Source organism: Arthrobacter sp. 10T425 (assembly GCF_056393985.1).
Genome location: NZ_JBFTGZ010000020.1, coordinates 1 through 57,671 on the forward strand (window position 1 = coordinate 1; position 57,671 = coordinate 57,671).

The window sequence follows — 57,671 nt, forward strand, 5'->3', positions numbered from 1 at the left end:
GGCCCGGCAAATTCAACCAATTCAATACAATAAATTGGTATCAACAAACTTGGCACACTATTGAGTTCTCAAACAACAGACACACCCGGCACCACCACAACCAACAAACAGTCAAGGATCGCTCCGGAGCAACTTTTCAAACTTACCCGGCCGCTTCACCCTAGTCAAATCGGCGATCCAGACTCATTCTTGCCATAGGCTTCTGGGTCTTGGTGGCCGTTCAACTCCGGGGAGCAGCGCGGAAATAAACTCTACCACCACTTGGACCGGCTGACAAAGCGGCACCGAAGACGGTGCAGAAAAGCCCGGAATCACGGGGATTCCGGGCCTCTCGCAAACACTTCCCTACGCGCGCCAGGCCTGTCCGGGCGCTGCGCCTAGCCCAGCGGCTTGAAGTACGCGGCCCCTAGCGGAGGCAGGGTGACGGTGAGCATGGCCGGCTGTCCATCCAGGCCGTCCTTCGTCGCGGTCAGGGTTCCGGTGTTCTCCACCCCGGAACCGCCATAGCTGGCGGCGTCGGTGTTGAGCACTTCCTGCCACTCGCCGGCGGCCGGGACGCCGAGGAGGTAGTCCGTGTGCGGCCCGCCGGAGAAGTTCACGGCGCAGACCAGCGGGTTGCCGTCGGCGTCGCGGCGGACGAACGTCAGCACATTGCGGTCCGAGTCTCCCCCATTGATCCACTGGAACCCTTCGGGCTGGTTGTCCCGCTCGTACAGTGCCGGCGTGGAACGGTAGAGCTCGTTGAGGTCCTTGGTCAGGAGCTGCATGCCGTTGTGTGCCGGGATGTCCGCAAGCCACCAGTCCAGGCCGTACTGCTCCGACCACTCCGCTTCCTGGCCGAATTCGGTGCCCATGAAGATCAGCTGCTTGCCCGGGTGGGCCCACTGATATCCCAGGAATGCGCGCAGGTTTGCCAGCTGCTGCCACCGGTCACCGGGCATTTTGCGCAGCATGGAGCCCTTGCCGTGCACAACTTCATCGTGGCTGATGGGCAGCAGGAAGTTTTCCGTGAAGGCGTAGACCATCGAGAACGTGATGGTGCCGTGGTGCCACCGGCGGTTGTACGGGTCCTCGGCCATGTATTTGAGCGAGTCGTGCATCCAGCCCATGTTCCATTTGAGGCCGAAGCCCAGGCCGCCGCCGCTCGTGGGCGCCGTGACGCCCGGGAATGCGGTGGATTCTTCGGCAATCATGACCGCGCCGGGGTGGGTTTTGTAGACCGTGGCGTTGACCTCCTGGAGGAATGAGATCGCTTCCAGGTTTTCGCGGCCGCCAAAACGGTTTGGCTGCCACTGACCCTCTTCGCGGGAGTAGTCGAGGTAGAGCATGGAGGCGACGGCGTCCACGCGGAGCCCGTCGATGTGGAACTCATCGAGCCAGTACAGGGCGTTGGCCACCAGGAAGTTACGCACCTCCCTGCGGCCGAAGTCGAAGATCAGCGTTCCCCAGTCCGGGTGTTCGCCCAGGTTCGGATCGGCGTGCTCGTACAGTGCTTCGCCATCGAACCGGGCCAGGGCCCACTCGTCCTTGGGAAAGTGCGCCGGGACCCAGTCGAGGAGGACGCCGATGCCGGCTTGGTGGAGTTCGTCAACGAGGTGGCGGAATTCGTCCGGGTGCCCGAAGCGCGAGGTCGGCGCGAAGTACGAGGTGACCTGGTAGCCCCACGAGCCGCCGAAGGGGTGCTCGGCCACAGGCATGAACTCCACGTGGGTGAAGCCGAGCCATTTGACGTATTCCACGAGCTCCTTGGCCAGTTCGCGGTAGCCCAGCCCCACCTTCCAGGAACCGAGGTGGACCTCGTAGACGCTCATGGCCGAGTTGTGCGGATCGCGGGCGGCGCGGGCCTGCATCCACTCGGCATCCTTGAAGACGTAAGAGGGCTCCACCACCCGGGATGCCGTCAGCGGCGGGACTTCGGTGCCGAAGGCCAGCGGGTCCGCTTTTTCCACCCAGTATCCGTGCCGGGTCCTGAGTTCAAATTTGTAGCACGCCCCTGCTACAACCCCGGGAATGAAGACTTCCCACACACCGGTGGAACCGAGGGAGCGCATGGAGTGTTCGCGGCCGTCCCAGCCGTTGAAGTCGCCCTTGACGCGCACTGCCTGGGCGTTCGGGGCCCAGACGGCGAAGGACACGCCGTCGACGTCGCCAAGCGAGGACTTGTAGTGCTGCACGTGCGCGCCGAGGACATCCCACAGACGCTCGTGCCGGCCCTCACCGATCAGGTGCAGGTCTACTTCGCCGACGGTTGGCAGGTAACGGTAGGGGTCGTCCATGACCTGGGGCTCGTGGTCCTTGTAGGTCACCTCGAGCCGGTAATCCGGCACATGGCCGCGCTCGAGCGGCTCCATCACGGCCACCCATACGCCGCTCGATTCGTGCGTCATGGGCGTCGAACCTGCCGACGTCACGACCGAGACCGCTTCCGCCAGGTGCTTGACCGTCCGGATGGTGACATGGCCATGGTCATCGAGATGGGCGCCGAGGACCGAGTGGGGCGCGTGGTGTTCGCCGCTGGAGACCCTTGCAAGGGTCTCGCCATCCACGGGCAGTGGTGTGCCGGGCCGATCGATACGTGCTGATCCTGTCATTTTTATACCTTCCGCTGCGGCTTCGGCGGCGACGCCGGAACCTGTACTGCCGAGGAGACGACGCGATGCGTTCACCGGGATGGAGAGCCAGTCCGGCCTGTTCCTTAGTTCGTAGATGACTTCGTAGAGGGCTTTGTCGAGCCACAGCGCCACAAAGAGCGGCGAGTCGCGGTCGATGCTGCCGGGAATGACGTCGGCGTAGCCGGCCAGGAAGGCCTCAGCGCAGTCATCCACCCAGGTCCCGGGCACCACGGCTCCGGGGTTTTCGCGGACGGCGGCTCCGGCGGCGTAGTCGAAGGACCGCAGCATGCCGACTACGTCGCGAAGGGCGACGTCCGGGAAGTTGCGCTCGGAGATGGGGCGCAGGGGCTCGCCCTCGAAGTCGAGGATGGCCCAGCGCGGGGGGCCCCCCGGCTCGCCCGGGACCATGCTGCCGGGCACCTGCAGGATTTGCCCGAGGTGGAGGTCGCCATGGATACGCTGGAGCGGGCCTGCGCTGGTGCCCTCGAGCCGGCCGAGGAGACCGTTCAGCGCTTCTTCGTAAGGCCCGACAGCCTGGCCGGCCTGGGCCCAGGACTGACGGACGCGCTCGGCTACTCCCGGCGCGATGTCCTGCCCCGGCGCAGATTCGGCGGCTGTGCCCAGGGCCTCGGCGAGCCGGCGGTGCACGGTGGCCGTGGCCGCGCCCAGCGCGTGGGCTTCTGCAGCGAACCCGATCCCCCGGCTGGCCGCGTCCACGGCGAGCCGCCACGCATCGAGTCCGCCGGCGAGGAATTCGTGCGCCACAGCCAGCTCGCCGGAGGCGGGACGGACAGTGGCGGGACGGCGGGCATCTGACGGCTCCGCCCCTGCTGCGGCCGCCGGCACCTCCCACTCGCCAGCCACCCAGCCAAGGGTTGCCGGGACCTCCGCGGTGTGTCCCGCAGTCAGCGCCGCACCGATTTCAACCTCGGGATTCTGCCCTTCGGACAGCACCCGGAAGAACTTCACGATGGCGACTGTGCCGCCGTCCTCGTCGTCGACGATCACCGAGCTGTTCGATTGCTCGCCCGAGAGGACCTTGACCTTGCCTGTTGCGAACGGCAGGCGGTAGCCGGACTCCACCAGGTGGCCGGTGGCGTTGCCCGACGGCGTCGTTGCGCCGCGCCGCATGAGCTCCAGCCAGGCGGCGACGAAGGAGGCGTCGTGGACGCCGTCGTACACCCACTGGTGGGCGGCATCAGCGCGGGTGCCGGGAAGTTCGCCGATCAGCGCGCGTTCTGCCCCCGGCAGGGGTTCTGGCCGGAAACTGAGCGGCACCTGGACGACGTCGGTGCGGCTGCCGCCGGGCGTGGGGTAGGACACCGCGACCAGCAACACCTCGAACGTGGCCCCGCCGGCGGCGGTCTCAAGGCGCAGGCCGCCCGCCGGTTCGAAGGTGAATTCGGCGGTCTTGACAGGGAACCATCGCTGGCGCGGGAGCCAGGCGCCAAGCAGTCCGCTCAAGGCCGGGGCAAGGGCTGGTCGCGTCATCTCAACCCTCGATGGACAGGACGGGCATCGCCTGTGTGAACGGGGATGCCGGGTTGGAGGCGGCGGAACGGATCCGCAACCAGAAGAAATCGTGGCTGCCCAAGGTCAGCGTCAGCGTTCCGTCATCGCCGATGGCCGGGAAGGCCTGGCCGCCGAAGACGTCCCGGAGGCCGCGGCCGGCGAAGTTCGGCACCCGCAACGTGGCAGCCACGGGGTGCTGTGAGAGGTTGAAGGCGCACAGGATGGTCTCGGCGTCCTCACCGGCGACGTTGCCTTCCGGGAGCTCACGCAGGTAGGCGAGGACGACGTCGTGGTCAGCCTCCACATGCTTGAATCCGCCGAGCCCGAAGGCGGGGTGGTTCTTGCGGACGCTCAGGATCTGGCGGGTCCAGCGCAGCAGGGACCCCGAATGTGCGGCCTCGGCCTCCACGTTCGCCATGCTGTAGTTGTAGACCAGCGACTGGATCACCGGCAGGTACAGCTTGCCCGGGTCGGCACTGGAGAACCCGGCGTTCCGGTCCGGGTTCCACTGCATCGGGGTGCGGACCGCGTCACGGTCCTCGAGCCAGATGTTGTCCCCCATGCCGATCTCGTCCCCGTAGTACAGGAACGGGCTGCCCGGCAGGGACAGCAGCAGGGCGTTGATCAGCTCGATCTCGGAGCGGGAGTTATCCAGCAGCGGGGCCAGCCGGCGCCGGATGCCGATGTTGGCGCGCATGCGCGGATCCGGCGCGTACCAGCCGAGCATCGCGGCGCGTTCGTCGGAGGTGACCATTTCCAGCGTCAGTTCGTCGTGGTTGCGCAGGAACGTGCCCCACTGGGCACCTTCGGGAATGTCCGGCGTGTCCTTCATCGTCTCGATGATGGGGGACGCCTTCTGGTCCCGCAGCGCGTAGTACAGCCGCGGCATGATCGGGAAGTGGAACGCCATGTGGCATTCCGGTTCCTCTTCGGTGCCGAAATACTCCACCACTTCGGCGGGCGGCTGGTTGGCCTCGGCAATGATCACGCGGCCCGGGTAGCTTTCATCGACCATCCGCCGCAGCTGGCGGAGGAATTCGTGGGTCTGCGGCAGGTTCTCGCAGTTGGTGCCCTCCTCCTCGAACAGGTACGGGATGGCGTCCGCCCGGAAGCCGTCGATGCCCTGGTCCAGCCAGAACCGCACGACGTCGAAGAGCGCGTCAATGACCTTGGGGTTCTCGAAGTTCAGGTCGGGCTGGTGGCTGAAGAACCGGTGCCAGAAGAACTGCCTGCGGATGGGGTCGAAGGTCCAGTTGGATTCCTCCGTGTCCACGAAGATGATGCGGGCGTCTTCGTACTTCTCGTCCGTGTCGCTCCACACGTAGAAGTCGCCGAAGGGACCATCCGGGTCCTTGCGTGACTCCTGGAACCACGGATGCTGGTCGGAGGTGTGGTTCAGCGGAAGGTCGATGATCACCCGGACGCCGCGGGCATGGGCCTCGGCCACGAGCCGTTTGAAGTCGCTGATGGTGCCGAACTCGTCCAGCACGGAGTTGTAGTCCGAGATGTCGTAGCCGCCGTCGCGCAGCGGTGACTGGAAGAAGGGCGGGAGCCATAGGCAGTCCACCCCCAGCCACTGCAGGTAGTCCAGTTTCTCGATCAGGCCGTGGAAGTCGCCCGAGCCGTCTCCGTTGCCGTCGGCGAAGCCCCGGACGAGCACCTCGTAGAAGACCGCCTTGCGGTACCAGAGGGGATCGTGTTGGAGGCCCGGGGCATTCAATTCAAAGCTCCCCCTCGGGCTGAAGTGCTGGCTCGGGTTCTGCGGGCTAAAACTCACTGGCACTACCTCCGGATGCTAAGAATGTGAACGGGCTCGGCGTGCGGGTCCAGGCGGACGTAGTTGTACTCCCCCCATTCCCAACTCTCGCCGGTCAGCAGGTCATCAACCATGAAACGGCCGTTGTGCGTGAAGTTCTCCGGGTCCAGTTCCAGCGCCGGCAGGTCCAGGGACACCGTGCTCTCCCGGGTGCCGTGCGGGTCCACGTTGACGACGATGATCAGGGTGTCTTTGGTCCCGTCCGCGAGGGTCTTGTGCTTGGAGAACACCACGGTGGAGCTGTCCGAGCTCTGGTGCACCGTCAGGTTCTGCAGATCCCCCAGGGCCGGGTGCGCGCGCCGGATCCCGTTGAGCCGGGTCAGGTACGGGGCCAGGGTGCGCCCCGATTCTGCCGCCGCGTCCCAGTCGCGGGCCTTGTACTCAAACTTCTCGTTGTCGATGTACTCCTCGGCGCCCGGGCGCGCCACGTGTTCGTAGAGCTCAAAGCCGGCGTACACGCCCCAGATGGGGCTTGCCGTCGCGGCCAGGGCGGCACGGATCTTGAAGGCCGCCGGGCCGCCGAACTGCAGGTATTCGGTGAGGATGTCCGGGGTGTTGACGAAGAAGTTCGGCCGGAAGTAGGCCGCCGACTCGTGGCTGACCTCCTGGAAGTACGTCTCCAGTTCTTCCTTGGTGTTCCGCCAGGTGAAGTAGGTGTAGGACTGCTGGAAGCCTGCCCGGCCAAGAGCGTGCATCATGGCCGGGCGGGTGAACGCCTCGGCGAGGAAGACGACGTCGGGGTGCTTCTTATTGACCTTGCCGATCAGCCATTCCCAGAACCAGACGGGTTTGGTGTGCGGATTGTCCACCCGGAACACTTTGACGCCGTGGCTGACCCAGAGCATCACAATCCTTAGAATTTCGTTGGACAGCCCCGCGGGGTCGTTGTCGAAATTCAGCGGGAAAATGTCCTGGTATTTCTTTGGCGGATTCTCCGCGTAGGCAATAGTGCCGTCGACGCGCGTGGTGAACCATTCCGGGTGGCTTTGCACCCACGGGTGGTCGGGCGCGGCCTGCAGGGCCAGGTCCAGGGCCACCTCGAGTCCCAGCTCACCGGCCCGTGCCACGAAGGCGTCGAAGTCCTCGAAGGTGCCCAGATCCGGGTGGATGGCGTCGTGGCCGCCCTCGTGGGATCCGATGGCCCACGGCGAACCGGGATCGTGCGGTCCGGCGATCAAGGTGTTGTTCGGCCCCTTGCGGTGCTGGCCGCCGATCGGGTGGATCGGCGGCATGTAGATGATGTCAAAGCCCATGGCGGCGACGGCGTCGAGGCGCTGCGCGGCGGTGCGGAAGTTGCCGGAGGTCCATTCCCCCGTGTCGTGGTTGCGCACGGCACCTTCGGAGCGGGGGAAGAATTCGTACCAGGCGCCGGCTCCGGCAAGCGTTCGCTCCACCAGCAGCGGGTAGGGCTCGGAAACCGTCACAAGTTCGCGGATGGGCTGGCGTTCGACGACGGCGGCGACGTCGGCGCCGAAGCCGGCGGCGAGGCGTTCCTCGGGTGTCCGGGACGTATCTGAGAGGACGACGACGGCCATCCGCAGCGTTCTGCGGTCACCGGAGGGGCGGGAGGCGTCTTCGGAGGCTTCGGCCAGCAGGGCGGCACCTTCGGACAGCATGAGCTCGACGTCGATGCCGGCCTCCACCTTGACCTCGGCGTTGTGGTGCCAGGTGCCGTAGCGGTCGTGCCAGGCCTCGATGACGAAGGACCAGTTGCCAGTGGCGGGCGGGGTCAGGAGGCCTTCCCAGCGGTCCGTGCCCATTCCGCGGGGTCCGCGCGGCGGGGCGAGGCGGACCCGCTGCCGCTCTTTGCCGCGTGGGTCGAGCAGGACGGCGCTGACCCCGAGCTGGTCGTGTCCCTCCCGGAACGCGGTGGCTCCCACGACAATGGTTTGGCCCTCGACCGCTTTGGCGGGAAACTTTCCGCCCTCCACCGAAGGCTGCACGGCGGTGATCGGAAAGCGGCCAAATCGAAGGCCATCCGTGATCAGGGCCTTGGGCTTTTGCTTGGACACGGCGCTGGTTCGCGAGTTATTCGTCACAGCCTCGACGTTATCTACAAAACGGCCAGAATGCTAAGGCCTCGAACGTTTTCCGGAGGTTTCTGGTTCTGGTCGGAGTGATATCCGTCATTTACGGGAAAGAATCTTAAAGCAGTTCCGGGGCAACGACTTGTCCGTTAGTGTTTCGCTGGTGAAGGCAATCCGCAGATTTACCGTCCGAACCGTACTCCCGGAGTCGATCCGGCCGCTGGCCCGGCTCGCCACCAATCTCCGGTGGTCCTGGCATCCGCCCACCCGGGAGCTTTTCGAGGGGCTCAACCCCGGGGTCTGGGCGGAGAGCGCCCACGACCCCGTGACTTTCCTGGGCCTGGTCAGCCGGGAAGAGCTGCAGCGCCTCGCCGCGGACCAGGACGTGGTGCGGCGCGTCCACGCCGCGGCCGATGACCTCGACCAGTACCTGGAACAGCCGCGCTGGTACCAGAGCCTGGGCGACGGCGCGCCGGCATGCATCGCCTATTTCTCGCCGGAGTTCGGCATCACCGAGGTCCTGCCCCAGTACTCGGGCGGCCTTGGCATCCTGGCCGGGGACCACCTGAAGGCGGCCTCGGACCTTGGCGTGCCGCTGATCGGCGTCGGACTCCTGTACCAGGCCGGCTACTTTAAGCAGTCGCTCTCCCGGGACGCCTGGCAGCAGGAAACGTACCCGGTCCTCGACCCCGACGGGCTGCCCCTGACGCTCCTGCGCGAGGCCTCCCCGGATGGCAACGGCAAACCGGTCCAGATCTCCCTGCCGCTTCCCCAGGGCCGGCGCCTGCTGGCGCACGTGTGGCGGGCCGACGTCGGACGTGTGCCGCTGCTGCTGCTGGATTCCAACGTTCCGGGCAACGACGAGGCTGCCCGCGGCATCACCGACCGCCTGTACGGCGGCGGCGGAGACCACCGGCTGCAGCAGGAGCTCCTGCTGGGCATGGGCGGGGTCAAGGCACTGCGGGAGTTCCAGCGGCTCACGGGTGTCCCCGCGCCGGAAGTCTTCCACACCAACGAGGGCCACGCCGGGTTCCTCGGTGTCGAGCGGATCCAGGAATTGATGTCCGGCACGGCGCCGCTGAGCTGGGAGGAGGCCCTGGCCGCCGGGCGGGCGTCCACGGTGTTCACCACCCACACGCCGGTGCCGGCGGGGATCGACCGCTTCGAAATCTCCCAGATTCAGCACTTCTTCGAAGCCGGCCTCGCCCCGGACGTCCCGGTGGCCAAGATCCTGGACCTGGGCCGCGAGGACTTCGCCGACGGAAACCCGTTCGTGTTCAACATGGCCGTGATGGGGCTGCGGCTGGCCCAGCGGGCCAACGGTGTGGCCAAACTGCACGGCGTGGTCTCGCGCGGGATGTTCTCCGCCCTCTGGCCGGGCTTCGACCACTCCGAAATCCCCATCACCTCCGTCACCAACGGCGTGCACGTCCCCACTTGGGTGGACCCCCGCATCGCCGCGCTGGCGCGGGACCACTTCGGTGCCGAGGCGGAGGCGCAGGGCCGGTGGGACCTGGCCTACAACGTCACCGACGAGGACCTCTGGGCGTTGCGGCGCGAGATGCGGGTGTCCCTGGTCGAGGATGTCCGGCGCCGGCTCCGGGCCGCGTGGAAGAAGCGCGGCGCGGCCGACGCCGAGCTGGCGTGGACGGACTCCGTCCTGGACCCGGACGTCCTGACCATCGGCTTTGCCCGCCGCGTGCCGACCTACAAGCGGCTGACCCTGATGCTGCGCGACCCGGAACGGCTCAAGGCGCTGCTGCTGCACAAGACGCACCCCATTCAGCTGGTCATCGCAGGGAAGTCCCACCCGGCGGACGATGCCGGCAAGAAGATGATCCAGGACCTCGTCCGGTTCACCGACGACCCCGCCGTGCGGCACCGGATCGCGTTCCTGCCCAACTACGACATCGCCATGGCCCGGACCCTGTTCCCCGGCTGTGATGTGTGGCTGAACAACCCGCTGCGCCCCTTGGAGGCCTGCGGTACCTCCGGCATGAAGGCTGCCCTGAACGGTTCGCTGAACCTCTCGGTCATGGACGGCTGGTGGGATGAGATGTACGACGGCGAGAACGGCTGGGCGATCCCGACCGCCAACAACGACGCCTCCCCGGAGGAACGCGACGACATCGAGGCGGCGGCTCTGTACGAGCTGCTCGAAACGCAGGTGGCGCCGCGGTTCTACGGGCTGACCGTATCCGACGCCGCGGGCGCTGCCGGACCGTCCCAGCCCGGCCCGCAGGCCGTGCCTACGCACTGGGTTTCGATGATCAAGCACACCATGTCCCACCTGGGCCCGGCGGTTTCCGCGGAACGGATGCTCCGGGACTACGTCAACGTCCTGTACCGGCCCGCCGCGATCGCAGGACGCCACGCTGTGGCGGACAACTACGCCCAAGCCAAGGCCCTGGCGGCATGGAGCTCACGGGTCCGGGCCGCATGGCCGCACATCCAGGTCGAACACGTCGACTCGGTGGGGGTCTCCGAGGACCCGCAGATCGGCGATCTGCTGCAGGTAAATGCATACGTGGCGCTGCGTGAGCTCTCACCGGACGACGTCTATGTTGAGGTGGCCTACGGCCGGGCCGAGGACACCGACGAGCTGACGGACATCACGGTCGCGGAGCTCAAGGCCGCCGAAGACCTCGGCAAGGGCCGGCACCTCTTCAGCGGCACGCTGGTGATCGACCGTTCGGGGTCCTTCGGCTACACCGTGCGTGTGCTCCCCAAGAACGATGCCCTGGCCTCAAAAGCGGAACTGGGCCTGATCGTCAACGCCTGACCGTCACCACGGCCTGACCGTCACCGCGTGGCGTGCTAGCTCTCTTTAGAGGCAGACGGCGATGACGTCCAGGCTCTTGCCGGCGTAGCCTTCGGCGTCCTGCAGCGTTTCGCAGATGACGCCGAAGGAGCGGTCCGCGCGGAGCGCGGCGGGCACCTGCCAGATGAACGTGACAGGGGCCTCGCCGTCGTCTGTCACGGCATCCGCGACGTCGTGCAGCGAATCGTGCAGGGCATCCAGGTCTGTGCCGTAGTCCTCGGGGACGTCCAGGAGCTCGCCGAACGTGTCCAGGACCGCCTGCTTGGTGTCGGCGGCGGGGACAACCAGGGCGCGCCGGCCGGCGTCGCCGATTTGCGCCGTGAGTTCTTCGATGGTCCAGGTCTCTGCCGAGTAAATCTTCATGGGGTCCTTAATCTCGAATTATTTAGGTGCGGTAGATATTGATCGTGTTGGCCTGGACGAGGTCGCGCTCACCGGAGGCGACGCGGGCGCCCTGACGCCGGTCATGGAGTTCGGACGTCGTCACGCGGAGTTCGAAGAGCCGGTGCCCGGTGCCGTCCTCGTTGCTCAGCCGTGGCAGGGTGACCTTGACGTCGTCGGCGCCGCCGTTGACCACCACGAGGCCGTCGACGTGCCCGTCGTCGGACCCGAGCAGGAGCTGGATCACCCGGTGGCCGGGGTCATGCCACGTGTCGGCGGACATGGGCTGGCCGTCCACATCGAACCAATGGAAGTAGGACTGGTTGTCACGCGCCGGGTAATCATGCGGCTGGCTGGCCAGAAACTCCTTGCGCAGCCGGATGACGCGCTTGGTGGTGCGCAGCATCGCATGGGATTCCGTGGTGCTGGTCCAGTCGATCCAGGTCAGTGCATTGTCCTGGCAGTAGGCGTTGTTGTTCCCCTGCTGGGTCCGGCAGATCTCGTCCCCGGCGGTGATCATGGGTACGCCCTGGGAAATCATCAGGCAGGCCATCAGGTTCCGCCTGCTTTGGGCGCGCCGGGCGAGGATCTCGCCGTCTTCAGTGGGGCCCTCGAAACCGTGGTTGTAGCTGCGGTTATCGCCGTGGCCGTCCCGGTTCTGCTCGCCGTTGGCCTCGTTGTGCTTGCGGTCGTAGGCCGTCAGGTCGGCCAGGGTGAAGCCATCGTGGGCCGTGATCAGGTTCAGCGAGGCGAGCCGGGACCGGCCCGAGGACTCGAACAGCCGGGCGGAACCAGAGAGGGCGTCCGCGAGGCGGGCCACCGGGCCGCCGCTGCCGCCGCCGTCGATCGCTGCGCGGTCGGCGAGCCAGAAGCTGCGGACGGCGTCGCGGAAATGATCGTTCCAGTCCACCCACCCGGCGGGAAACCGGCCGGTCTGCCAGCCGCCGTAGCCCACGTCCCAGGGTTCGGAAATCAGCTTGACGCCGGACAGGACCGGATCGGCTCCGACGGCGACGAGGAAGGGGTGCCGCGGATCGAATTCGTTGGCGCTGTTACGGCACAGCGTGACGGCGAGGTCGAAGCGGAACCCGTCGATGTGGAACTCGCTCACCCAGTAGCGCAGGGAATCCAGCACCAGCTGTACGACGCGGGGTTCGCCGAAGTTCAGGCTGTTGCCGCAGCCGGTCGTGTCCACGTACCTGCCGTGGCCGTCGTTGCGGTAGTACTGCATCTCGCCCAGGCCGCGGAAGCTCAGGGTGGGACCGTCCGTGCCGCCCTCGGCGGTGTGGTTGTACACGACGTCGAGGATGACCTCGAGCCCGGCGGCATGCAGCAACTTGACCATGCCCTTGAACTCGTCCTGGACCGCGTGGGCGCCGGCGGCCTGGGCGGCCTCGGTGGCGTAGCCCGGATGCGGGGCGAAGAATGCGGCCGTGTTGTAGCCCCAGTAGTTCGTTAGCCCGAGCTGCTGCAGGTGCGGCTCGTCCACGTGGAAATGCACGGGCAGGAGCTGGACCGCCGTGACGCCCAGCGAGATCAGGTGCTCGATCATGGCCGGGTGGGCCATCCCGGCGTACGTCCCCTGCAGGTCCTCCGGAATGTCCGGGTGCAGCTTCGTCTGGCCCCGGACGTGGGCCTCGTAGACGATCGTGTTGCGCCACGGGACCCGCGGGCTGCGGTCCAGACCCCAGTCGAAATCGTTGCCGACCCGGACGCTGGTGATCAGCCCCTCGCGTTCGTCGACGGCCCGGCCGTAGGGGTCCATCAGCAACGGCTGCTCGCCGACGGCATCGAAATTCGTGGCGGGCATGGACAGCGGGAGGGCCTCGTGTTCCGGGGAGGACCGGAAGCCATAGCGCGAGCCGGCGGGAATGCCCTCAACAATTCCGTGGTGGACGCCGTCGGTGACGTTGGGCAGTGTCTTCACCTGCCAGGTTCCCCCGGGCGCCTGATATTCGATCTCCAGCGTGGTTACGCCGGGCGCGTAGACGGCCACGTTGGCGAACGCGCCCCGGGGATCGTCCACTGCCGGCGACCCGGTATGTGGAACGCTGATCCCCAGCGGAAACGCCCGCGAAGCGTCTACGGTGGAAGCGGTATCTATGTAAGACATAACCATTGCTTAAAGCTTAGCCGGGCCAGACAAATGGCCCCCGTTTTCGTTTTCATGACGTTTTGCAGTGTACGGACCGCCGCACTGCATACTGTAATGGAGCGCCGAGTTGGAGGTAATTGTGCGCGTTGCACTAGCCCAAATCATTACCGGCCGTGACGTGGCCGCAAACCTGGACCTCGTGGACGCCTACGCGCGCCAGGCCAAGGCCGGCGGCGCGGACCTGGTGGTGTTCCCGGAAGCCACCATGCGGGCCTTCGGCAATTCGCTCCTGGATATCGCCGAGCCGCTGGACGGCCCGTGGGCATCCCGCGTCCGCGCCCTCGCCGCGGAGCTGGGCATCGTGATCGTCGCCGGCATGTTCACTCCCGGCACCGCCGGCAACGGCGCCAAGGTGCGCAACACCCTGCTGGTCACCGGCCGCGGCCTCGAGGCCAGCTACGACAAGATCCACCTGTTCGATGCTTTCGGTTTCGCCGAGTCGGACACGGTCGACGCCGGCACCTCCCCCGTCACCTTCGAGCTCGACGGCGTGACGTTTGGCCTCGCCACGTGCTACGACGTCCGCTTCCCGGACCTGTTCACGGAAAACGCGGACCGCGGCGCCGACGTCAACATTGTGTGCGCCTCCTGGGGCTCGGGCCCCGGCAAGGCCGAGCAGTGGAAGCTCCTGGCCCGAGCCCGCGCCCTGGACTCCACCACCCTGGTCCTCGCCTGCGGCCAGGGCGACCCCGCCAGCGTGGGTCACCCGGTCAAGGGTTCCGCCCCCACCGGCGTCGGGCACTCCGTGGTGGTCTCCCCCATGGGCGACGTCCTCGAAGAACTCGACGGCGTCCCCGGCCTGCTGTTCGCCGACCTCGACACCGCCGCCGTCCAGGAAGCCCGCACCAAACTCCCGGTCCTAGCCAACCGCCACAGGTTCTAAGTATCTGATCTTCTAGGCCAAGGTTTCTGGTTGTGGTCACCCGCCGCGTGCAACGGCGTCTTGCCGTCGCTTAGACACCTCCCGACGCTTCCTCCGGCCGCGGGCGGCCTCCGAAAGCTCTGGTCGGCGATGCGCTCCTTAGCAAGACACCGCCGCCCGCTCGATATTGGGTCACCAACCGCCGGGCTGCTTCACATGAACGGCAGAGACGAAGAGGCGAGTGTTCCCAACAACAACGCGGGGTCACTTCGCGCCCATTTTGGAGCCTCGGATGGGCGCGATCTGACCCCGCGTTGCCTGTGGCCGTTCTCGGCTTAACAGGAAACGCTCCCCCACAAGGTGTGAGAGAGCGTTTTGCCGTTTGCCGCGAAAAGTTGGCGAGGCTCATCGCCGGGACCGGAGTTTTGCTAAGGAGCGCATCGCCGACCGGAACCGAGTAAGGCCGCTAGCGGCCGCACGAGGTGCAGGGAGGTGTCTAAGCGACGGCAAAACTCCGGTTCCGTCCTACCCAGCCACGACTGCGGCGACGGCAAGACTACGGTTCCGGCGGAACCCAGCCACAACTCAGGTGACCGCGGAACCCAACCCCCGACTCCGGCGACGGCGAAGCCGGCCCCGAACGCAGGACTACTTAGCGGCGCGCTGGCGGGAGATCTCGTAGAGGGAGATGCCGACGGCCATGGAGGCGTTGAGGGATTCCATGGCGGAGTCGATCGGGATGGAGACGATCTGGTCGCAGTTTTCGCGGACCAGGCGGCTCAGGCCCTTGCCCTCGGAACCGACGACGATGCACACCGGTTCGGTGGCCAGGGTGAGCTCGGGCAGCGAAACGTCGCCGTCGCCGTCGAGCCCCAGGACGTAGATCCCCATGTTCTTGAACGCCTTGAGCGTGTTGTTCAGGTTGGCCGCGCGGGCGACCGGGACGCGGACGGCTGCACCGGCGCTGGTCTTCCAGGCCGAGGCGGTGACGCCCACGGAGCGGCGCTCCGGGACGACGACGCCGTGGCCGCTGAAAGCCGAGACGGAGCGGATGATCGCGCCGAGGTTTCGGGGATCGGTGATGCCGTCGAGCGCGACGAAGAGCGGGGCGTTGGCTACGTGGCCCTTCTTCCAGGCCGCGAGGGTTTCTTCGGCGAGCTCGTACGCGTCCTGGTATTCGTACGGCGGGATCTGCAGCACGAGGCCCTGGTGGATGGCGTCGTCGGTCATCCGGTCGAGCTCGGGCTTGCCGGTTTCCATCAGCGGGATGCCGCGTTCGGCGGCCAGCTTCAGGGATTCCTTGACGCGGTCGTCCATTTCGATGCGGACGGCGACGTGCAGGGCCTTGGCCGGGATGCCGGCGCGCAGGGCTTCGACCACCGAGTTGCGCCCGGTGACGACCTCTTCGGTGGCGCGCCCCTTGGGACCGGAGCGGCCGGTGCGGGCGGCGGCGCTGGTAGTGCGGCTTCCGCTGGCGCGCTTGGCCTCGGAGCGTTCGGCGAGCTGCTTGTTCTTGAACGCCTTGTGGTAGGGGCGGTCCTCCGCCTTCGGCGTGGGGCCCTTGCCCTCCAGAGCCTTGCGGCCGTGACCGCCGGTTCCGACGGAGGGGCCCTTCTTCAATTTGACCGAGCGGCGACCGTTGTTGGCCATGAGTTTCACCCTTTAAATACGCGATTCGTTGACAAGTCTGACCTCCAGTCTACTGACTCGAGTAAAATCCACGATTTCGGGGTGGCCCGGAACGGACGACGGCGGCCCACTTCACCGGCCGCCGGCAACGGGCTTCAGCCGCGCTTGAGGCTCCAGCTCGCCCCGTCCGGGCCGTCCTCGACGACGACGCCGGCTGCGGCCAGGGTGTCCCGGATGGCGTCGGACGCTGCCCAGTCTTTGGCGGCCCGGGCGTGGGCGCGCGCCTCCAGCTGAGCCTCGACCAGGACGCCAAGGGCGGAGTTGGCTTGTTCGTCGGCCGCAGGCGTTGCGGTGGCGTTGAGGCCGAGGACGTCCAGCATGGCGGTGACGCTGGCCAGCGCCTGACCCGCGGCGTCGAGGTCGCCTTCGGTGAGAGCCGTGTTGCCGGCGCGGACGGTGTCGTGCAGGACAGCGAGGGCCTGCGGGACGTTGAGGTCATCGTCCATAGCCACCCCAAAAGCTTCCGGGACAGAACCAGCGGATGCCTCCGGTCCCGGGTCGGGCAGGACCCGGCTTGCGCGGCTGAGGAAGCCGTCGATCCGCTCGACGGCGGCGGCCGCTTCCTGCAGGGACGTCGGCTGGTAGTCCAGGACCGAGCGGTACTGCGCCTGCCCGAGGTAGTACCGGACAACGCGCGGCGGGGCGATCTCGAGCATTTCCGTCGGGCTCACGGTGTTGCCGATGGACTTGGACATTTTCTCGCCGGCGTAGGTGACCATCCCGTTGTGCATCCAGAAGTTGGCGAAGCCGTGGCCTGCCGCCTGTGACTGCGCCATTTCGTTTTCGTGGTGCGGGAAGCGCAGGTCCAGGCCGCCGCCGTGGATGTCGAACTCGGTGCCGAGGTATTTGGTGACCATCGCGGAGCATTCGAGGTGCCAGCCCGGGCGGCCGGCGCCCCACGGCGAAGACCAGCTCGCCGTCGTCGGCTCCCCGTCCTTGTAGCCCTTCCACAGCGCGAAGTCGCGGGGGTCCTTCTTGCCGCGGGGGTCCGCGTCAGGGGCGCCCTGCATGTCGTCGAGCTTCTGCCGCGTCAGCGAGCCGTACTTGGACCAGGAACGTACATCGAAGTAGACGTCGCCGGAGTCGTCCAGGGCCGGGTAGGCGTGGCCGCGGTCGATCAGCTGCTGGATGAGGGTGTGCATTTCCGGGATGTGGCCGGTGGCGCGGGGCTCATAGGTGGGGCGGGAGACACCCAGGGTGTCATAGGCCTTGAGGAATTCCTGCTCGTAGCGGTAGGCCAGGGCCCACCATTCCTCGTTGCGGAGGGCTCCGGGCTCGTCTTCAAAGTCGGCGCCGAACGAGGCGGCCGACTTGGCAAGGATCTTGTCGTCGATGTCGGTGACGTTGCGGACTGCCGTCACCCGGAAACCGCGGTACTGCAACCAGCGGGTCAGCTGGTCGAACGCGATGGCCGAGCGGATGTGGCCGACGTGTGGCATGCCCTGGACGGTGGCTCCGCAGTAGTACAGGCTCACCTTGCCAGGTACCAGGGGGACGAAGTCGCGGACTTCGGCGGATGCAGTGTCGTAAAAGCGCAGGGTCACCGCTCCAGATTAGCCGATGGCGCTCCGGGGCCCGACCGGCGGCTTTGCCGGCACGGCGCAGGCCGGCAGGCACGGACGGCCGCTCCGGCAACCTACTTGCAGTATTGCCCGATCTTGTTGATCTGCTCCGTGAGCTGGGCCGTCTGTTGGTCGGTCTTGGTTCCCGTAGGGCTCGCCGCAACCTGCTTCATGATCTCGGCCATCTGCTGGATCGGGGCGCCCACCTCCGGCGCTACCTTGTCCGCAACCTCCTGGTAGTGCTGGCCAATCTGCCCTGCCTGCTCCTTAGCGCTCCCGGAGGGCACGAAGGTGTCGGTGTTGAGGAACTTACAGCTTTCCTCGACACTGAGCTTCGGAGTGGCGCTAGGCGTTTGGGGCGCTGTCGTGGAGGCGGCACAGCCGCTCAGCATGGCCCCTGCCACGAGTACGACGGCGGTCAGCAGCTTCTTCACGGCAGGTCTCCTGGCAGTTCGGAACGGGTGTCTCGCTTGGGTCTTCCCTCAAGCGTAGGGGACCGGGGCCGGCGGTGCTTAACCAGCGGCGCCCAACCTGCTGTGCTAAACCTCCGGTGCTTAGCCTGCCGGATACACGAGCGCTGTTGCCACGGCCGAGATCCCCTCGCCGCGGCCGGTGAACCCGAGCCCGTCGCTCGTGGTGGCTGTGACGCTCACCGGCGCCGCGGCAGCGGCGCTGAGGACCTGCTGGGATTCCTCCCGCCGCGGGCCGAACTTTGGCCGGTTGGCCACGAACTGGACGGCGATGTTGCCGATTTCGAATCCGTGGGCGCGAACAATCCGGGCGGCCTCGGCCAGCAGGGTCACGCCGGATGCTCCGGCATATTCGGGCCGGTCCGTACCGAAGTGCGTGCCCAGATCCCCGATCCCGCAGGCCGAGAAGAGCGCGTCGGCGGCGGCGTGGGCCACGGGGTCGCCGTCTGAATGGCCGGACAGACCCCGCTCCCCCTCCCAGAAGAGGCCGCCGAGCCACAGCGGCTGCGGCTCGTCCTCGGCGGCGAAGGCATGGACATCGACTCCGATCCCGGTCCGGGGAATGACCGGGGGAACGGCTGGCGGGTTGGTGGACATGCTCATCCCTCCACCCAGCGCAAGCCCAGGGGCCCTTCGAGAAGGCCTTCGGCCAGGATCAGGTCCAGGGGCGTGGTGATCTTCAGGGACTGGCTGGCGCCGCGTACCGCGTGGACCGGGACCCCGATGAGCTCCACGAGCATCGCGTCGTCCGTGACGAGGGCGGCCTGGCCGGCGTCGAACCCGGAGGCAGCTTCGTGGGCGCGCTTGAGGGTACTCAGGGCGAATCCCTGCGGTGTCTGCACGGCGCGGAGCGATTCCCGGGGCGCTGTCCCGGTGACCAGTTCGGGGGCCACCGCGGCGCCGTCGCCGGTGGTCGGTTCGACGGTCTTGACGGTGTCGACGACCGGTATCACCGGAATGACGGCCGAGGCACCGGCGCCGAGCGCCGCTGCCACGCGGTGAAAGACGGCTTCAGGCGTCAGCGCCCGGGCGGCGTCGTGGACCAGCACCGATTCGATATTGGGCAGGAGGGCCGCCATCGCTGCGCGGACTGAATCGGCGCGGTCCGCACCGCCGTCGACGACCGTCACGACGGGAGCCCGGACGCCGGAGCCCGACGCCGCGCCGGAGTGTCCGGCCGCAAGCTCCTGCGTGAAGGCCTCGCACAGCGCCCGCAACTCGGTGTCGCCCGGGGGGAGCGCAATGCAGATCTGCTGTGCGATCCCGGCAGCCGCCACACCGCGGAGGGCGTGGGTGAGGATGGTGTCCCCGCCGAGAGGAACTTTTGCTTTCGGCATGCCGTAGCCCAGGCGCTGGCCGGAGCCGGCGGCTACAACTATGACCGCTGTGGCGGGACCGGGCTGTGACGTATTCGCCTGTGACGTATTCGTCGGTGCAGTATCCATGGGCACAAGACTACGTCCCCGCGCCTCGGACCGGGGCGCTCAAAGGGACCACAACCGATAGCGCAACGGAGGGGGCGGCCGCTGAAAAAGGGCAAAAAGAAGCCCCGGCGGCTGACGCCACCGGGGTTCGATTCTTATCTGCGCCGGCCCTGCTGGGCCGGCCCTGTGCTAGGAAGCCAGGACCTCGTCGAGAACGCTTGCAGCCTTCTCTTCATCAGTCTTCTCAGCCAGTGCCAGTTCCGAAATCAGGATCTGACGGGCCTTGGCCAGCATGCGCTTCTCTCCCGCGGAGAGACCCCGGTCGTGATCACGGCGCCAGAGGTCGCGGACGACCTCGGCTACCTTGATGACGTCACCGGAAGCAAGCTTTTCCAGGTTTGCCTTGTAGCGACGCGACCAGTTGGTGGGTTCTTCAGTGAACTCGGCCCGCAGCACGTCGAACACGTGCTCCAAGCCTTCCTTGCCCACTACGTCCCGAACCCCTACCAGGTCAACGTTTTCTGCTGGAACTTCAATGGTCAGATCACCCTGAGCCACCTTGAGCTTGAGATACATCTTCTCTTCGCCCTTGACAGTGCGCATCTTGATTTCTTCAATTTTGGCTGCACCGTGGTGAGGGTAAACTACTGTCTCGCCGACCTCAAAAACCATGTGGACATTCCCCTTTCCCGCAGACCAGTTTATCACGATTAAGGCATACAACTGGCATCAAAAGGTGCCGGGAACCGCATGAATCCGGGGAAAATGGCCGTAATCCGCCCCCTCAAACCCCTTGACGAATGCGGATAATAGTGCCTGCGGCCCTAACTGCCAAGAGGTTTCCGTCCCCCGCCGAGCCGGGTCCCGCCGCCGGTGACGCACGCTTGGCCGCGCTTGTGTGTAGTCGCCGAATCCTTGTTTGCGGCCGTTTGCGGCTAGGCTATGGCTGAATAATGTTTCAAGACTCTCAAGGAGTGCGTGACGTGCGTTTCACTGCGATGAACCGGGGCCAGCGCGGCAAGCTGGCAATGGCAACGGCTGCACTTGGCATCGGCCTGTTGTCCCTGACCGGCTGCGGCTACATCAACGCCCAGCAGACCACGGAGCAGTACGCGGCCTCGGACGGAACCCGGACTGATCTCGGTGCGCTGCAGCTGCGCAACTTCATCATCGTCTCCGATGGCGAGGACAAGCCGGGCCGCGTGATCGGCGCCGTGTACAACACCTCCTCCAATGACGTGGTGCTGACCATCAAGGGTGCGGAGGGATCGCAGACCCAGGTTCCGGTCAAGAAGAACTCCTACACCATGCTCAACGACTCCACCGACGCCGCGATCCTGAACCCGGCCGGCGCCAAGCCGGGCGCCGTCCTCGATGTCACCATCTCCGAGAACGGCACCAACAAGGAAGCCAAGTTCACGGTTCCGGTCATGGACGGCACGATCGTCGACTACAAGTCGTACCTGCCGACGCCGGCGCCCACCGAGTCCGGCACGGCCACCTCGACGGAGACGGCTACGCCTACCGAGACGGCCACGCCGACGCCGAGCAGCACGGCCGGCCACTAGCTTCAACGGCTGGAACAATTGCAAAAGGAGGGGCACCTGCAGGTGCCCCTCCTTTTGTGTGTCCCCTGATGTTCAACTGCGCGGGACGTCCAGCAGTCCGGCGGCCCGGCAGCAGCGGCCGCCGGGCTGCCTCTTCCGATCTTTAGGGCTCGAACTTGTAGCCCAGCCCCCGGACGGTGATCAGGTACCGCGGCGCAGACGCATCCGGCTCGATCTTGCTGCGCAGCCGCTTGACGTGGACGTCGAGGGTCTTGGTGTCCCCCACGTAGTCGGAGCCCCAGACCCTGTCGATCAGCTGCCCGCGGGTCAGGACCCGGCCGGAGTTCCGCAGCAGCATTTCCAGCAGCTCGAACTCCTTGAGCGGCAAGGCGATCTGCTCGCCCCCGACGCTGACCACGTGGCGTTCAATGTCCATCCGGACAGGACCGGCCTGCACTGTGGTGGAGACAAGTTCCTCCGGCTCGCTCTGGCGCCGCAGGACGGCCCGGACCCGGGCCACGAGTTCCCGCGAGGAGTAGGGCTTGGTGACATAGTCGTCGGCGCCCAGTTCGAGTCCCACCACCTTGTCGATTTCAGAGTCCTTGGCCGTCAGCATGATCACGGGCACCCCGGAGCGCTGCCGGAGTTGGCGGCAGACCTCCGTGCCGGACTGGCCAGGCAGCTGCAGGTCCAGGAGCACGAGGTCGGCGCCGTTGCGGTCGAATTCGGTGATGGCGTCCAGTCCGTTGTCCACCACCTCCACTTCGAAGCCTTCTTTACCCAACAGGTAGGACAGGGGGTCGCTGAAGGACTCCTCGTCCTCGACAATCAGAATCCTGCTCAAGCGGTAGCTCCTTGCTCATGGACGCCTGCGGCGTCACGTCGTTGCGGTCTGGGGTCCCGACTGGAAGTTTGGGCAGCGGGCTTGCCCGCCTCGGGGGCGTCGCCGTCGTCCTGCCCTTCTATCTCGGGAAGTCGAATGGTGAACGTGGAACCCTGGCCGAGCCGGGACCACAGGGTCACCTCGCCGCCGTGGTTGGAAATGACGTGCTTGACGATGCTCAGGCCAAGCCCGGTGCCGCCGGTCTGCCGCGAGCGGGCAGCATCCACGCGGTAGAAGCGCTCAAAGACGCGCTCCTGGTCCTCGGCGCTGAGCCCATCGCCCTGGTCCGTCACCGAGACCGCCACGAGACCGTCCTTGGCCCGGATGCCCACGCCCACCTTGGTGTTCTCCGGCGAGTAGCGGATGGCGTTATCGATCAGGTTGCGCAGGGCGGTCACGAGAAGGTCCTGGTCGCCGTAGACCAGGGCATCGGCGTGCCCGCCGACCACCAGCTGGATGTTCTTGCTCTCGGCCGGCAGCACGGAGCGGTCCACGGCCTCGCTGACCACAAGGTTGATGTCCACCGGGCGGCCCTGCTGCGCGACGTTGGCGCCCTGGAGCCGGGAGAGTTCAATGATGTCCTGGACAAGCGCCGCAAGCCGTGTCGATTCCTTGTGCATGCGCTTGGCGAACCGCTTCACCGCCTCGGGGTCGTCAGCGGACGACTCGAGTGCCTCGGCCAGGAGGGAGATCGCCCCGACCGGTGTCTTCAGTTCGTGGGAGACGTTCGCGACGAAGTCGTTGCGGACTTCCTCGGTGCGGGTGAACTCTGTCCGGTCATCGGCCAGCAGGAGGACATATTCCTCCGTGATGACGGCGGCCCGGACCTGGACAACGATCGTGCCCTGGCCGAGCGGGCCGCGCGGCAGTTCCAGCTGCTGTTCGAGGATGACCCCGTCCCGCCGCACCTTGGCCGTCAGTTCCAGCAGCTGCTGGTGCACCACCGTGTGCCCGCGGACCAGGCCGTAGGCGTAGGCGGCGGGGCTGGCGCGGACCACGCCGTCGATCGCATCCACCACCACGAACGCGCGGCCGAGGACGGCGAGCACTTCCGCGGCCCCCTCGGGCAACGAGGGGTCATCGACGTCGACGTCGACAATATGCCGCTGCTGCTCACTGACCCTGAACGCGAGTACGCCGAACATGCCAAACGAGAGGCCGATCAGGCCGGCGATCACGCCGATGAGCATTGGATCCACGGCTCCAGCTTATGCTCTGCCACGTGACCGAATCCGAAATCTCCTGCGATTCGGGCAGCGGTTCAGCTAACGTTCACCTATTGGGGCGTAACAGTTCACCGGACACTGAAAGAGTTGACAGTTGGAGCGCCGGTAGGTGAACCGAAATAGGCCCGCCACTTCGATTGCAGGCAATATTTCCGAGGAAAGGACGCACACGTGCGTAAGGTTTTTCAGGAGGAGCTCGCCCAGGTAAGGGAACAGCTCGTCGAGATCTCAGCGCTGGTCACAGAGGCCATCGACAAGGCCACGACAGCTTTCCAGGGCGCCGATATCGACCTCGCCGAGGACGTGATTGCCGCCGATGCCCGCATCGACTTCCTGCAGAACAGCCTCGACGAGCGTGCCATCGACATCCTCGCCCTCCAGGGCCCGGTGGCGAGCGATCTGCGCATGCTGGTTGGTTCGCTCCGGATGAGCGCCTCGCTCGAACGCATGGGCGACCTCGCCCGGCACCTGGCCCAGCTGGCGCGTCTGCGCTATCCGGCGTCAGTGGTCCCGGACCAGCTGCGGGAGACCTTCAAGGCTTTCGCGGAACAGGACCTGCTGATCGCCCAGAAGCTCACGGAGCTGCTGGCAACCCGCGACCTCGGCGTGGCCCGGGAGATCATGAAGGCCAACGGCGCCGTCAATGACCTTCACCTAAGCGTTTTCCAGGCGATCGCCCGCAGCGACTGGCAGGAGTCGCCGGCCACCACGGTGGACGTTGCCCTGGCCAGCCGCTACTTCGAGCGCTTCGCGGATCACGGCGTCTCCGTGGCCCAGAAGGTCACGTACCTGGTGACGGGCGCGTGGCAGCCGAGCACGATCGAGCACAACTGACTCCGGCCAACTGCGGCTGACTCAGCCGCAGTTACAACGGCGCCGGTACAACGGCGCTGATAGCACCGCGCTGATACGAACGACGGCGTCCGGTCACCTTGGGGGTGGCCGGACGCCGTCGTTTGTGCGCTGTCCCTTACTTAGTGCCTGCCCGGGCGGGGGCCGGTTACTTCTTGCCCTGGTTGGCGACTGCCTTGATGGCCTCGGCGGCGGCCTCGGGATCGAGGTAGGTGCCGCCCGGGTTCAGCGGCTTGAAGTTCTCATCCAGTTCGTAGACCAGCGGGATGCCGGTGGGGATGTTCAGGCTGGCGATGTCCTCGTCGCTGATCCCGTCAAGGTGCTTGACGAGGGCGCGGAGCGAGTTGCCGTGGGCGGTGACCAGGACGGTCTTACCGGCCCTGAGGTCTTCCTTGATGTCTGATTCCCAGTACGGCATGAGCCGGATCAGGACATCCTTGAGGCATTCGGTGCGCGGGACGGCGTCGCCGAGGTCCGCGTAGCGCGGGTCCCCCACCTGGGAGAACTCGGAATCGTCAGCCAGGGGCGGCGGCGGGGTGTCGTAGGACCGGCGCCACAGCATGAACTGCTCCTCGCCGAATTCGGCGAGGGTCTGGGCCTTGTCCTTGCCCTGCAGCGCGCCGTAGTGGCGCTCGTTGAGGCGCCAGTCGCGCTTGACGTCGATCCAGCCGCGGTCGGCCTTTTCCAGTGCCATGTTCGCCGTGTTGATGGCCCGCTTCAACCGCGAGGTGTAGAGGATGTCGGGGAGGATGTTGTTCTCCACGAGCAGCTCGCCGCCGCGGACCGCCTCGGCACGGCCCTGGTCATTGAGGTCAACGTCCACCCAGCCGGTGAACAGGTTCTTGGCATTCCAGTCGCTGTGGCCGTGGCGCAGCAGAATCAGCTTGTAAGTCATGCTTTTCATCCTAGCCGAGCGGTTGGCGGCGGTGCCGAGCGTTACACCGCGCGCGTTTCAGAGCGTGCCTCACCTTCTGCTTCACCGCGTGCTTCAGGGCAACGCGGGGTCGCTCCCGGCCCATCCAACGCCCATCACGGAAATGGGGTGACCCCGCGTTGGAGGATAGGCTTGGGCGGTGGTACAGAAGGCTGAACGGGTGCTGGCCCCCCGAAACAAGGGCGGAACGAGAGGCGGCGCGCGCGGCGGCAGGCCCGTGGGTAACGTGACCCGCGGAACCACGAACCCCAACCGGATGCGCCGCGTGGACCGCTGGCTGACCGGGCCGCAGGCATGGCGGCTGCGGGCCGCGGCCCATCCTCTCGCCGTCGACCTCGGGTACGGCGCCTCACCGGCCACCGCCGTCGAACTTTTCGAACGCCTCGCCGCGGTCCGCGGGGACGTGCAAATGGTGGGGATCGAAATCGAACCGGAGCGCGTCCGGCAGGCCCAAGCCCTTGAACGGCCCGGCCTAAGGTTCCAGCTGGGCGGCTTCGAACTGCCCATGACCGGAAAGCCCGTGCTGGTCCGCGCCTTCAACGTGCTGCGGCAGTACGAGGAAACCGACGTGGCGGGCATCTGGCGGCTGGTGCAGGACCGGCTGGCCCCGGGCGGGCTGTTCATCGACGGCACGTGCGATGAAATCGGGCGGCGCGCCGCCTGGGTGGCGCTCGACGTCGAGCGGCCGCTGAGCCTGAGCCTGTCCATGCGGTTCGGTGCCTTCGTGCTGCCCTCCGACGTTGCCGAAAGGCTCCCGAAGGCCCTGATCCACCGCAACGTGCCCGGCGAGAAGATCCACACCTACCTGCAGGCGATGGACCAAGCCTGGCTGGAAGCGGCTCCGCTGGCGGCCTTCGGAAACCGGCAGCGCTTCGGGGCTATGTGCCGCGCACTGCTCGACGCCGGTTGGCCGATCCAGGACGGCCCGTCCCGCTGGCGGCTGGGCGAAGTGACGGTCGGCTGGGAAGCCGTGGCCCCGGGAGCTTAGGCGCCGGGGGGTGGGCCCACGCCGGCGGGGTTCCCTGGGCGAGCTTGCGAGCTTAGGGTGCCGGTGTTGGGCCCACGCCGGCGGGGTTCCCTGGGCGAGCTTGCGAGCTTAGGGTGCCGGTGTTGGGCCCACGCCGGCGGGGTTCCATGGGCGAAGCTTGCGAGCTTAGGGTGCCGGTGTTGGGCCCACGCCGGCAGGGTTCCCTGGGCGAGCTTGCGAGCTTAGGGTGCCGGTGGGGATCACCAGGGGCCGTAGGGGCCCATGTTGCTGCCGCGGCCGCGGCCGGCGTCTTTGACGGCGGGGCGGACGTCGGCGAGGTACACGGACGCGGCCGTCACCGCCGCAAGGCCGAAAATGCCAAGCGAACTGGCGCCGCCACCGCTGCCCAACTGCGAGAGCAGGGAGAACAGTCCCACGGCGAACGCGCCGCCGGTCAGGGCCAGCCAGAAGGTCTTGGTCCGCTTCGATACGGCCTCGAACGCGTTGGCCTTGTGCCGGAGACAATCGAAAAACGCCCATGCCTCAAGGACAAAGGCCACGACAGCCAGGACCAGGTAAACCCCGGATTCGACAAAGTAAATGAGTATGCGTCCGTCCACTCCCCCAGCCTAGCCGTCCAGAGTGCCCAATGCCTGCTCCAAATCGGCCCAAAGGTCTTCCACGTTCTCAATGCCCACGCTCATCCGGACCAGGTTGTCCGGCACGCTCTCCGGCTCGGCGGCGTGCCGGCGCCGGCGTTCGATCAGGGATTCCACCCCACCCAGGGAGGTCGCGGGGAGCCAAAGCTGCAGGGCGCGGATCATGCGGTCCGCGGCGTCCGCGCCGCTGAGGCCGCTGCCCTGCCCACCCACCGGTGCCACCTCGATGCACAGGACGGAACCGAAACCCTTCATCTGCTCCTTGGCCCGCGCGTGGCCGGGGTCCGAGGCCAGCCCGGGGAAGCGGACGCCGGCCACCTTCGGATGACCGTCGAGCCGCTCGGCCAGAATTTGGGCCGACGCCTGCGAACGCTCGATCCGCAGCGCGAGGGTGCGGAGCCCGCGCAGCGCCAGCCACGCCTCGAATGGTCCGGCGATTCCGCCGTGGATGGTGCGGTGGTGCAGCAGGGCGGCGCGGAGACCGGCGTCGGACGTCACCAGGGCACCGAGTACGACGTCGGAGTGGCCGGAGAGGTACTTGGTCACCGAATGCAGCACGACGTCGGAGCCCAGGCTCAGGGGCTGCTGCACCAGGGGCGTGGAAAAGGTGTTGTCCGTGACGACGATGGCGCCGGCCTCATGTGCCGCGGCGGTCAGGGCCCGCATGTCCGCGACGCCGAGCATGGGGTTCGTGGGGCTCTCCAGCCAGAGCATGCTGGCGGCGCGCCCGCCGGCCGGGGCAAGCGCCGCAAGTACAGCGTCCGTGTCCGCGATGTCTACCGTCCGCAGCTCGAGGAACCCTTTGGCCGCCAGTTCGGTGGCCATGGTGACCGATCCCGCGTAGCTGTGCGACGGCATGACGAGCACGCCCTGGGCGGGCACCAGGGACAGGGCTGAACTCACGGCGGCGAGTCCCGAGGCGTAGAGCAGGCCTGGCAGTTCCGCGCCCTCCAACTGGCCCAGCGCCTCTTCAAAGGGGTCCCACGTGGGGTTGGAATACCGGCCGTAGCCGCGGTCGCCGTCGCCCAGCGGTCCCGTACCGAAGTAGGTCGAGGACAGCACCAGCGGCGGGTTGACCGGTTCGTCGCGGGTGCGCGGCGGGCGCCCTGCCGCGACGACCAGGGAATCCGGCGAAAGCGAGGCGGCCTGTTCTTCAGTAAGACTCATGAGGACAGGGTACGTGGGCGCCCGGCAGGGTACCCAAGCCGTTACGCCGCAGACTTTGCGCAGACTAGAGTGTCGGTGATTGTCGGTACTCTTGAACGGTGACTACCCAGAGCCCCGGAGCGTCCCGCCGAAAGTTGACCGGCCTGTTGCCCGGACTGTTTATTGCCTTCGAAGGCGGAGACGGCGCCGGCAAGTCCACGCAGGCGGCTGAACTCGCCAAGGCCCTGGAATCACGTGGTTTTACCGTGTTGCGGACCCGGGAACCGGGCGGCACTGCGATCGGTGAGAAGCTGCGGTCCCTCGTGCTGGATCACGGCCACGGCCACATCGATGCCCATACCGAGGCCCTGATTTTCGCGGCATCCCGGGCGGCGCACGCGAGCCAGGTCATCCGCCCCGCCCTGGAACGCGGCGAGATCGTCCTCACCGACCGGTACATCGATTCCTCGGTCGCGTACCAAGGCGCCGGCCGAGGCCTCGGAACGCAGGCGGTCCGGGACATCAATGCCTGGGCCACATCGGACCTGCAGCCGGACCTGACCGTACTTCTCGACGTCGAACCCGCCGTTGGCCGGCAGCGGCGCACCGCCGGACAGGCCGCCGAAGACCGCCTCGAGTCCGAGGCCGACGAATTCCATGCCAAGATCCGGGCGGCCTTCCTGGACCTCGCCTCGGCCCGGCCGGAGGCGTATCTGGTGCTGCCCGCCCGGCTGCCCGTCGCCGAACTCGCCGCCCGCATCCTCGAGCGCGTCGAATCCCTGCTGGCCGTCACCCAAAGCAGCACAGCATGACGGTCTGGGACGACCTCCAGGGCCAGGACGCCGTCGTGGCCCAGTTGCGCCAGGCGGCCCAGAACGAAGGGCTCACGCACGCGTGGCTTTTCACCGGCCCGCCCGGCTCCGGCCGTTCCAACGCCGCGAAGGCGTTCGCCGCGGCCCTGAACTGCGACCAGGAGGACGTCAGCCTGCGCGGCTGCGGCGAATGCCCGGCGTGCCTGACCATCCTCGGCGAAACCCATTCCGACGTCGCGTTCGTGCGCACGGAGAAGGTCACCATCACCATCGACGAGGCGCGCGAGCTCGTGTCCACCGCCGGGAACCGGCCCTCGTCGGGCCGGTGGCGGATCATCGTGGTGGAGGACGCGGACCGGATGGCCGAGCGGACCACCAACGTGCTGCTCAAGGCCATCGAGGAACCCACGCCCCGCACCGTCTGGATGCTCTGCGCCCCCTCCCCCGCCGATGTCCTGGTGACCATCCGCTCCCGCTGCCGGCCGGTGGCGCTGCGGCTTCCGCCGGCCGCCGCCGTCGCTGCCCTGCTGGTCAAGCGCGACGGCGTGGACCCGGCGGTCGCCGAGCGCGCCGCCCGCGCGGCGCAGAGCCACGTCGGGATCGCCCGCCGCCTGGCCCGGGACCCGGAGGCCAGGGAGCGCCGGCTCGAGACGGTCCGGTTTCCGCTGTCCCTTCGCGGCGTCACGGCGGCGGTCATGATGGCCGAGAAACTGGTCAAGATCGCCACCGAGGAAGCCAACAGCTCCAACGACGAGCGCGACGCCGCCGAGAAAACCGCGCTTCTGACCACCCTCGGGGCACCCGAAAGCGGCACGCTGCCGCCAGCCATGCGGAGCCAGGTCAAGCAACTCGAGGACGACCAGAAGCGCCGCGCCAAGCGTTCCGTCACCGATTCCCTTGACCGCACCCTGACGGACCTGTTGTCCTTCTACCGGGATGTCCTGATCATCCAGATGGGGAACGCAGTGGAACTCGTCAACGTTGAACTCAGAAGCGAACTCGAAGACTTCGCCTCCCGTTCCACCGCCGAAGTGACCCTTGCCCGAATGGACGCCATCAACAAGGCCCGCACGCGGATCACCACAACCAACGTGGCCCCGCTGCTGACGATCGAGTCCATGGCTTCCAGCCTTATTTGACGGTTCCGGCCGCTCCAACGATCATCTTCGCTTTCGTTCCTAGCCTCCAAGGAGAACCGCATGAAGCCTGCTCGACCCAAGTCCGCAAGATCCCGATCCCTGGCGATCGGCATGCGGGCCGTCGGCGCCGTGGCCCTGGCCCTCACGCTGGCCTCGTGCACCCTTTTCGGCGGCGGGGGCGGCAACGGGTCCAGTGCGCCGGCATCGGGGACAGCGGGGCAGGCGGACCCGTCAATCGTGGCGGCCGCGCCGGCCGAACTGCGCAGCTACTACTCCCAGCAGGTCGACTGGAAACCGTGTGAAGGCAACTTCCAGTGCGCCAAGATCAAGGTTCCGCTGGACTACAGCAAGCCCGACGGCGAACGCATCGAGCTTGCCGCCATCAAGCTCGCCACGACAGGCGACAAGAAGGGCACCCTGATGGTCAATCCGGGCGGCCCGGGCGGCTCGGGGTACGACTTCGTCAGGGATGCGGCCAACACCAACATTTCGGACAAAGTCCGGTCCGCCTACGACATCGTGGGCTTCGACCCCCGCGGTGTGAAGCGCTCCGCCCCGGTCACGTGCCTCACGGACAAGGAACGCGACGCGTCCCGCGCCAAGACCTACGCCCTGGACACCGACGCCGGACTGGACGAGGCCCTGGCCGACAACAAGGCCATCGCTGCCAAGTGCGTGGAGAAAACCGGGCCGGTGCTGGCCCACATCGACACCTTCAGCGCCGCCAAGGACCTCGACATCCTGCGCGGCGTGGCCAACGACTCAAAGCTGAACTACCTCGGCTACTCCTACGGGACCCTGCTGGGCTCCACCTATGCGTCGCTGTTTCCGGACAATGTGGGCCGGTTGGTCCTCGACGGCGCCATGGACCCGTCGCTGAGCAACGAGGAACTGACCCGCGACCAGGCCGTGGCCTTCGACAAGGCCCTCCACGCCTATGTCGCCAAATGCCAGCAGACGTCCGGATGCCCCCTCACGGGAAGCACCGAGGAAGGCGTCCAGCAGATCCACAACGCCATCAGCGCGGCCGAGGCGAACCCGCTGCCGGCGAAGGACGGACGGAAGGTCTCGGGCTCCACGTTTGTCAGCGGCCTCATCATCCCGCTCTACAACGATGACAACTGGCCGATCCTCACCCGTGCGCTCGCCACCGCCCTGGCCGGCGACGGCACCGGCATGTTGCAACTGGCCGACTTCGGCGCCGACCGCGATCCCAGCGGCACCTACACGTCAAACAGCACCTTCGCCTTCAACGCCATCAACTGCCTGGACTACCCGATGGTGTCCGACACCGCGTCCATGCGGGCCGAGGACCAGAAGCTGCGCCAGCTGTCGCCCACCCTGGGCTACTACTTCGCCTATGGCGGCAGCAACTGCAAGGACTGGCCGTACAAGAACGTCCGGACCCCTGCCCCGATCGAGTACAAGGGCTCGGCCCCGATTGTCGTAGTTGGAACCACCGGCGACCCGGCTACCCCCGTGGAATGGGCCAGTTCGCTGCGCAAGCAGCTTGGGAACGCCTCGCTGCTGACCTGGAAGGGTGAGGGCCACACGGCGTACGGCCGTTCCAACAGCTGCATCGGCAACGCGGTCGATGACTACCTGGTGGACGGAAAGGCCCCGGCGGACAACACGGTCTGCTAGGTCCGTGACGGGGCCGCATGGCGGCTTCGGTCGCTCATTTTGACCCGGACGCCGGGACTCTATTACAGTTGTCTCTTGCATGATCCGCCCGGTTCGCCGGGCATTCATGTGGTTGCTTCCTTAGCTCAGTTGGTAGAGCGTCTCACTCGTAATGAGAAGGTCGCCAGTTCGATTCTGGCAGGAAGCTCGGGAAGAACCCCGTATCACCGTTGACTCAACGGGGATACGGGGTTTTTTATTGGTTGCGGCGGGACGGGGCCGTACGGCGCCGCATAGGGCCAGGGCACACCTATGGCAGAAGAAGGCCCCGCAGCCCACAGGGGCGGCAGGGCCTTCTTGTAGTTCGTGCGGGGTCAGTGGGTGCGACCGGATGCTTATGCGGGGACGTCGAAGCGCTGGCCCTCGGGTTTTGATTCCAGCAGCGTGAAGACGAGGAGAATGATGCCGCCGATAAACGGGATGAGCACGATGAGGTACATCCAGCCGCTGAAGTTCGCGTCGTGGAGGCGACGGACCGTCAGGGCCAGGGACGGGACAATGACTGCCAGGAACCAGACGGCTGCCAGGATCAGCCCGACCATATAGGCGGGGCCGGGGACGCTGGCGCCGTTGGGGCCCAGTTTTGCGCCGGCCGCCCCACCGGCAAGCATGATGACGTTCAAGACGATCGAGACGAGTCCGGAGACGAGCATCCACCACCAGTATTCGCTCCGGCTGGCGCGGCCGGAGAACGTCCCGTACTTCTTGAAGAACCGCGACGCGGCCTCTGGCAGGGAAGCGCCGTAGAGCGGTGCCCAGAGTGGCACGGGCCCGGATCCCTGAGCCGGGTACGCCGCAGCGGCGTACGGGTTCGGCGCCCACCCCGGGTTCTGCCGGGGCTGCTCGCTGGGCCACATCTGCCGGCTGGTGCCTTGCTGAGAATTATGCGGATCTGACATGTGATGCTCCTTCACTGGTGTGGCGGGTGGATCCGGGAGGGTCAGGGGACGTCGGCCGCGGCGGAATCGCTGAAGTGTGGCGCCTGGCTCGGCGGGGGCAGGACATGGGGCTGGGCACGCTCGGCTCCGCGGCGTTGCGCGTTGTGGACCTCGAGGCGGTGACGGCCTGCGATGACGGAGCTTGGGCTGCTGCCGAGTAGCCGGCGCGGTTGTGCCATGGTTCCCCCATTACCGGGCACCCCAGCGGGCCCCCGGCTGTCATGCTACCGGCGTTTTCGTCCCGTGGGCACTATGGCATCCCGGAATGTTTCCGCAGGTCAGGGAGCAGAACGGGCCGACACCTTGGTGTACCGTCCTCAGGGACGGAAGCTGCTCGACGAGACGGAGGTTTGGTCGCGGGTTGGGCGCGGTTTAGGCGGCGCAGACGAAGGTAACCCTCAGAGATGCGGTGCCGCTATTTGCAGGTGGCGAGAATCCCGGCGATGGCGTCGTGCTCGGGACGGGTCATCCACAGTTTGTACTTGGCCTTCACAGCCGTCTGGCGGGCGACGTATTCGCACCGGAACGCCTTGTTGGCCGGGAGCCAGGCATCGGCCGAGGAGTCTGACTTCTGCTGGTTCGCGGGGCCGTCGGCGGACATCAGGTTCAGCGGATCGTTGGCGAGCTGGAGGCGCTGGCCGGCGCTGATCTGCTGGGCGCCGGTCTGCCAGGCCAGCGACAGGGGAATAATGTGGTCGATCTGGACGTCCGCCGAGTTCTCACCACGGGTGAAGGTGATGGTCTTGCCGGTGTATTTGTCGGCAAGCTTGCCGGAGGCGATGACGCAATCCCTGGTCCCGGGCTTGGTCGTCACGTCGGTGAGGTCACGGCGGAGCATGTCGTTGCGCGTGTCGCAGCCGTTGTGGTCCACATCGGACCAGGCGGGACCGAACTGCCCGCGGCTGTACCCGGTCTTTGGGGCCTTGCCCTTCACCGGGATGGACGCCAGCTGGGCTACGGCCGCGGCGGCCTCGCCCGGGTGCGCGGTGCCGGTGCCGGGAGCCTGGGACGCGGCCGCGCTGTGCACGGCGTCAGCGACTTTGGCGCCAACGTGGGCTGCGGCATCACAGCCGGCGAGGGAGCCTGCGAGAAGCAGGCCGGCAAGGACGGTCAGGGACTTGGTGGCGGCGGAGCGGGAGATGTTCATGCCTATCATGAGTGCGGCGAAAATGACCAGATTACCCGCACCCCGTTCCGCGCCCGCGCAGGCCGGAGCATGGAGTCGCTCACGTGCAGCTGTGGCCGCGGCTCCAATCTGCTTCTCGTCAACACGTTGCGCGGTGAGGGCGTCCTTGCGCGGCCGGCTACTTCAGGGTGAGCACCGGGTTCACGGGAGCCTTCAGCGAATCCACCTGCAGGCCTACGGACAGTTTCTGGCCGGCGGCGACCTTGGTGGCCCAGTCCGAGCCGCTGCAGGTCACCGACACCTTGGGGAGTACCGTGCAGCTGATGCCCCAGGAGTTGGCCACCCGGGTGACGTTCGGATCGGGCCAGCTCACGCTCCAACCGGCCGCCGCCCGGAGGCCGGTGACCTCGATATTGGCCACGTAGCCGCCGGTCCATGAACTGCCGAGTTTCCAGACTGCGCTGATCGGCGCGCCCGATGTAGGGGTGGGAGACGGCGAGGGCGTCGGCGTGGCGGTCGGCGATACGGTCGGCGTCGCGGTGGCGGTCGGCGTCGCCGTGGCGGTGGCGGTCGGCGACGGCGACGGCGTGGCGGTTGCGGTCGGCGTCGGGGTGCCGTTCAGGATGGGCGCGAGCGCGGCCAGTTTGGCGGCCTCCGGGGTGCGCCAGTCCGCCTGGACAAGGCCTCCGGTAATGCCGCTGTTCGGGTTGAACGCCCAATACGCGAAGCTCATGGAATTGGTCCCGAGGTAGGAGACGATCTTCTCCATCCACTGCTTGTCCGACGTGGTCTGCAGCGCGGTCCCGAACTCTCCGAGCAGAACCGGGGCGATGCCCTGCTTCTGGATGTAACCCCAGTTGGCATCCCACACGGCCGGCAGGTTGTTGGGGTAGGTGGGGTCGCTGAACCACTTCTGCGCAAACAGCGACGCCGGGTAGTCATGCGGGGAATAGACCACGCGGTTGGGCGTGGCCAGGGTGACCGGCTTGTTCTTGACGTCGGCCAGGCCGCCGCCCCACCAGGTGGAGGTGCCGTTGCCCTGGTTCTCGATGCCCTCAACGATGATCAGCAGGTTGGGGTTGGAGGCCAAGACGGCGTTGCCGCCGCGGGTGGCCGCGGCCTGCCAGTCGGTGGCCGCGGCGCCGCCCCACGTCGCCGCCCCGGCAGGCTCATTGTGAAGGTCGGCGCCGATGACGGTGGGTTCGTTCTTATAGCGGGCGGCGAGCATTTGCCAGTCAGCGATCCACTTCGACTCCGGGTAGGCGGAGGTGTACCAGAGCGGGGACTGGTCGGCCGAGGACGGCCGGTGCCGGTCCAGGATGATCTGCAGGCCGTTGGCCTTCGCGCGGGCGATCACGGTGTCCATCAGGACCAGGGGCGTCTTGCCCTCCAGCGCGTAGGCGCGGTTGGCCCAGTAGTTCAGGTTGCCCTTGATGGATGCCGCTGCCAGGCACTCGTTGGAGAACGGCAGGCGGACGGTGTTGAATCCCATCGATTTGATGTTGGCCAGGGCCTCGTCGATGGTCAGGGTTCCCCAGAGCCCGTGCGGCATGCAGTCGGTGGTTTCCATGCCGAACCAGGACGCGGCCTTGATCGTATACGGGGCGTTGTTCGAGTCCAGGATCCTCGCGCCAGAGGTGTGCAGCCAGCCGGTGGGCGGCGGCGTTGTGGCGGCAGAGGCCAGGGGAAGCGAGGCCGCGGCGACGCCGGTGAGGGCCAGTCCGGCAGCCACAGCGATGCCCAGAAGTGTGGCAGTCCGGCTCGGGCGCCTTCCCCCGGCGTGGAGTGGGGGATTCGAAAACGGTTTCACAGTTCCTCCGTGAGAATGGCGTGCAGGTGCGGCCTGGTTGGTGCGGCTCTTGGCGCGCGGGGCGGCACCGAGGATGAGGGCCCCTTCCGGCGGGTGCCGGTGGGTGCCGTCCGAGCTCATGGGTGTGTTGCCTTTCAGTCCGTCATTGTGGGTCCCCCCGGCCCGCACAATACGGATCGGCTCTCAAAAAGTACCAAGCTGCCGCCCAGAAAGAACCTCTTTGGCCAATATTTCCTTCTGCGCCTCGACCCCGCGACAGGCCCCTGACCTGCGTATTGTCTTTTTCCGGGCCGTCCGTCAGCCTTAGGAAATGGAACGGCCCCGGCGCAGGATGCCAGCCGGCCAGCAATACCCGCCGTCGCGGTCCGGCCAAACCGGGAATTGGCGGCACCGGCTGTGGGGCCCGGTTGTCGGCTTCGGCCTGGTCAGCCTCGCCGCGGACATGGTGTCCGACGGCGCCCGCCCGCTCGGCGGTCCCCTGCTGGCCCAGCTCGGTGCGTCCGCGCTGTTCGTCGGCCTCGTGACCGGCGCCGCCGAAGCCGCGTCCCAGGGACTCCGGCTGGTGTTCGGCCCCTGGGCGGACCGCACCGGGAAGTACTGGACTTTCACGATGGCCGGCTATGTGCTGACGGCGGTGTGCGTCCCGCTGCTGGCATTGACGCCGCTCGCCGGGACCGCCGGGATGGCCCTGGCGGCCGTGCTCATCATCGGAGACAGGGTCGGCAAAGCCGTCCGAAGCCCGGCGAAAACCGTGCTGCTCGCCACCGTCGCCGGGCCGGTTGGCCGGGGCCGCGGCTTCGCCGTCCACAAGTCCCTCGATCTGGCCGGGGCGCTCTTGGGCCCGCTGCTCGTCTCGGCGGTGCTGGTTACCACCGGCTCACTGCCGGCAGCCTTTGCGGTGCTCATCATTCCGGCGGCGGCGGCGCTGGCGATTCTCGTGTGGCTGCGCCGCCGCGTCCGGGATCCCGGCGCGGACAGGCCTGCGGCCGACCCCTCCGACCTGCCGGAGCCGCCCCGCGGGAAACCCGCCGGGCGGCCGCCGTCGGCGCTCTCCAGCGTCTTCATCTTGTTCGGGTTGGCCGGGTTCTTCTGGAGCGCCGGACTGGTCGCCTTCGGCGTCATCTCCTATCACCTGACGGCCGACGTGGCTGTCCCCGTCTCGGTGGTTCCGCTGCTGTACGCCGGCGCCATGGGGGCCGGCGCCGTCGGGGCCCTCGCCAGTGGCGTCCTTTACGACCGCGCCGGGGCGGCCGTGCTCCTGGCACTGCCCGTGATGATTATGGGGGTGCCCGTGCTGGCCCTGGCGCCGAGCGCCGGGCTCGTGCTCGGGGGCGTCCTGGTCTGGGGCGCCGCCACCGGCATCCAGGACTCCACGGTCAAGGCGTTGGTTGCCGATCTGGTGCCCCAACCCCGGCAGGGCACGGCGTACGGGGTGTTCGCGGCGTTCGAGGGCGCCGGCGCCTTGGCCGGCGGCGCCCTGTACGGGTCACTTTACGGCGCACGGCCGGCGCTCATCGCTGCCGTGGCCACACTGCAGGCAACGGCCTTCGTCCTGCTGCTCGTCACGCTGCACCGGGCCCGGCACGCATCACCTGGCCAAGGGCCCGCGGATGGGCTGACTTAGCGCGCCCAGACCGAGGCCGCGCCGGAATGTCCCGTGATGATGCTCTGGTAAATGAAGAAGCCCCCCGCGAGGGCGCCGGCAATCAGGACGGCTCCCCGGACAATCCGGTTGCTCCGAAGGCCGCCAAGGAACGCCAGGCGCCGGCCAAAGGGCTCGTAGGTGACTATCAACATTGCCGCGACCAGGACGAAGAAGATCACGGAAAGCACTTTGAGTACGTCACCTTCCTGGGCGTGCTCGTGGACCACCGCCGACGCCGGACGGACTTTCTCCAACTGCTCGCCTGCCTGCGCGGTCAGGAGTGTTACTGGCACCAGCCCCAGTGACAACACGCCCAGGGGCCAGGCCAAGTAGCCCCACCAGCGCCGTGCCACGGCATAAACGATGGCGGCAAGACCTGCGATGGGCGCTAATACCACTACGGCGTGGACGAGCAGGACATGGGCCGGGAGCCCACCAATTTCGATCAAGTGAAATCTCCTCCAGAACGTGACGGCACCGGGGCTGATGATGGGGCAGCGAACTCGCGGCGGGGCCAGACTCCTATGATTCTTGCATGGGATCGCGGGAACTAGCGGGCATTGCCGGACCGCTCTATGCATTGCCCTACGGGGATTTCGTGGCTGCTAGAACGGCGGCGGCCAAAGACGTCAGTTCCGCGGGCGTCACCGCCGCCGAGCAGCGTGCCCTGGCGGCCGCAGTCCGTGCCCTGCCCAAGCCGTCGGTGGCGGCGTGGGCGGTGAACATGCTGGCGGCGCACAGCCCCGAAATCCTGCGGGAGCTGGCTGTGCTGGGGACGTCGATGCAGGCCGCACAGGATGCCCTGGATGCAGCGGACCTCCGTCGCCTCGCCCAGCAGCGGCGCCAGCTCCTCGGCAGCACGGTGAAGGCGGCACAGGCCTTGGCGGCCCGGCACGGACGGGCCATCAGCGCCGCCGTCGCAACGGAAGTGGAGCAGACCCTGCGGGCCGCCACCGCCGATCCGGGGGCCGCCGCCGCCGTGCAAAGCGGCTGCCTGCTCCGGGCGCTCTCGGCGGACGGGGTCGACGTCGTCGATCTCGCCGGCGCAGTGGCTGTCCCGGGGAGCCATGCGGCGACGGTGCCCGGCACTGGAGCCGCGCCTGGAACGGCCAGCGTCCGCGGGACAGAACCAGCGCCCGGCGCCGGCGGGACAGAACCGGCGGACCGGACCGCACAGCGTGGCACAACTGCCGGCGGAAAGCCGACAACGGAACAACCCCGCCTCCGGGCCGTCGGCACGGCACGGATGACGCCCACGCCGTCGGCGGTGGAACGGGCGCGGGCCGCCCTGGAGTCAGCCGAAGTGGCCGCCGCGGAAGCCGACGAGGAGGCAGGCCGCGCGGCCGCGGAGCTGGCGGAGGTGACGGCGGAAACCACCCTGCTGGCCGACGAGGTGCGCGAGCTCAGGCGGCGTCTGGACGCGGCAGAAGCCGGTCTCAAAACGGCCTGGAAGAATCACGAGCTGGCGACGGCTTTGGCGCAGCAGACGGCACGGGCCGCCGACCGGCAGCGCCGCAAGGAAGTCCTGGCGCGGGAACGGGTGCTGCGGCTCGGCAACACGCCGGAGGAGTGAAGTCTTAGTGTCGGAGGTCAGTCGCACACTGGAATCATGGAGAACAACCAGAATTTCCAGCAGAGTTTCCGCCATGATATCGAGTCAGATTTTGAGGCGGATTTCAACAACGCACAGGACGGCGCACTGTATTTCGCGGTCACCTACCTGGACACCGACTGCGGCCGGATCCGCACCGAGAGCTTCGATGACGCTGCCGCCGCAGACCGCTTCGCCAGCCGCTGCGTTGCGGGCGAAGACGGCTGGGCCGTGGTCGATGCAATTCCGGCGAAAGAGCGCCGGGCCGCCGCCTGACTCCGGGGGCTTTCGGGACCGGCGCCTGTGTCCGGGCCGTCTTCTCCGAGTGCGTGTGATTGGCCGGTCGCGGAAGGCGGGAAGGTCGCGGACGGCGGGAAGGTGCCGGACGCCCGAAGGGCCTCCACCCCGTGCGGGGTGAAGGCCCTGTGCGAACGCCGGCTGGCTGCCGGCGTCTTGGGAGGTGCTTAGGCGAAGTCGGAGACGGCCGGATCCGGTCCGATCCGGCCGGCATCTTCGGCGGAACGGTCCAGTCCGTTGATGGCCTGGATGTCGGTCTCGTCGAGGCTGACGTCCAGGGCCGCGTAGTTCTCGCGGATCCGGGACTCGGTCACCGACTTCGGGATGACCACGTTGCCGATGGCCAGGTGCCAGGCGATGACAACCTGGGCCGGGGTGGCGCCGTGCTTGGCGGCAATCTGGGCAATGACGGGACTCTCGAGGAGCTCGCCGCCCTGGCCCAGCGGCGACCATGCCTGGGTGAGGATGCCCTTGGACGCGTTGAACTCGCGCAGGTCGGCCTGGCTGAAGAACGGGTGCAGTTCGACCTGGTTGATGGCCGGAACCACGCCGGTCTCATCGATCAGGCGCTGCAGGCCCTCCTTGGTGAAGTTGGAGACGCCAATGGTCTTGACCCGGCCCTGCTTCTGGAGCTCGATGAGGGCCTTCCAAGTGTCAACGTATTTGTCCTGCTTGGGCTGCATCCAGTGGATCAGGTACAGGTCCAGGGTCTCGAGGCCGAGCCGGTCCATGGATTCCTCGAACGCCTTCAGGGTGGACTCGTAGCCCTGGTCCGCGTTCCACAGCTTGGTGGTGATGAAAATTTCCTCGGGTTTGAGGCCGGAACGCTCGATGGCGCGGCCTACGCCTGCTTCGTTGCCGTAGATCTTTGCCGTGTCGATGTGGCGGAAGCCGGCCTCGAACGCCTGGACAACCACCTTTTCGGCCACGTCATCTTCAACCTGCCACACGCCGTAGCCAAGCTGGGGGATGGTGTTGCCGTCATTGAAAGTCAGTTCCGGTGAAAAAGTCATATAAGTATCCTGCCAACTCCGGCGCCCTCCGGCCAGCGACAGGGCGCCGCTAAGCTAGGCGCGTAACCGGGAATACCCGGGAATTTCGGGAAATATCGGGAACCCCAGCCATGCCGGGGCGGGCCTGTGCAAGAGACTAATTCGCGTAGCGGCTCAGGCTGGCGTCGGCCCGCCGCCGTCGGCTTCCGCAAGCCGCCGCTCGGCGTCGCGGACCTGTTCCAGCACGGAATCGGCGCGCCGCCGCACCGACGCGGCACCCGCCGGGACCGGCCCCACTGCGAGCCGGAGCATCGCGGCCGCCTCAGCCGTCATGGCCAGGGAGTTGCCGGCCGTCGACAGGGCGCGGTGGACCCCTGCCAGCGGCCCCGGGATATCCAATCCATTGCTGGGAAAGCGCCGCTGGGCCTCCACGCAGACCTGCCGGACCCGGGGCGCGAGCGCGGAGAGCTGATTGGCGATCTCGACGAGCTCGCCGTACAGGGCCTCGTCTTCGACCCCCTCGAGGACCTGGTGGTAGCGGTCAAGTCCGCGGTTGAACCGGTCGTGGGCGCGCCGCCAGAGCCCCTTGCCAAGTTCTGCGTCGTCCCTGCGGCCTTGCCGTGCTGCGCTGAAGAAGCCCAAGGTCGCGCTAAAGGTACTGGCCTGGGCCATGGTCAGGGTCCGCGGGTTCGGGCGGCTCGGGGGACTCCGCGCCGTGACGCGGCGCGGCGGCGCGGACCGGTTCGCCGTTTTCCCCGATGATGACGCCCGGCGCGATCACGGTTCCGGGCGGCAGCTGGCGCAGCTGCATTTGGGCGTAGGTGTGCTCCCTGGCGGCGTGCTGCGCCGCGATGGCCGTCTGGATGCCGTGGAAGAGCCCCTCAAGCCAGCCGACCAGCTGGGCCTGGGCTATCCTCAGTTCCGCGTCGGAAGGGGTGGCGTTCTCCGGAAAGGGGAGGTTGATCCGTTCGAGCTCCTCAACGAGCTCCGGGGCCAGGCCGTCCTCGAGTTCTTTGATGGACCGGTCGTGGATTTCGGCCAGCCGGACGCGGGCCGCGTCGTCCAGGGGCGCGGACTTCACCTCGTCCAGCAACTGCTTGACCATCGTGCCGATCCGCATGACCTTCGCGGGCTGGTCCACGAGGTCCTGAAGTTCGCTGCCCCGGGGCGGCCTGGGCCCGGCACCGGATCCACCGGCGCGGCCGGGCGGCACTGCAGCCGGTGGCGCCAGGGGCGTCCCGGGCAGGGCGTCATCCACGGGTGTGCCTTCGACGGGCACGTCGTCGGCAGTTTGGGCGCTGGGCTGAGTGTCGTGCTGATCGCTCATGGCTTCATACTCTCACGCGCCGGGCGGCCCGGACCCGGCGTCCGCCGGGAGCGGAGGGGCGGCGTCGGACACCGCTGTGCCCCACGCCGCCCTCCCCCGGCCCGGCCGGGCCAGCTGCCCAGCATCAGCCGCTCAACAACACCGGCTCAGCAGCACCAGCTCAACAACACCGGCTCAGCAGCACCGCCTCAACAACACCGCCCCTGCGGGTTGGTGTCCTGCTGGTCGGTCCGGTCACGCCAGAAGTCCCGCTCGGTGAGGGGCGGGCTGGTGTGCCCGGCGGCCTCATGGTGTTCCAGGTACTTCTTGTAGGCATCGGCGCCCAACACTCCGCCGAGGTACGCGGCAAAGCCGCGGACCCCGGCGAGGACCGCGTTCACACCCGACCCCGCATCAGTGGTGCCCGGACTTTTCGAGCCGGTCTCCGGCCGGGAGCTGATTCCATTCGGCCACGAGGTCACGCTCCGCCGCCGTGGGGACAAACCCTGCCGGGGCGAAGACACGGGAGGCCCGGGCGGGGTCTTCGTTCTCGGCGTTGGGGAGCCCCGCGGCCGTGTTCCGCAGGGCCTTGATGGTCGCCATCACCGCCGTGACGATGACGATGATGCTCAGCACCACGAAGATGATCGACAGCCATCCCTGGATCATGGTGTTGCGGACCACGGCCTCCATGGCGGCCTGGGTCTTGGCGGTCCCGAAGGACGTCTTGCCGTCCGCCAGAGCCTTGGCGAAGGCTGCGTTGTTGGCGAAGTAGCCCACCGCCGGAACGGGCGAGAAGATCTTGTAGAAGCTCGCCGTGATGGTCACGACGGCGGCGAACGCCAGCGGCGCCGCCACGATCCACAGGTACTTCGGGGCGGTGCGCTTGGCGGCAATGGCCAGGCAGACCGAGAGGGCGATGGCCGCCAGCAGCTGGTTGGCGATGCCGAACAGCGGGAACAGGGTGTTGATGCCGCCCAGCGGGTCGGTGACGCCCATGATCAGGACCGCGCCCCATGCGGCCACCATGATGGCCGTGCAGAGCCAGGCACCCGGGCGCCAGGAGTGTTCCTTGAACTTCGGGACGAAGTTGCCGATCGAGTCCTGGAGCATGAACCGGGCAACGCGGGTGCCGGCGTCGACGGCCGTGAGGATGAAGAGGGCCTCAAACATGATGGCGAAGTGGTACCAGAAGGCCATCATCGCGGTGCCGCCGATGAACTGCTGCATGATGTGGGCAAGGCCGACGGCGAGGGTGGGCGCGCCGCCCGAACGCGACACGATGCTTTGCTCCCCGACGTCCTTGGCCGTCTGCGCGAGATCACCGGCCGTGATGTTGACGCCGGACAGGCCCAGGCTGTTGACCCACGCGGCCGCGGTCTCGACGGTCCCGCCGGTCAGCGCCACGGGGGCGTTCATCGCGAAGTAGATGCCGCGGTCAATGGAGATTGCGGCCACGAGGGCCATGATGGCCACGAAGGATTCCATGAGCATGCCGCCATAGCCGATCAGGCGCGTCTGGCGCTCCTTCTCGATCAGCTTCGGTGTGGTGCCGGAGGCGATCAGTGCGTGGAACCCGGACAGCGCGCCGCAGGCGATCGTGACGAACAGGAACGGGAACAGGGCGCCGGAGAACACCGGACCGTTGTCCCGGCCGGCGAACTCGCTGAAGGCCGGCACGGTGATTTCGGGGCGGACCACGATGATGGCCAGCGCCAGCATCACAATCACGCCGATCTTCATGAACGTGGAGAGGTAGTCGCGGGGGGCCAGGAGGAGCCAGACGGGCAGGATGGCTGCGATGAAGCCGTAGATGATGAGGCCCCAGGCGATGGTGACCTTGTCCAGGTGGAAGAACGCGGCACCCCATTCGGTGCCCGCCACGGCGCCGCCGCCGATGATGGCGGCCATGAGCAGCACGAAACCGATCAGGGACACCTCCATGACCTTGCCCGGCCGGATGAAGCGCAGGTACACGCCCATGAAGAGGGCGATCGGGATGGTCATGCCCACCGAGAAGACGCCCCAGGGGCTCTCGCCGAGGGCGTTGACAACCACCAGGGCGAGGATGGCGACGATGATCACCATGATGAGCAGGGTTGCGACGAGGGCGGCCGTGCCGCCGATGACGCCGAGTTCCTCGCGGGCCATCTGGCCCAGGGACCGGCCCCCGCGGCGCATGGAGAAGAACAGGACGAGGTAGTCCTGGACGGCGCCGGCAAGGACGACGCCGATGATGATCCAGATCGTGCCGGGCAGGTAGCCCATCTGGGCCGCGATGACCGGGCCCACCAGGGGGCCGGCGCCGGCGATGGCGGCGAAGTGGTGGCCGAAGAGGACGTTGCGGTCCGTCCGGACGTAGTCCTTGCCGTCGGCCTTGTATTCGGCCGGGGTGGCACGGCGGTCGTTGGGCTTGGTCAGGTAACGCTCAATGACCTTGGAGTAGAAGCGGTAGCCGATCAGGTAGGTGCAGACGGAGGCGAACACAAACCAGATGGCATTGACGGTCTCGCCGCGGATGATGGCGAGCATGAACCAGGCGATCCCGCCCAGCAGCGCAATGGCCGCCCACAGCGCGATCTTGGCGGGCGTCCAGGCGCGGTCCGCGGCGTCGCGGACCGACTCATCCACCGACGTCGGCGGGAGGGACGGGTCCGGGACGACCCCGTCGTCGAGTTGCGCGGTGCCACGCGCGCTGCCCTGCGTGAGGTTGTTTGTGCTTTCGCGTTGTGTGCCATCTGGCATTGTGCCCATGTCTCCTCCTTGAGAAACCCAGCTGGGCAGTCCACCGGTACAGAACTGCCCTCCGGCACCCTACCAATGCGGGCGGGTCCCGGTCGGGTCCCTGCGCCCGGCGGTGTGGATTGCGCGACGAGCGGTCGGCCCGGCTACGCCCGGAGGTTGCTGAGCTGCACGAGGCGGGCCTCGCAGAGGTCCAGCCAGCGCACCTCGGCTTCGGTCTGGAAGATGAGGGAATCCAGCACCAGGAGCCTGGCGGTGTCGGCCGGGCGCTGAAGCGCGGCCGTGTCGCGGCGGGACTTGGTGTAGTCCTGCAGCGCGCGGATGGAGACCGTTCGCTGGGCCTGGATGATGGCGCCGACGTCTGTCCCGGGAATTGTGAGGCCGAGGGCGAGCTTGATGGCCAGTTCATTCCGGGGCGGATTCGCGCGGGATACCGGGGCCGTGAACCAGGAGCCGACTTCGGTCCGGCCGGCCGTGGTGATGCTGTAGATGACGTGCCCGTCGCCGTCGCCGCCGTCTTTGCGGACCAGTCCGTCGCGTTCCAGCCGGTCCAGGGTGGTGTAGACCTGTCCGATGTTCAGCGGCCAGGAGGACCCGGTGCGGTCCTCGAATTCGGTCCTGAGCTGGTACCCGTAGCGCGGGCGGTCCTGCAAGAGGGCGAGGAGACTGTGACGGATAGACATGGCGCCCCCCGGAATCGCTAAGTCACGAAATCACACAGCATACACGCGCCCCAAGACGCGTGTATACCGCGTATGGAACCACGCTATCGTCTTTGGTGTCCTTGCCGCAAAACAGCGCATGCCCCGCACGGAATAAGTCGGCCCGGACCTGCGGTTTCAGGCCGGATCCGGCACCCCGCTACATGACCAGCAGGACCTTGCCCACGTGGTCGCCGGAGTCGAAGTAGGTGTGTGCGGCGGCGACCTGGTCCAGCGGGAAGCTCTTGGCCACGAGGGGCCGGATCCTGCCGTCGGTCAGCATCGGCCACACGGCGTCGCGGACGGCGTTCATGATCACGGTCTTTTCCTCGACCGGGCGGGGACGCAGCGCGGTGGCGATGATGGCGGCCCGTTTCTGCAGCAGCTGGCCAAGGTCCAGTTCCGCCCTTGCGCCGCCCTGCAGCCCGATCACCACGAGGCGTCCGTAGTCGGCGAGAGCATCGATGTTCTGCTCGAGGTATTTGGCCCCGACGACGTCGAGGATGACGTCCGCGCCCTTTCCGCCGTTTTGCGCGCGCAGGCTCGCCGGGAAGTCTTCCTCCGCGTAGTTGATGGCGATGTCCGCCCCGAGGAAGGCTTTGGCGGTGCCGACTTTTTCCGCGTTCCCGGCCGTCGTGGCCACGCGGGCGCCAACGGCCTTGGCCAGCTGGATGGCCATGGTGCCGATACCGCCTGTGGCTCCGTGGATGAGGACAGTTTCGCCCGGCTGCAGCTGCGCCGTCATGATCAGGTTGGAATAGACCGTCGCCGCGACCTCGGGCAGCGACGCCGCTGTGACCAGATCCACGCCGTCGGGGATCCTCAGGACCTGCCCCGCGGGCACGGCCACCTGCTGGGCGTAGCCGCCGCCGGCGAGCAGCGCCACCACCTTGTCCCCCACGGAAAACGCCTTGGTCACGCCCGGACCGAAGCCTGCGATCCGGCCGGAGACCTCCAGCCCGGGGATCTCGGAGGCGCCTGGGGGCGGCGGGTAGAAGCCCTTGCGCTGCTGGACATCGGCACGGTTAAGGCCCGCGGCCACGACGTCGATCAGCACCTCCCCGGGGCCGGCCACCGGGGCCTGAACCTCACGGACTTCCAGGACCTCGGGTCCGCCGGGCTCTGATATATAGACAGCCTTCATGGAGCACTCCCGATTCCTAACTGGCTCCGCGCACGTTCGCCGCGATCGCCAGGTCCGATCAACATCACTCCCCAGAATATGGCGGGGAGCTGCACGCGTCCGCAAGCGCACCGTGTTTTTGGTTTTTGTGGCAGCCGACTGCCTATGAAAGACTACTCGTTAGGGAAGGTTGTCCGAGCGGCCGATGGAGCTGGTCTTGAAAACCAGTGTGCGGTGACCCCGTACCAAGAGTTCGAATCTCTTACCTTCCGCGGGAGCGCAGATCTTGCGCGGTTCAGAGGCCGGCCCGGGGCGATCGAAAGATCGTTCCGGGCCGGCCTTACTCGTCTCCGCCCCGGAGTGAAACTCCTGACCGGCCCAAGAATCATCTGCTGTCAGTGTTGGCCGTGTTGGCGGCCAACTGGCAGCCCAAGGTAACGGTTCAGCACCGTCTTTCAGACCTGACAATAACTTCCGGCCGCATACCTGATACTGAGGTCTCGAGCGGGATAATCACCCCGCCGTCGCAAATATTGGGGGAGCAATAAGTGGGTCTCAACCGCACCGGGTTTTACGCGCATGTCACAATGGCGGGCATTGCTCTCAGCCTCGTCCTTGCCGGATGTGCATCACGGCCAGGAACTGATCCTGCCGCTGCCGCTCCGCGCTCGACCACCGGGTCCACGGCTGGGGCCGCGCCGACCGTGACGGCCACACCAACCGCCACTCCAGCACCGGTGGCGCCGACCGCCAGCGCGGCACCCCCGGTGGCGGCGCCTGCCCCGTCAGCGAAGCCTGCAGCACCTGCGCGGAAGACGTTCACTTTCCCGGATGGCCACATTTCCTTCACGTATCCGTCGACCTGGACCGTGCGCACGGTCCTCCCGCCTGCCCGAACCGTCCCGGGAGTTGAAGCGATCGTTTCCGACGGTGCCGGCAACGATCTGCTCTCACTACAAAATGGCTTTACCACTGGTTGCGCAGCTGCGCCCACCTCCCGCGAAGTGTTCGATAAGGTGCAGGCTCCGGGAATGACCGCACCGGACGGCACTAAACCCGTTTTTGGGTTCGCCGTGGAATCCTCTTCGACCCGCGATTTTTACGGAATGGGTCTCCGCGACCCTCGATACCTGGAGCAGGGCAATGGCGTCACCTCCAGCTGCGGGCTCCTCGCCACGGGGAACGGCGGGCTCACCACGAGTGTTCTTTTCAACAACCCCGCGTTCCCGACCCGGGCCGCCGCTAAGGCCTGGATGGCAACAGACCAATACGCCCAGCTCAAGGCGCTGCTCGTCAGCCTGAACTACGTCTAAGGCAACTCCGGCGCCGGGTAACACGCTCTCTGGCGGCACGGAACTTTCCCTCCTTCAGCTGGTTGCCCGGCGCCGTTCGATCGTGGCGTCGTCGCTTGCACTCCAGCTGGCGAGGAGGTGCAGCCGTTCCGCTGAGGGCGAGCCCGGCTCGGCGGTGTAGACCAAGAGGACCAGGCCCGGTTCCGCGGTGATCGCCAGTTCCTCGTAGGCCAGCGTGAGTTCGCCGGCCACGGGGTGGTGAAAGCGTTTCGTGCCGGACCCGTGAGTCCGCACATTATGGGCGCCCCACAGTGTCCGAAACGTCTCACTGCGGGTCGACAGTTCGCCGACCAGGTCCTGCATGGTGCGGTCGTGTGGGTCGCGGCCGGCTTCAGCGCGCATGATGCCGACGCACATTTCGCCGAACAAGTCCCAGTCGGGGTAGAAGTCGCGCGAGGCGGGGTCGAGGAACTGGAACCGCGCCAAGTTAGGGGTGCGGCCGCCGTCCCCGATCACCGGAGAGTAGAACGCCCGGCCCAACGCGTTCGTCGCGAGCAGGTTCTGGTACGGGTCGCGAACGAATGCGACGCCCTCGGTGATCGCTTCCAGCGCCCACTGCAGGCTCAGACGCGCCCCTGCCTGGACGGTCGCGCGCCTGCGCGACCGTCCAGAGGTCGGGATGCCGTCTGCGGCGCGGGCCAGATCGAACAAGTGGGCACGCTCGGTGTCATCAAGCCGGAGGGCCCGGGAGATGGATTCGAGCACGGACGAGGACGCACCGGCGATGGAACCGCGCTCCAGCTTGGCGTAGTACTCCACGCTGACGTCGGCGAGGACCGCAACCTCGCTGCGCCTCAATCCGGCCACCCGTCGGTTCGAGCCTGCCGCAAGGCCCGCTTCTTCCGGCGTCAGTCGTGCACGGCGCGACATCAGGAACTCACGCACTTCACCCCGGTTATCCATGCATCAAGGGTAAATCGCTGCGGCCGAACAAGGGGTTCCCTCCCGGTACACGTCTCACCGGGGACTCCCCCGCCCGCGGAAATCGGGCTTGACTGGCCAGAGGGTTGAGCAGTGCTTCGCGGCCTGCGGAACGGTCGACGACGTCGGGCGAGGCGCCGCTTCCGGTGGCTAGGCAGCCACGCGTGACCAACCCCAACGCTGAGGCATTACCGCCACCCATGAAAGGACCCGCATGACGACCGCCCCCACCCGAACACCGGCACAGGAAGCCAGTGCCTTGGTCGACGCCACACCAGAGGGCAGCGCACAAGAAAACAGAGAACAAGAAGACAACGCACAGCAAAGACTGCCCCTGACCGCACTCGTGGTCCTGGCCGCCATGGGATTTATCCTCGTCGCCACCGAGACGATGCCCGCCGGCCTGCTTCCTGTCATTGCCGCCGGCCTCCACACCGGCGAAGGTACGGTGGGTCTGCTGGTCAGCGCGTACGCCCTCGGAACGGTCGTCGTCACCATCCCCGCGATCATGCTGACGCGTGGCATGCGACGAAAGCCGCTGCTGCTCGGCGGTATCGCCGGTCTCGTGCTTGCCACCACGGTCACCGCAGTCTCACCTGATGTGACGTTGTCACTCGTGTCACGATTCTTTGCGGGCGCGTTCTCGGGAATCATCTGGGGAATGCTCGCCGCTTACGGGCGCCGCATCAGCCCGCCCCGGCACGCAGGGTTGTCCTTGGCCATCGTGTCCACCGGGGCGCCCCTCGGATTCGCGTTCGGCACCCCACTCGGCGCCTGGATCGGAACAGCTTTCGATTGGCGCTGGTCCTTCGGTGCCCTGTCCGTCCTCGGGGGCATCGTGGCTGCGCTGGTCCTGGGATGCGTCCCCGACGCCGCCGGCCAACCGCGGGCGTCACGGCTCCCCCTGGGCCGGGTGTTCAAGATCCCCGGCGTCGCCGTCATCCTGGCCGTCACCGTCGCCTGGATGCTCGCCCACAGCACCATCTACACCTACATCGCCCCCTACCTCCGGGCCACCGGCACCGGCCTCTCCGCCAGCCTGGTCCTGCTGGTCTACGGCATCGCGTCCGTCGTCGGGGTCGCCGTCACCGGTGCGCTGCTGGACCGCCACCCGTGGCCCCTCCTTCACCTCAGCGTCACCGTGTTCGTCGCTTCCGGACTCATTCTGCTGATCGGACATGCATCGGCAATGGCCATCCTGATCGCCGCCGCGCTCTGGGGCCTCACCTTCGGCGGCGCATCAGCCCAGGTCCAGGGACCACTCACCACCGCCGGAGGCGACAACGCCGACGTCGCCAATGCATTCCTCCCGGTCGCCTTCAACCTGGCTATCTTCGGCGCGGGCATTCTCGGCGCGCTTCTCCTGACCCCATTCGACGGGCTGGTGCTCCCGGTCGTCATGATCGCCCTCGGCATCACCGCCCTGCTGCTCACCCTGTACGGCCGACGCTCGGCATTCCCGCGCCGGCTCTGACTGGCTATGCATTGAAACTGTCCGTGCCCCGTCATAGTCTCTCTGTGTCTCCACCACCCGATCTCCACACAAACCAGAGTCCGGCGGCCGCACGTCAACGGCCGCCACAGAGAGCAGGAGCCTCCATGCCCACACCCGAGCACTCCAACGGCGCACCATGTTGGATCGACCTCATGACATCCGATGCCGAGAAGGCCAAGTCGTTCTACGGTGCGCTGTTCGGTTGGACGTACCAGACCGGCGACGAAGCAAAATACGGCGGCTACATCACCGCCTGGAAGGACGGCAAGTCCGTCGCCGGCCTGATGCAGAAGCAGGAGGATCAGGCCGCGTGGCCGGACATGTGGTCCACGTACCTGCGCTCGGAGGACGCCGCCGCCACCGTCAAGGCGGCAACGGAACACGGCGGCCAGGTCTACATGCCGCCCATGGACGTCCCCGAACAGGGCAGCATGGCGATGATCGCCGACGCCACGGGCGCGTCGGTCGGCGTGTGGCAGCCGGCTGAGATGAAGGGCTATGAACTGGCGGCCGAGCCCGGCGCCCCGGCGTGGCACGAGCTCCACGCCAAGGACTACGCCGCCGCCGTCAAGTTCTACCAGGACGTGTTCGGCTGGGACACCGACGTCATGAGCGACACCCCGGAGTTCCGCTACACCACCCTGGGCGCGGGCCCGGCGGCCAAGGCCGGGATCATGGACGCGTCTGCCTACCTTCCCGCCGAGGTCCCGTCCAACTGGCAGGTTTACTTCGCCGTGGAAGACGCCGACGCCTCCATCGAGACGGCAGTGTCCCTCGGCGCCAAGGTCATCGACGGGCCGGACAACACCCCGTTCGGCAGGCTCGCCACACTGACCGACCCCACGGGCGCGATGTTCAAGATCGTGGCTGACACCGGACAGGGCGGGCAGTCCGCCACGGACGCCTAACCGGCCAGGACACCAGAGCTCTTCCCACCTAATTACAAAAATTGTTGTAGGAAATACCGGCCAGAGCCTTCCCCGAGGGCTACTGGCCGGTATTCTGCTGTGGAGCGTCCGGTGGAGGCACCCGGACACCGCTCACCCGTATCACCAGTCACCATCGCCCGGGGCTTTCGAGCCGCTCCGGGAAGGCTGCGGCGCGTCCCGCTGGGGGGCGTCCCGCCGAATGCACGTTTAGTCCATACGTTGTTCATTCACCCCTGTTTGGATGGGCCCGGCACGACTTGACCAGGAGTTCTGGCCGGCCACTGTCCGCTGCACCCTGCGGACGCACTGCACCCTGCCCTTTACCCGGGGCACCCTAATGAGAGTTAGAGCGGATGAAAATAACACCCTGGAAAACAGCGCTGGGCTCAGCACTGTCGGCGGCGCTGATAGCAGCTCCACTGGCGGCGGCCGTGCCGGCTAACGCCACCGAACCGTTGCCGGCAGCAACCGGAACCTCGCCGGTGGTCATCAACGAGGCCTATCTCAGCGGCGGCAGCTCCGGCGCGGCCTTCAAGAACAAGTTTGTCGAGCTGTACAACGGCTCCGACGCACCGGTCTCACTGGAGGGCTGGAGTCTCCAGTACCGCTCAGCCCCGGGCACCGGTGCGCCGAGCTCGGTGGCAGCCCTGGCGGGCAGCATTCCCGCCAAGGGCTACTACCTGCTCAAGGGCGGCAGCAACGGCACGGCCGGCACCGACCTGCCGGCCGCCGACGCCACCGCCACCGGTTTCAACCCGGCCGGTGGCGGCGGCACGATCGTGCTGGCCAAACAGGCCACAGCACTCAACCCGCTGCCGACAGGCTCGGTCATCGAACCGGCCAACGTCGCGGACCTCCTCGGCTACGGCACCTCGAACACCTTCGAGGCCCAGGCGGCCGCGGCGCCGTCGGGAAACACCGACGTCAAGAGCATGAACCGCAGCAACGGCGGGGACACCAACAACAACGCCGCCGACTTCGCACTGAACGCAGCCATCACACCGACGGCGGCCAGTGGCGTTGCCGGCCCCGTGGACCCGCCCGTGGATCCACCCGTGGACCCGGGGCCGGGCACGCCTCCGGCCGCCAAGACCATTGCCGAAATCCAGGGCAACGGCACCGCAAGCCCGCTGGCAGGATCCTCGGTCACCACCCGCGGCAGGGTCACTGCCACGTTCCCCACCGGCGGCTTCGCCGGCTACTACGTCCAGACCCCCGGCACAGGCGGCGATCTCACGCCGGCCAACCACGCGGCGTCGGACGCGGTGTTCGTCTACTCGCCGTCCACAGTCGACGCCGTCAGGATCGGCGACTACGTCGAGCTCACCGGCGCAGTCAGCGAATTCTTCGGCATGACCCAGCTGAACGTCGCCGCGGCGGCCGATCTGAAGAAGCTCACCGAGGCCGCACCCGAGGTCAAGGCCACCGGCTTCGCCCTGCCCGCCGACGAGGCCTTCCGTGAGTCCCTCGAAGGCATGCTGCTCACCCCGCAGGGCCCCGTCACGGTGGCGGACAACTTCTCGCTGAACCAGTACGGCGAGATCGGCCTGGCCGGCGGCACCACCGCGCTGGCGCAGCCCACCGCCGTCGCGCCGTTCGGTTCTGCGGAGTACACCGCCACGGTCGCGGCGAATGCCGCCCGCGGCATCAAGCTCGACGACGGCGCCACCACGAACTTCCTCAAGGACGCCGCCACGAAGGCCCAGGTGCTCCCGTACCTGACCACGGCCGATCACGTCCGGGTCGGCGCGCCGGTGGCGTTCAAAACCAACGTGGTGCTCAGCTACGCGAACAATGCCTGGAAGTTCCAGCCCCTGACCCAGCTGACGGCCGCCAACGCGGACACCGTCCAGCCGGCCAGCTTCGGCGCCACCCGCGCGGCCACCCCGGCGGCGGTTGGCGGCAACCTCAAGCTTGCCTCCTTCAACGTGCTGAATTACTTCCCCACCACCGGCGACCAGGTCTCCGGCTGCACGTTCTACCCGGACCGGGACGGCAACCCGATCACGGTCAAGGGCGGCTGCGACGTCCGCGGCGCGGCGAACGCGGAGAACTTCAAGCGGCAGCAGGACAAGATCGTCGCGGCGATCTCCAAGTCCGGGGCCGACGTCGTCACGCTCATGGAGGTCGAGAACTCGGCCCAGTTCGGCAAGACCCGGGACGACGCCCTCGCCAAGCTGGTGGATGCCCTGAACGTCGCCACGCCGGGGATCTGGGACTACGTCCGTACGCCCGCCAACGCACCCCCGCTGGCGGACGAGGACATGATCCGCACCGCGTTCATCTACAAGTTGGCCGCCGCCGAACCGGTCGGCGAATCCATCATCCACAACGACACGGTCGCGTTCGCCAGCGCCCGCAAGCCGATGGCCCAGGTCTTCAAGCCGGTCGGCGCCGCCGATGACAAGAAGTTCATCGCGATCGCCAACCACTTCAAGTCCAAGGGCTCCGCCGCGACGCCGGATGACACCGACAAGGGCCAGGGCGCCTCGAACCTGGCGCGCACCGCCCAGGCCAAGTCCCTGCTGGCGTTCGCCGACGAACTGCAGAAGTCCAAGGGCACGGACAAGGTCTTCCTGATCGGTGACTTCAACTCCTACGCCAAGGAGGATCCGCTCAACGTCCTCACGGGCGCCGGGTACGTCAACCAGGATGAGAAGGCCAAGAACGCCGACGGGTCCGCCAAGCACTCCTACCTGTTCGGCGGCCTCGTGGGCTCGCTGGACCACATCCTCGCCTCCCCGGCGGCCAACGCCGCTGTCACCGGCGCGGACATCTGGAACATCAACTCCGTGGAATCCGTGGCGCTGGAGTACAGCCGCTACAACAACAACGTCACCGACTACTACGCTCCGGACCAGTTCCGCGCCAGCGACCACGATCCCGTGGTGGTGGGCCTGAACTTGCCCGTCACCCCGGCAAGTGTTGAGCTGAACTTCCTGGGCATCAACGATTTCCATGGCCGCATCGATTCCAACACCGTGTTCTTCGCCGGGACCATCGAGAAGCTGCGCGCCGCTGCCGCCCCGGGCGCCACCGCGTTCATCTCGGCCGGCGACAACATCGGCGCCTCGCTGTTCGCCTCGGCGATCGCCAAGGACCAGCCGACCATCGACGTGCTGAACGCCCTGGACCTGCGCACCTCCGCGGTGGGCAACCACGAGTTCGACGGCGGCTGGGCTGACCTGCGCGACCGCGTCACCGCCAGCGGGACCAACGCCGAGTTCCCGTACCTGGGCGCCAACGTCTACGCCAAAGGCACCACCACCCCGGTCCTGCCGGAATACACGGTCCTGGACATGAACGGCGTGAAGGTCGCCGTGATCGGCACGGTTACGCAGGAGGTGCCGTCCCTGGTCACGCCGTCAGGCATCGCGGACCTTGAGTTCGGTGACCCCGTCGACGCGATCAACCGGGTCGCGGCGAAGATCAAGGCGGGCAAGCTCGCCGACGTCATCATCGTGGAGAACCACGACGGCGCCGGGTCGGGCGCGCCCGACGGCGCCACTTTGGAGCAGGAAATCGCCGCCGGCGGCCCCTTCGCCAAGATGGTCCAGAAGGTCACCCCGGATGTGGCGGCGATCTTCAACGGCCACACCCACAAGCAGTACGCGTGGGACGCCCCGGTCCTGGACGCGGCGGGCCAGCCCACGGGCAAGACCCGCCCGATCGTCCAGACCGGAAACTACGGCGAGTTCATCGGCCAGATCCAGCTGACCATCGACACCAGGACCATGTCGGTGACCGGGTACAAGGCCGGCAACGTCCAGCGCACCACCAGCGCCGCGCAGCCGGCAGCCGATCTTGTGGCGCAGTACCCGCGCGTCGCGGCCGTCAAGGCAATCGTGGACAAGGCCCTGGCCGACGCCGCGGTGGTCGGCAACCAGCCTGCCGGCAAGGTCACGGCGGACATCACGACGGCGTTCGCCGGTTCCCCGGCTGTGCGCGATGACCGGAGCAGCGAGTCCACGCTCGGCAACCTGGTGGCGGACTCCCTGGTGGATGCGCTGAAGGCGCCGGACCTCGGCGCCGCCGAAATCGGCGTCGTCAACCCGGGCGGCCTGCGCAACGAGCTGTACTACGCGCCCGACGGCACGATCACGTACGCCGAGGCCAACGCGGTGCTGCCGTTCGTGAACAATCTGTGGACCACGTCCCTGACCGGTTCGCAGTTCAAGACCCTGCTGGAGCAGCAGTGGCAGACCAACCCGGACGGCACGGTTCCCAGCCGTGCGTACCAACAGCTGGGCCTGTCCAAGAACGTGAACTACACCTACGACGCCGCCCGCGCCGCCGGTGACCGGATCACCTCGATCCGGGTCAACGGTGCACTTCTCGACCCGGCGAAGTCCTACCGGATCGGGACGTTCAATTTCCTGGCCACGGGCGGCGACAACTTCCGCATCTTCAAGGAAGGCGCGGGCACCAAGGACTCCGGGCTCGTGGACCGCGACGCCTGGATCAAGTACCTGCAGGCCCACAACCCGGTCTCGCCGGACTTCGCCCGCCGCTCCGTGGCTGTCGTGAACACGACGGCGGCCGAGGTCAAGGGCGGCGAATCCATCACACTGGCGGTTTCGAAGCTGGACCTCACCTCGCTGGGCAGCCCGGTGAATGCCTCGCTGCGCGCCGAGTTCACGGACGCTGCGGGCACCGTGACGGCCCTGGGTACGGTACCGGTGACCGCCGGCGCCGCCAACGTGAGCGTATTGGTTCCCGCTGGCGCCGCCGCCGGCACGGGCACCCTGGTGCTTACCGCCGTCGAATCCGGCACTGTGGTGAAAACGGCGGTGAAGGTCGCGGCCAGCGTCCCCGTCCCGCCGAAGTGCACGCCGCCGGTCAAGCCGACCAGGCCAGGGGATCTCGTGGGCCAGGTGAACTACGGGACAGCCATGGCCGCCTACCGGAAGTGCCTCAAGGGCTGATGCCTTAGCCCGGACTTCCTGGTCCCCCACCACGGCACATGCCCTCCCCTGGCCCGCAGCACTGGACATAAGCACCAACTGTCCACTGCCCGGCCTCAGGGGAGGGCTTGTCCATTCTTGGAGGCAGGCGCGCCGGAGGACATGTCCACTTTTGAGCGGCTCCTGAGCCGCGGGCTACGGGCTACGGGCTACGGGCTACGGGCTACGGGCTACGGGCTACGGAGCCAGGATGTCGCGGGCGATCTCGTCGGCGTCGCGCAGGGTGCGCTGGCCGCTGCGGTAGACCGGGCCCGACTTCGGCCGGGCCTCGGCGGCGATGGCCGTGCCCCATTGCGTGGCGGAGAGCTGAAGCCCGAGCACGTAAAGCCCCGGTGTCACGGACCCGTTGGCACCCAGCGGCCGGTACGGGTGCGGGACGACGTCCAGCCCGGAAGTCTGCACCGGGGTCCCCTCCACGCTCATCATGAGGCGCGGCCGCACCAGCCCCTCGGCGAGCAACTGCTCCACCAAGGGCGAAGAGTTAACGGCCACCCGGTTGGCCGGGGCCAGCGCCTCGATCATCGCCGCCGCTGACACAGCCCCCGCCCCAAAACCGGACACAGCGTTCTCCGTCCGGTCCCTTATCGCACCCGCGTGCGCCGTCCCTGATGCAGCACCGATCACGCCGGCACTGCCCACAAAACCGCGGACCCCAGCACCGCCCCCGGCAGCACCACCGATGCCGGCAGGCTCCATCGCGGCACCTTCCGCCCCGCCGTCGGCGCTTTCATCCATTCCGCCGCCCACCCATGGTGACGCCGCGGTGAACATCCGGGCCCGCCGGTCCACGCCGAACTTGGGGTCAGGGCCCACGAAGCGCACGATTCCCGCCCGGGCCAGTGCCGCGAGCTGCGCGGAGCGCAGCGCCGGCGGACCGCTCGCCAGGCCTTCCACGAATGATTCGAACCAGCCCCGGAGGCCCGCGACCCAGGATTCGTCCGTGATGCCGCTATCGGCCACAGCGGTCTTGAGCACGGCCCGGCCGTGGTGCAGCGCGCCGATCGCCATCTTCACCGGATCGTCCTCACCAAGGGCCGAGCGCCGGGCGTCGTCGAGCAGGTAGTCGACGACGGCGGCGTCCAGTTCGGCTCTGGAGTCAAACGAGCGCCCGGCCAGGGGCGCCGCGAGGCCGAGCAGGTCCAGGCGGTGGGATGCCCGGACATGGACGGCAATCACCGATTCCGCCGTGTGCTCCCATTTGACGGTCGAGTGAGCGTGCGGCCGCAAAGACTCGTCCAGGGCGCGCAGGAACTCGGCCGGGCCGGTCAGGATGGCATCGGGCTGCGAGCGCGCGAGCGTGGAGTAGTAGGCCCAGACCGCGTCCCGGTGCAGGAGCGGCCAGAGGTCGTAGTCGAAGGAGGGCCGGATTCCGGAGTCGGCGAACTTCGCGATCGCGCCCTCAGTGCAGTAGCGCAGCCGGACCGTTCCGGGGTAGTAGCCGGTGAGTGTCGCCTTCGCCCGGTAGGGGGTGCCGCGGCGTGAGGCGGCAATGATGAGCGGTTCGCGGCCGGACGGCAGATACGTCAGTTCAGCGTTGCCCTCTCCGGCAACGAACCGGCCGCCGCGCCCTTCCGTCAGCTGTCCCATCACGTCAAAGAAGTTCAGGCCCATGCCGCGCACCAGGACAGGTTTGCCTCCCGGCACCCGGGACCAGTCGACGTCGGCGGGCGCCGCCGGCGGCACGTACAGGAGACCGAGTTCCTCCGCCGCGGAAAGCAGCTCCCGCTGTTCAGGGTTCAACCGCGCGTCGAGGTGGCCCACGGCCAGCACCACAGAGTCGACGGTAAGTACGGTGCCGTCGTCGAGCACGACGTCGAACCGCACCGCAGCGTCCCTCGCGCCGGCCGGCCCGGAGGCGGCCAGGTCCGGGCCCGGCGCCGCGGCGGCCTCCGCGGCGGCGTGGCGGACGGACGTCGCCCTCGCCGCGTGGAAGTCCACGCTGACGCCGGCCGGCAGCACGGTGAGCAGTTCCTCGAGGGTGGACCGCAGGTAACGGCCGTAAAGGGCCCGGCTGGGGAAGTCCGCCTCGCCGAGCCGTGAGAGCTCGGCACGTTCGTCGTCAGTGAGCGAAGGGTGCGGGTGGGCCTGCTGGAGTTCGCGCCACTGGTCGAATGTGCGCCCGGCCAGGGGCGGCACGAGTTCCGGGTCTTCGGGGACCACGGTGGGATAGAAGGACTGCGTGTTCATCAGGTACAGCCGCGACTGTCCGGGCTGCCAGACGTGCCCCGGGCCCGCCGGATAAGGGTCCACCACGTCGATGTGCAGGGTGCCCGCGGAGCCGGCGGAGGCCCAGTTGGCGAGGAGCCGTTCCAGCACGCTCGTGCCCCGGGGACCGGCGCCTATCACTGCCGTCCGGATGCTTCGAGATATGCCCACGGCATCCAGCGTATCGGCAACCGGCCGCCGGCTTGACCTCGGTGTGACTTGCCACTGCCGCACCGATGTTCTTGGATGGGAAAATGACCACCACAGAAGCTGACCACCCGTCCGCGTCCGGCGAGGCCACCGGCGCCCTCCCTGCTGGAGGGACTTCCCCCGAACCCGTCGACGAAAACATCTG

Annotated in this window: 46 protein-coding genes and 2 tRNA genes (1 of these 48 running past the window's edge); 18 read left to right on the forward strand and 30 right to left on the reverse strand. The window is 67.4% G+C overall.

Going from position 1 to position 57,671, the window contains the following annotated elements:
• Positions 1-377: 377 nt before the first annotated feature.
• Genes AC1DDH_RS18710 through AC1DDH_RS18720 form a run of 3 tightly spaced genes read right to left on the reverse strand, consistent with a single transcriptional unit; the run spans position 378 to position 7,979 of the window.
• Positions 378-4,103 carry a 1,4-alpha-glucan branching enzyme gene (locus AC1DDH_RS18710; RefSeq protein ID WP_476956048.1) on the reverse strand — a complete coding sequence of 1,242 codons (3,726 nt, stop codon included), beginning with the start codon at positions 4,101-4,103 and terminating at the stop codon, positions 378-380.
• Between the two features lies 1 nt (position 4,104).
• Positions 4,105-5,901, reverse strand: coding sequence for a maltose alpha-D-glucosyltransferase (gene treS, locus AC1DDH_RS18715; protein WP_476956049.1), 1,797 nt, complete (start codon positions 5,899-5,901; stop codon positions 4,105-4,107).
• Between the two features lie 5 nt (positions 5,902-5,906).
• Positions 5,907-7,979: an alpha-1,4-glucan--maltose-1-phosphate maltosyltransferase gene (locus AC1DDH_RS18720; RefSeq protein ID WP_476858129.1), complete on the reverse strand. Its 2,073-nt coding sequence runs from the start codon at positions 7,977-7,979 to the stop codon at positions 5,907-5,909.
• 151 nt (positions 7,980-8,130) lie between these two features.
• Between AC1DDH_RS18720 and glgP the strand changes: the two genes are divergently transcribed.
• A complete protein-coding gene (gene glgP / locus AC1DDH_RS18725) occupies positions 8,131-10,749 on the forward strand; it encodes an alpha-glucan family phosphorylase (protein WP_476850584.1) in 2,619 nt (872 codons plus the stop codon).
• A gap of 45 nt (positions 10,750-10,794) precedes the next feature.
• On the opposite strand, the gene AC1DDH_RS18730 is transcribed toward glgP, so the two are convergent.
• Both AC1DDH_RS18730 and glgX read right to left on the reverse strand, forming a co-directional pair.
• On the reverse strand, positions 10,795-11,151 hold the full coding sequence (locus AC1DDH_RS18730) for a barstar family protein (protein ID WP_079552073.1): 357 nt from the start codon (positions 11,149-11,151) through the stop codon (positions 10,795-10,797).
• 22 nt (positions 11,152-11,173) lie between these two features.
• Positions 11,174-13,288, reverse strand: coding sequence for a glycogen debranching protein GlgX (glgX, locus tag AC1DDH_RS18735; protein ID WP_476858130.1), 2,115 nt, complete (start codon positions 13,286-13,288; stop codon positions 11,174-11,176).
• A 115-nt stretch (positions 13,289-13,403) separates the two neighbouring features.
• Between glgX and AC1DDH_RS18740 the strand changes: the two genes are divergently transcribed.
• Positions 13,404-14,207, forward strand: coding sequence for a carbon-nitrogen hydrolase family protein (locus AC1DDH_RS18740; RefSeq protein ID WP_476956050.1), 804 nt, complete (start codon positions 13,404-13,406; stop codon positions 14,205-14,207).
• Positions 14,208-14,834: 627 nt separating this feature from the next.
• On the opposite strand, the gene rlmB is transcribed toward AC1DDH_RS18740, so the two are convergent.
• The 6 genes from rlmB to AC1DDH_RS18770 form a co-directional block, all read right to left on the reverse strand.
• Entirely contained in the window at positions 14,835-15,836 is a 1,002-nt protein-coding gene (rlmB, locus tag AC1DDH_RS18745; RefSeq protein WP_230010241.1) for a 23S rRNA (guanosine(2251)-2'-O)-methyltransferase RlmB, read from the reverse strand.
• Positions 15,837-15,970: 134 nt separating this feature from the next.
• Positions 15,971-17,419, reverse strand: coding sequence for a cysteine--tRNA ligase (gene cysS, locus AC1DDH_RS18750; RefSeq protein ID WP_476860387.1), 1,449 nt, complete (start codon positions 17,417-17,419; stop codon positions 15,971-15,973).
• 92 nt (positions 17,420-17,511) lie between these two features.
• A complete protein-coding gene (locus AC1DDH_RS18755; RefSeq protein ID WP_476858133.1) occupies positions 17,512-17,871 on the reverse strand; it encodes a hypothetical protein in 360 nt (119 codons plus the stop codon).
• A gap of 120 nt (positions 17,872-17,991) precedes the next feature.
• Complete coding sequence (gene ispF / locus AC1DDH_RS18760) at positions 17,992-18,510, reverse strand: 2-C-methyl-D-erythritol 2,4-cyclodiphosphate synthase (RefSeq protein WP_476956051.1); 519 nt, start codon at positions 18,508-18,510, stop codon at positions 17,992-17,994.
• On the reverse strand, positions 18,507-19,352 hold the full coding sequence (gene ispD / locus AC1DDH_RS18765) for a 2-C-methyl-D-erythritol 4-phosphate cytidylyltransferase (protein ID WP_476870941.1): 846 nt from the start codon (positions 19,350-19,352) through the stop codon (positions 18,507-18,509). Before ispD ends, ispF begins: the two co-directional genes overlap by 4 nt.
• Positions 19,353-19,520: 168 nt before the next feature.
• A complete protein-coding gene (locus tag AC1DDH_RS18770; RefSeq protein ID WP_026266570.1) occupies positions 19,521-20,003 on the reverse strand; it encodes a CarD family transcriptional regulator in 483 nt (160 codons plus the stop codon).
• Positions 20,004-20,329: 326 nt separating this feature from the next.
• On the opposite strand from AC1DDH_RS18770, the gene AC1DDH_RS18775 reads away from it, so the two are divergent.
• On the forward strand, positions 20,330-20,899 hold the full coding sequence (locus AC1DDH_RS18775; RefSeq protein ID WP_223915304.1) for a hypothetical protein: 570 nt from the start codon (positions 20,330-20,332) through the stop codon (positions 20,897-20,899).
• A gap of 142 nt (positions 20,900-21,041) precedes the next feature.
• Here the strand turns inward: AC1DDH_RS18775 and AC1DDH_RS18780 are convergent, their stop codons facing one another.
• Both AC1DDH_RS18780 and AC1DDH_RS18785 read right to left on the reverse strand, forming a co-directional pair.
• Positions 21,042-21,722: a response regulator transcription factor gene (locus AC1DDH_RS18780; protein ID WP_018774213.1), complete on the reverse strand. Its 681-nt coding sequence runs from the start codon at positions 21,720-21,722 to the stop codon at positions 21,042-21,044.
• Positions 21,719-22,951: a sensor histidine kinase gene (locus AC1DDH_RS18785; protein WP_223915308.1), complete on the reverse strand. Its 1,233-nt coding sequence runs from the start codon at positions 22,949-22,951 to the stop codon at positions 21,719-21,721. Before AC1DDH_RS18785 ends, AC1DDH_RS18780 begins: the two co-directional genes overlap by 4 nt.
• Positions 22,952-23,158: 207 nt before the next feature.
• Between AC1DDH_RS18785 and phoU the strand changes: the two genes are divergently transcribed.
• Positions 23,159-23,821, forward strand: a complete 663-nt coding sequence (gene phoU / locus AC1DDH_RS18790; protein WP_079552056.1) for a phosphate signaling complex protein PhoU — start codon at positions 23,159-23,161, stop codon at positions 23,819-23,821.
• Between the two features lie 166 nt (positions 23,822-23,987).
• Here the strand turns inward: phoU and AC1DDH_RS18795 are convergent, their stop codons facing one another.
• Positions 23,988-24,734: a phosphoglyceromutase gene (locus tag AC1DDH_RS18795; RefSeq protein WP_230009468.1), complete on the reverse strand. Its 747-nt coding sequence runs from the start codon at positions 24,732-24,734 to the stop codon at positions 23,988-23,990.
• Positions 24,735-24,912: 178 nt separating this feature from the next.
• Here AC1DDH_RS18795 and AC1DDH_RS18800 point away from each other — a divergent pair, with 178 nt between their 5' ends.
• Positions 24,913-25,761 (forward strand): class I SAM-dependent methyltransferase, encoded by an 849-nt coding sequence (locus AC1DDH_RS18800; protein ID WP_476858136.1) that lies wholly within the window; start codon positions 24,913-24,915, stop codon positions 25,759-25,761.
• Positions 25,762-26,000: 239 nt separating this feature from the next.
• On the opposite strand, the gene AC1DDH_RS18805 is transcribed toward AC1DDH_RS18800, so the two are convergent.
• Entirely contained in the window at positions 26,001-26,360 is a 360-nt protein-coding gene (locus tag AC1DDH_RS18805; RefSeq protein ID WP_028276353.1) for a DUF2516 family protein, read from the reverse strand.
• A gap of 9 nt (positions 26,361-26,369) precedes the next feature.
• Positions 26,370-27,566, reverse strand: coding sequence for a trans-sulfuration enzyme family protein (locus AC1DDH_RS18810; RefSeq protein WP_476887993.1), 1,197 nt, complete (start codon positions 27,564-27,566; stop codon positions 26,370-26,372).
• A gap of 134 nt (positions 27,567-27,700) precedes the next feature.
• On the opposite strand from AC1DDH_RS18810, the gene tmk reads away from it, so the two are divergent.
• The 4 genes from tmk to AC1DDH_RS18830 all read left to right on the forward strand — a co-directional run bounded on the left by tmk (position 27,701) and on the right by AC1DDH_RS18830 (position 31,327).
• Complete coding sequence (gene tmk, locus AC1DDH_RS18815; RefSeq protein ID WP_476874223.1) at positions 27,701-28,357, forward strand: dTMP kinase; 657 nt, start codon at positions 27,701-27,703, stop codon at positions 28,355-28,357.
• Complete coding sequence (locus AC1DDH_RS18820; protein WP_223914375.1) at positions 28,354-29,496, forward strand: DNA polymerase III subunit delta'; 1,143 nt, start codon at positions 28,354-28,356, stop codon at positions 29,494-29,496. Before tmk ends, AC1DDH_RS18820 begins: the two co-directional genes overlap by 4 nt.
• A gap of 60 nt (positions 29,497-29,556) precedes the next feature.
• Positions 29,557-31,140: an alpha/beta hydrolase gene (locus AC1DDH_RS18825; RefSeq protein ID WP_476870943.1), complete on the forward strand. Its 1,584-nt coding sequence runs from the start codon at positions 29,557-29,559 to the stop codon at positions 31,138-31,140.
• A gap of 114 nt (positions 31,141-31,254) precedes the next feature.
• Positions 31,255-31,327: transfer RNA gene (locus AC1DDH_RS18830), tRNA-Thr, on the forward strand.
• A 187-nt stretch (positions 31,328-31,514) separates the two neighbouring features.
• On the opposite strand, the gene AC1DDH_RS18835 is transcribed toward AC1DDH_RS18830, so the two are convergent.
• From AC1DDH_RS18835 to AC1DDH_RS18850, 4 genes are all read right to left on the reverse strand, one after another.
• On the reverse strand, positions 31,515-32,078 hold the full coding sequence (locus tag AC1DDH_RS18835) for a DUF805 domain-containing protein (protein ID WP_476857930.1): 564 nt from the start codon (positions 32,076-32,078) through the stop codon (positions 31,515-31,517).
• A 41-nt stretch (positions 32,079-32,119) separates the two neighbouring features.
• On the reverse strand, positions 32,120-32,296 hold the full coding sequence (locus AC1DDH_RS18840) for a hypothetical protein (protein ID WP_476857931.1): 177 nt from the start codon (positions 32,294-32,296) through the stop codon (positions 32,120-32,122).
• A 236-nt stretch (positions 32,297-32,532) separates the two neighbouring features.
• On the reverse strand, positions 32,533-33,273 hold the full coding sequence (locus AC1DDH_RS18845; protein ID WP_476931289.1) for an HNH endonuclease family protein: 741 nt from the start codon (positions 33,271-33,273) through the stop codon (positions 32,533-32,535).
• A 148-nt stretch (positions 33,274-33,421) separates the two neighbouring features.
• Positions 33,422-34,975 carry a cellulase family glycosylhydrolase gene (locus AC1DDH_RS18850; RefSeq protein ID WP_476956052.1) on the reverse strand — a complete coding sequence of 518 codons (1,554 nt, stop codon included), beginning with the start codon at positions 34,973-34,975 and terminating at the stop codon, positions 33,422-33,424.
• Positions 34,976-35,363: 388 nt separating this feature from the next.
• On the opposite strand from AC1DDH_RS18850, the gene AC1DDH_RS18855 reads away from it, so the two are divergent.
• Positions 35,364-36,677, forward strand: coding sequence for an MFS transporter (locus AC1DDH_RS18855; RefSeq protein ID WP_476956053.1), 1,314 nt, complete (start codon positions 35,364-35,366; stop codon positions 36,675-36,677).
• Here the strand turns inward: AC1DDH_RS18855 and AC1DDH_RS18860 are convergent.
• Positions 36,674-37,147: a hypothetical protein gene (locus tag AC1DDH_RS18860; RefSeq protein ID WP_476857935.1), complete on the reverse strand. Its 474-nt coding sequence runs from the start codon at positions 37,145-37,147 to the stop codon at positions 36,674-36,676. The genes AC1DDH_RS18855 and AC1DDH_RS18860 overlap by 4 nt on opposite strands.
• Before the next feature lie 86 nt (positions 37,148-37,233).
• Between AC1DDH_RS18860 and AC1DDH_RS18865 the strand changes: the two genes are divergently transcribed.
• Together AC1DDH_RS18865 and AC1DDH_RS18870 are read left to right on the forward strand one after the other, a co-directional pair.
• The gene (locus tag AC1DDH_RS18865) at positions 37,234-38,271 is read left to right on the forward strand and encodes a hypothetical protein (RefSeq protein ID WP_476956054.1); all 1,038 of its coding nucleotides are present in this window, start codon (positions 37,234-37,236) and stop codon (positions 38,269-38,271) included.
• A 36-nt stretch (positions 38,272-38,307) separates the two neighbouring features.
• A complete protein-coding gene (locus AC1DDH_RS18870; protein ID WP_476870949.1) occupies positions 38,308-38,565 on the forward strand; it encodes a hypothetical protein in 258 nt (85 codons plus the stop codon).
• Between the two features lie 188 nt (positions 38,566-38,753).
• Here AC1DDH_RS18870 and AC1DDH_RS18875 read toward each other — a convergent pair whose 3' ends face one another.
• The 7 genes from AC1DDH_RS18875 to AC1DDH_RS18905 form a co-directional block, all read right to left on the reverse strand.
• A complete protein-coding gene (locus AC1DDH_RS18875) occupies positions 38,754-39,599 on the reverse strand; it encodes an aldo/keto reductase (protein WP_476956055.1) in 846 nt (281 codons plus the stop codon).
• A 153-nt stretch (positions 39,600-39,752) separates the two neighbouring features.
• Positions 39,753-40,220 carry a hypothetical protein gene (locus AC1DDH_RS18880; RefSeq protein WP_476857952.1) on the reverse strand — a complete coding sequence of 156 codons (468 nt, stop codon included), beginning with the start codon at positions 40,218-40,220 and terminating at the stop codon, positions 39,753-39,755.
• 7 nt (positions 40,221-40,227) lie between these two features.
• On the reverse strand, positions 40,228-40,905 hold the full coding sequence (locus tag AC1DDH_RS18885; protein ID WP_476850601.1) for a bacterial proteasome activator family protein: 678 nt from the start codon (positions 40,903-40,905) through the stop codon (positions 40,228-40,230).
• Positions 40,906-41,093: 188 nt separating this feature from the next.
• A complete protein-coding gene (locus AC1DDH_RS18890) occupies positions 41,094-41,285 on the reverse strand; it encodes a YbdD/YjiX family protein (RefSeq protein WP_476956056.1) in 192 nt (63 codons plus the stop codon).
• Positions 41,286-41,298: 13 nt separating this feature from the next.
• The gene (locus AC1DDH_RS18895) at positions 41,299-43,638 is read right to left on the reverse strand and encodes a carbon starvation CstA family protein (protein WP_476956057.1); all 2,340 of its coding nucleotides are present in this window, start codon (positions 43,636-43,638) and stop codon (positions 41,299-41,301) included.
• Between the two features lie 134 nt (positions 43,639-43,772).
• Positions 43,773-44,309, reverse strand: coding sequence for a PadR family transcriptional regulator (locus AC1DDH_RS18900; RefSeq protein WP_223914389.1), 537 nt, complete (start codon positions 44,307-44,309; stop codon positions 43,773-43,775).
• Positions 44,310-44,487: 178 nt separating this feature from the next.
• Positions 44,488-45,471 (reverse strand): NAD(P)H-quinone oxidoreductase, encoded by a 984-nt coding sequence (locus AC1DDH_RS18905; RefSeq protein WP_476956058.1) that lies wholly within the window; start codon positions 45,469-45,471, stop codon positions 44,488-44,490.
• A gap of 163 nt (positions 45,472-45,634) precedes the next feature.
• Between AC1DDH_RS18905 and AC1DDH_RS18910 the strand changes: the two genes are divergently transcribed.
• Positions 45,635-45,722: transfer RNA gene (locus AC1DDH_RS18910), tRNA-Ser, on the forward strand.
• Between the two features lie 759 nt (positions 45,723-46,481).
• Positions 46,482-46,763 carry a hypothetical protein gene (locus tag AC1DDH_RS18915; RefSeq protein WP_476956059.1) on the forward strand — a complete coding sequence of 94 codons (282 nt, stop codon included), beginning with the start codon at positions 46,482-46,484 and terminating at the stop codon, positions 46,761-46,763.
• Positions 46,764-46,817: 54 nt separating this feature from the next.
• Here AC1DDH_RS18915 and AC1DDH_RS18920 read toward each other — a convergent pair whose 3' ends face one another.
• Entirely contained in the window at positions 46,818-47,705 is an 888-nt protein-coding gene (locus AC1DDH_RS18920; RefSeq protein WP_476956060.1) for a helix-turn-helix transcriptional regulator, read from the reverse strand.
• Positions 47,706-47,937: 232 nt separating this feature from the next.
• Between AC1DDH_RS18920 and AC1DDH_RS18925 the strand changes: the two genes are divergently transcribed.
• The 3 genes from AC1DDH_RS18925 to AC1DDH_RS18935 all read left to right on the forward strand — a co-directional run bounded on the left by AC1DDH_RS18925 (position 47,938) and on the right by AC1DDH_RS18935 (position 55,072).
• A complete protein-coding gene (locus AC1DDH_RS18925) occupies positions 47,938-49,197 on the forward strand; it encodes an MFS transporter (RefSeq protein ID WP_476956061.1) in 1,260 nt (419 codons plus the stop codon).
• Positions 49,198-49,322: 125 nt separating this feature from the next.
• On the forward strand, positions 49,323-50,126 hold the full coding sequence (locus tag AC1DDH_RS18930; RefSeq protein WP_230009777.1) for a VOC family protein: 804 nt from the start codon (positions 49,323-49,325) through the stop codon (positions 50,124-50,126).
• A gap of 374 nt (positions 50,127-50,500) precedes the next feature.
• The gene (locus tag AC1DDH_RS18935) at positions 50,501-55,072 is read left to right on the forward strand and encodes an ExeM/NucH family extracellular endonuclease (protein ID WP_476956062.1); all 4,572 of its coding nucleotides are present in this window, start codon (positions 50,501-50,503) and stop codon (positions 55,070-55,072) included.
• A gap of 216 nt (positions 55,073-55,288) precedes the next feature.
• On the opposite strand, the gene AC1DDH_RS18940 is transcribed toward AC1DDH_RS18935, so the two are convergent.
• Positions 55,289-57,487, reverse strand: coding sequence for an FAD/NAD(P)-binding protein (locus tag AC1DDH_RS18940; RefSeq protein ID WP_476956063.1), 2,199 nt, complete (start codon positions 57,485-57,487; stop codon positions 55,289-55,291).
• Positions 57,488-57,570: 83 nt separating this feature from the next.
• On the opposite strand from AC1DDH_RS18940, the gene AC1DDH_RS18945 reads away from it, so the two are divergent.
• Positions 57,571-57,671: the start of a prolyl oligopeptidase family serine peptidase gene (locus AC1DDH_RS18945; protein ID WP_476956064.1), read on the forward strand. Its footprint extends 2,194 nt past the window's final position; the window shows 101 of its 2,295 coding nt (coding positions 1-101); the start codon lies at positions 57,571-57,573; the stop codon falls past the right edge of the window.

What these genes read in the sequence shown, in the direction of transcription:
- AC1DDH_RS18900 (WP_223914389.1), bottom strand. Translation starts at nt 44,309, where the DNA reads ATGTCTATCCGTCACAGTCTCCTCGCCCTCTTGCAGGACCGCCCGCGC.
- AC1DDH_RS18930 (WP_230009777.1), top strand. Translation starts at nt 49,323, where the DNA reads ATGCCCACACCCGAGCACTCCAACGGCGCACCATGTTGGATCGACCTC.
- AC1DDH_RS18865 (WP_476956054.1), top strand. Translation starts at nt 37,234, where the DNA reads ATGGGATCGCGGGAACTAGCGGGCATTGCCGGACCGCTCTATGCATTG.
- AC1DDH_RS18845 (WP_476931289.1), bottom strand. Translation starts at nt 33,273, where the DNA reads ATGATAGGCATGAACATCTCCCGCTCCGCCGCCACCAAGTCCCTGACC.
- AC1DDH_RS18770 (WP_026266570.1), bottom strand. Translation starts at nt 20,003, where the DNA reads ATGGTTTTTGAGGTCGGCGAGACAGTAGTTTACCCTCACCACGGTGCA.
- AC1DDH_RS18935 (WP_476956062.1), top strand. Translation starts at nt 50,501, where the DNA reads ATGAAAATAACACCCTGGAAAACAGCGCTGGGCTCAGCACTGTCGGCG.
- AC1DDH_RS18785 (WP_223915308.1), bottom strand. Translation starts at nt 22,951, where the DNA reads ATGCTCATCGGCGTGATCGCCGGCCTGATCGGCCTCTCGTTTGGCATG.
- glgX (WP_476858130.1), bottom strand. Translation starts at nt 13,288, where the DNA reads ATGGTTATGTCTTACATAGATACCGCTTCCACCGTAGACGCTTCGCGG.
- AC1DDH_RS18875 (WP_476956055.1), bottom strand. Translation starts at nt 39,599, where the DNA reads ATGACTTTTTCACCGGAACTGACTTTCAATGACGGCAACACCATCCCC.
- AC1DDH_RS18730 (WP_079552073.1), bottom strand. Translation starts at nt 11,151, where the DNA reads ATGAAGATTTACTCGGCAGAGACCTGGACCATCGAAGAACTCACGGCG.
- rlmB (WP_230010241.1), bottom strand. Translation starts at nt 15,836, where the DNA reads ATGGCCAACAACGGTCGCCGCTCGGTCAAATTGAAGAAGGGCCCCTCC.
- AC1DDH_RS18710 (WP_476956048.1), bottom strand. Translation starts at nt 4,103, where the DNA reads ATGACGCGACCAGCCCTTGCCCCGGCCTTGAGCGGACTGCTTGGCGCC.
- AC1DDH_RS18925 (WP_476956061.1), top strand. Translation starts at nt 47,938, where the DNA reads ATGACGACCGCCCCCACCCGAACACCGGCACAGGAAGCCAGTGCCTTG.
- AC1DDH_RS18820 (WP_223914375.1), top strand. Translation starts at nt 28,354, where the DNA reads ATGACGGTCTGGGACGACCTCCAGGGCCAGGACGCCGTCGTGGCCCAG.
- AC1DDH_RS18870 (WP_476870949.1), top strand. Translation starts at nt 38,308, where the DNA reads ATGGAGAACAACCAGAATTTCCAGCAGAGTTTCCGCCATGATATCGAG.
- AC1DDH_RS18920 (WP_476956060.1), bottom strand. Translation starts at nt 47,705, where the DNA reads ATGGATAACCGGGGTGAAGTGCGTGAGTTCCTGATGTCGCGCCGTGCA.
- AC1DDH_RS18885 (WP_476850601.1), bottom strand. Translation starts at nt 40,905, where the DNA reads ATGAGCGATCAGCACGACACTCAGCCCAGCGCCCAAACTGCCGACGAC.
- AC1DDH_RS18810 (WP_476887993.1), bottom strand. Translation starts at nt 27,566, where the DNA reads ATGAGTCTTACTGAAGAACAGGCCGCCTCGCTTTCGCCGGATTCCCTG.
- AC1DDH_RS18795 (WP_230009468.1), bottom strand. Translation starts at nt 24,734, where the DNA reads ATGACTTACAAGCTGATTCTGCTGCGCCACGGCCACAGCGACTGGAAT.
- ispF (WP_476956051.1), bottom strand. Translation starts at nt 18,510, where the DNA reads ATGAGCATGTCCACCAACCCGCCAGCCGTTCCCCCGGTCATTCCCCGG.
- AC1DDH_RS18835 (WP_476857930.1), bottom strand. Translation starts at nt 32,078, where the DNA reads ATGTCAGATCCGCATAATTCTCAGCAAGGCACCAGCCGGCAGATGTGG.
- ispD (WP_476870941.1), bottom strand. Translation starts at nt 19,352, where the DNA reads ATGGATACTGCACCGACGAATACGTCACAGGCGAATACGTCACAGCCC.
- AC1DDH_RS18775 (WP_223915304.1), top strand. Translation starts at nt 20,330, where the DNA reads ATGAACCGGGGCCAGCGCGGCAAGCTGGCAATGGCAACGGCTGCACTT.
- AC1DDH_RS18840 (WP_476857931.1), bottom strand. Translation starts at nt 32,296, where the DNA reads ATGGCACAACCGCGCCGGCTACTCGGCAGCAGCCCAAGCTCCGTCATC.
- AC1DDH_RS18905 (WP_476956058.1), bottom strand. Translation starts at nt 45,471, where the DNA reads ATGAAGGCTGTCTATATATCAGAGCCCGGCGGACCCGAGGTCCTGGAA.
- AC1DDH_RS18825 (WP_476870943.1), top strand. Translation starts at nt 29,557, where the DNA reads ATGAAGCCTGCTCGACCCAAGTCCGCAAGATCCCGATCCCTGGCGATC.
- AC1DDH_RS18855 (WP_476956053.1), top strand. Translation starts at nt 35,364, where the DNA reads ATGGAACGGCCCCGGCGCAGGATGCCAGCCGGCCAGCAATACCCGCCG.
- AC1DDH_RS18915 (WP_476956059.1), top strand. Translation starts at nt 46,482, where the DNA reads ATGACCGCACCGGACGGCACTAAACCCGTTTTTGGGTTCGCCGTGGAA.
- AC1DDH_RS18895 (WP_476956057.1), bottom strand. Translation starts at nt 43,638, where the DNA reads ATGGGCACAATGCCAGATGGCACACAACGCGAAAGCACAAACAACCTC.